35 protein-coding genes, 2 tRNA genes and 4 pseudogenes are annotated in these 40,585 nt (G+C 69.5%); 17 read left to right on the top strand and 24 right to left on the bottom strand.

Annotation, left to right across the window (positions count from 1 at the left end):
- The 3 genes and pseudogenes from ASG87_RS14155 to ASG87_RS14145 all read right to left on the bottom strand — a co-directional run.
- On the bottom strand, positions 1 to 744 hold a 744-nt coding region (locus ASG87_RS14155), incomplete at its 3' end, for a hypothetical protein (RefSeq protein WP_235499654.1).
- A gap of 119 nt (positions 745 to 863) precedes the next feature.
- The gene (locus ASG87_RS14150) at positions 864 to 3,113 is read right to left on the bottom strand and encodes a DUF6531 domain-containing protein (protein WP_162258371.1); all 2,250 of its coding nucleotides are present in this window, start codon (positions 3,111 to 3,113) and stop codon (positions 864 to 866) included.
- Positions 3,114 to 3,284: 171 nt separating this feature from the next.
- A pseudogene (locus tag ASG87_RS14145) lies at positions 3,285 to 3,985 on the bottom strand (thioredoxin domain-containing protein).
- Between the two features lie 82 nt (positions 3,986 to 4,067).
- On the opposite strand from ASG87_RS14145, the pseudogene ASG87_RS14140 reads away from it, so the two are divergent.
- A pseudogene (locus ASG87_RS14140) lies at positions 4,068 to 4,716 on the top strand (IS3 family transposase); the annotation flags it as partial.
- Positions 4,717 to 5,011: 295 nt separating this feature from the next.
- Here the strand turns inward: ASG87_RS14140 and ASG87_RS20245 are convergent.
- The 8 genes from ASG87_RS20245 to ASG87_RS14105 all read right to left on the bottom strand — a co-directional run bounded on the left by ASG87_RS20245 (position 5,012) and on the right by ASG87_RS14105 (position 14,273).
- Positions 5,012 to 5,107, bottom strand: a tRNA-Arg gene (locus ASG87_RS20245).
- Positions 5,108 to 5,110: 3 nt separating this feature from the next.
- Entirely contained in the window at positions 5,111 to 5,845 is a 735-nt protein-coding gene (locus tag ASG87_RS14135) for a UDP-2,3-diacylglucosamine diphosphatase (protein ID WP_056006336.1), read from the bottom strand.
- A gap of 2 nt (positions 5,846 to 5,847) precedes the next feature.
- Positions 5,848 to 6,573, bottom strand: coding sequence for a peptidylprolyl isomerase (locus ASG87_RS14130; RefSeq protein ID WP_056006334.1), 726 nt, complete (start codon positions 6,571 to 6,573; stop codon positions 5,848 to 5,850).
- A gap of 79 nt (positions 6,574 to 6,652) precedes the next feature.
- Positions 6,653 to 8,170 (bottom strand): Ppx/GppA phosphatase family protein, encoded by a 1,518-nt coding sequence (locus ASG87_RS14125; protein WP_056006331.1) that lies wholly within the window; start codon positions 8,168 to 8,170, stop codon positions 6,653 to 6,655.
- An 82-nt stretch (positions 8,171 to 8,252) separates the two neighbouring features.
- Entirely contained in the window at positions 8,253 to 10,364 is a 2,112-nt protein-coding gene (gene ppk1 / locus ASG87_RS14120; RefSeq protein ID WP_056006327.1) for a polyphosphate kinase 1, read from the bottom strand.
- Positions 10,365 to 10,417: 53 nt separating this feature from the next.
- Positions 10,418 to 11,512: a phosphate regulon sensor histidine kinase PhoR gene (gene phoR, locus ASG87_RS14115; RefSeq protein WP_235499661.1), complete on the bottom strand. Its 1,095-nt coding sequence runs from the start codon at positions 11,510 to 11,512 to the stop codon at positions 10,418 to 10,420.
- A gap of 255 nt (positions 11,513 to 11,767) precedes the next feature.
- Positions 11,768 to 12,457 carry a phosphate regulon transcriptional regulator PhoB gene (gene phoB, locus ASG87_RS14110; RefSeq protein ID WP_056006325.1) on the bottom strand — a complete coding sequence of 230 codons (690 nt, stop codon included), beginning with the start codon at positions 12,455 to 12,457 and terminating at the stop codon, positions 11,768 to 11,770.
- A gap of 115 nt (positions 12,458 to 12,572) precedes the next feature.
- Entirely contained in the window at positions 12,573 to 14,273 is a 1,701-nt protein-coding gene (locus ASG87_RS14105) for a M48 family metalloprotease (protein ID WP_082582979.1), read from the bottom strand.
- A gap of 121 nt (positions 14,274 to 14,394) precedes the next feature.
- On the opposite strand from ASG87_RS14105, the gene grxC reads away from it, so the two are divergent.
- The 4 genes from grxC to ASG87_RS14085 all read left to right on the top strand — a co-directional run bounded on the left by grxC (position 14,395) and on the right by ASG87_RS14085 (position 17,527).
- Positions 14,395 to 14,658, top strand: coding sequence for a glutaredoxin 3 (grxC, locus tag ASG87_RS14100; RefSeq protein WP_056006318.1), 264 nt, complete (start codon positions 14,395 to 14,397; stop codon positions 14,656 to 14,658).
- Entirely contained in the window at positions 14,655 to 15,065 is a 411-nt protein-coding gene (locus tag ASG87_RS14095) for a carboxymuconolactone decarboxylase family protein (RefSeq protein WP_056006314.1), read from the top strand. The genes grxC and ASG87_RS14095 overlap by 4 nt, the downstream gene beginning before the upstream one ends.
- Positions 15,066 to 15,258: 193 nt before the next feature.
- A complete protein-coding gene (locus ASG87_RS14090; RefSeq protein ID WP_056006311.1) occupies positions 15,259 to 16,272 on the top strand; it encodes an isocitrate dehydrogenase in 1,014 nt (337 codons plus the stop codon).
- 130 nt (positions 16,273 to 16,402) lie between these two features.
- Positions 16,403 to 17,527: an AraC family transcriptional regulator gene (locus ASG87_RS14085; RefSeq protein WP_056006308.1), complete on the top strand. Its 1,125-nt coding sequence runs from the start codon at positions 16,403 to 16,405 to the stop codon at positions 17,525 to 17,527.
- Between the two features lie 195 nt (positions 17,528 to 17,722).
- Here ASG87_RS14085 and ASG87_RS14080 read toward each other — a convergent pair whose 3' ends face one another.
- The 10 genes from ASG87_RS14080 to ASG87_RS14035 all read right to left on the bottom strand — a co-directional run bounded on the left by ASG87_RS14080 (position 17,723) and on the right by ASG87_RS14035 (position 26,867).
- A complete protein-coding gene (locus tag ASG87_RS14080; protein WP_056006305.1) occupies positions 17,723 to 19,126 on the bottom strand; it encodes a serine hydrolase in 1,404 nt (467 codons plus the stop codon).
- Between the two features lie 429 nt (positions 19,127 to 19,555).
- The gene (locus ASG87_RS14075) at positions 19,556 to 19,876 is read right to left on the bottom strand and encodes a hypothetical protein (protein WP_056006302.1); all 321 of its coding nucleotides are present in this window, start codon (positions 19,874 to 19,876) and stop codon (positions 19,556 to 19,558) included.
- 10 nt (positions 19,877 to 19,886) lie between these two features.
- Complete coding sequence (locus ASG87_RS14070; RefSeq protein ID WP_056006299.1) at positions 19,887 to 20,348, bottom strand: carboxymuconolactone decarboxylase family protein; 462 nt, start codon at positions 20,346 to 20,348, stop codon at positions 19,887 to 19,889.
- 39 nt (positions 20,349 to 20,387) lie between these two features.
- Positions 20,388 to 21,302, bottom strand: coding sequence for an RNA polymerase sigma factor SigJ (gene sigJ / locus ASG87_RS14065; protein ID WP_056006296.1), 915 nt, complete (start codon positions 21,300 to 21,302; stop codon positions 20,388 to 20,390).
- Positions 21,303 to 21,365: 63 nt separating this feature from the next.
- Positions 21,366 to 22,277, bottom strand: a complete 912-nt coding sequence (locus ASG87_RS14060; RefSeq protein ID WP_235499660.1) for an aspartyl/asparaginyl beta-hydroxylase domain-containing protein — start codon at positions 22,275 to 22,277, stop codon at positions 21,366 to 21,368.
- Between the two features lie 163 nt (positions 22,278 to 22,440).
- On the bottom strand, positions 22,441 to 23,250 hold the full coding sequence (gene thiD / locus ASG87_RS14055) for a bifunctional hydroxymethylpyrimidine kinase/phosphomethylpyrimidine kinase (RefSeq protein ID WP_056006290.1): 810 nt from the start codon (positions 23,248 to 23,250) through the stop codon (positions 22,441 to 22,443).
- A gap of 333 nt (positions 23,251 to 23,583) precedes the next feature.
- Positions 23,584 to 23,877, bottom strand: a complete 294-nt coding sequence (locus ASG87_RS14050; RefSeq protein WP_056006287.1) for a GIY-YIG nuclease family protein — start codon at positions 23,875 to 23,877, stop codon at positions 23,584 to 23,586.
- Positions 23,878 to 24,155: 278 nt separating this feature from the next.
- Positions 24,156 to 25,535, bottom strand: a complete 1,380-nt coding sequence (locus tag ASG87_RS14045; RefSeq protein WP_056006284.1) for a PhoH family protein — start codon at positions 25,533 to 25,535, stop codon at positions 24,156 to 24,158.
- A gap of 145 nt (positions 25,536 to 25,680) precedes the next feature.
- Entirely contained in the window at positions 25,681 to 26,142 is a 462-nt protein-coding gene (locus ASG87_RS14040; RefSeq protein WP_056006280.1) for a peroxiredoxin, read from the bottom strand.
- Between the two features lie 206 nt (positions 26,143 to 26,348).
- Entirely contained in the window at positions 26,349 to 26,867 is a 519-nt protein-coding gene (locus ASG87_RS14035; RefSeq protein WP_056006277.1) for an ACT domain-containing protein, read from the bottom strand.
- A gap of 162 nt (positions 26,868 to 27,029) precedes the next feature.
- Between ASG87_RS14035 and dapA the strand changes: the two genes are divergently transcribed.
- Positions 27,030 to 27,923: a 4-hydroxy-tetrahydrodipicolinate synthase gene (gene dapA / locus ASG87_RS14030; RefSeq protein WP_056006274.1), complete on the top strand. Its 894-nt coding sequence runs from the start codon at positions 27,030 to 27,032 to the stop codon at positions 27,921 to 27,923.
- Positions 27,924 to 27,962: 39 nt separating this feature from the next.
- Positions 27,963 to 28,553 carry a hypothetical protein gene (locus ASG87_RS14025; RefSeq protein WP_056006271.1) on the top strand — a complete coding sequence of 197 codons (591 nt, stop codon included), beginning with the start codon at positions 27,963 to 27,965 and terminating at the stop codon, positions 28,551 to 28,553.
- Positions 28,554 to 28,638: 85 nt separating this feature from the next.
- Here ASG87_RS14025 and fdxA read toward each other — a convergent pair whose 3' ends face one another.
- Both fdxA and ASG87_RS14015 read right to left on the bottom strand, forming a co-directional pair.
- The gene (gene fdxA, locus ASG87_RS14020) at positions 28,639 to 28,962 is read right to left on the bottom strand and encodes a ferredoxin FdxA (protein WP_056006268.1); all 324 of its coding nucleotides are present in this window, start codon (positions 28,960 to 28,962) and stop codon (positions 28,639 to 28,641) included.
- 171 nt (positions 28,963 to 29,133) lie between these two features.
- Positions 29,134 to 29,209 (bottom strand) — tRNA-Glu (locus ASG87_RS14015).
- A 191-nt stretch (positions 29,210 to 29,400) separates the two neighbouring features.
- On the opposite strand from ASG87_RS14015, the gene pcnB reads away from it, so the two are divergent.
- The 6 genes and pseudogenes from pcnB (at position 29,401) to pgi (ending at position 35,241) form a co-directional block, all read left to right on the top strand.
- Positions 29,401 to 30,756 (top strand): polynucleotide adenylyltransferase PcnB, encoded by a 1,356-nt coding sequence (pcnB, locus tag ASG87_RS14010; protein ID WP_056006265.1) that lies wholly within the window; start codon positions 29,401 to 29,403, stop codon positions 30,754 to 30,756.
- Entirely contained in the window at positions 30,753 to 31,232 is a 480-nt protein-coding gene (gene folK, locus ASG87_RS14005) for a 2-amino-4-hydroxy-6-hydroxymethyldihydropteridine diphosphokinase (RefSeq protein WP_056006263.1), read from the top strand. The genes pcnB and folK overlap by 4 nt, the downstream gene beginning before the upstream one ends.
- 57 nt (positions 31,233 to 31,289) lie before the next feature.
- Positions 31,290 to 32,120, top strand: coding sequence for a 3-methyl-2-oxobutanoate hydroxymethyltransferase (gene panB / locus ASG87_RS14000; RefSeq protein WP_056006260.1), 831 nt, complete (start codon positions 31,290 to 31,292; stop codon positions 32,118 to 32,120).
- Positions 32,121 to 32,138: 18 nt separating this feature from the next.
- Positions 32,139 to 32,984, top strand: coding sequence for a pantoate--beta-alanine ligase (gene panC, locus ASG87_RS13995; RefSeq protein WP_056006257.1), 846 nt, complete (start codon positions 32,139 to 32,141; stop codon positions 32,982 to 32,984).
- Between the two features lie 98 nt (positions 32,985 to 33,082).
- Positions 33,083 to 33,462: pseudogene (panD, locus tag ASG87_RS13990) on the top strand (aspartate 1-decarboxylase); the annotation flags it as partial.
- 141 nt (positions 33,463 to 33,603) lie between these two features.
- On the top strand, positions 33,604 to 35,241 hold the full coding sequence (gene pgi / locus ASG87_RS13985; RefSeq protein WP_056006255.1) for a glucose-6-phosphate isomerase: 1,638 nt from the start codon (positions 33,604 to 33,606) through the stop codon (positions 35,239 to 35,241).
- Between the two features lie 3 nt (positions 35,242 to 35,244).
- Here pgi and queG read toward each other — a convergent pair whose 3' ends face one another.
- Positions 35,245 to 36,312, bottom strand: a complete 1,068-nt coding sequence (gene queG / locus ASG87_RS13980) for a tRNA epoxyqueuosine(34) reductase QueG (RefSeq protein WP_082582997.1) — start codon at positions 36,310 to 36,312, stop codon at positions 35,245 to 35,247.
- 73 nt (positions 36,313 to 36,385) lie between these two features.
- On the opposite strand from queG, the gene ASG87_RS13975 reads away from it, so the two are divergent.
- The 4 genes and pseudogenes from ASG87_RS13975 to mutL all read left to right on the top strand — a co-directional run.
- Positions 36,386 to 37,867, top strand: a complete 1,482-nt coding sequence (locus ASG87_RS13975) for a bifunctional ADP-dependent NAD(P)H-hydrate dehydratase/NAD(P)H-hydrate epimerase (RefSeq protein WP_056006249.1) — start codon at positions 36,386 to 36,388, stop codon at positions 37,865 to 37,867.
- The gene (gene tsaE / locus ASG87_RS13970) at positions 37,864 to 38,361 is read left to right on the top strand and encodes a tRNA (adenosine(37)-N6)-threonylcarbamoyltransferase complex ATPase subunit type 1 TsaE (RefSeq protein WP_056006246.1); all 498 of its coding nucleotides are present in this window, start codon (positions 37,864 to 37,866) and stop codon (positions 38,359 to 38,361) included. The genes ASG87_RS13975 and tsaE overlap by 4 nt, the downstream gene beginning before the upstream one ends.
- Before the next feature lie 172 nt (positions 38,362 to 38,533).
- Complete coding sequence (locus ASG87_RS13965; RefSeq protein ID WP_056006243.1) at positions 38,534 to 40,048, top strand: N-acetylmuramoyl-L-alanine amidase; 1,515 nt, start codon at positions 38,534 to 38,536, stop codon at positions 40,046 to 40,048.
- 47 nt (positions 40,049 to 40,095) lie between these two features.
- Positions 40,096 to 40,585, top strand: a pseudogene (gene mutL / locus ASG87_RS21020) (DNA mismatch repair endonuclease MutL); the annotation flags it as partial.

Here is a 40,585-nt window from a genome sequence, read left to right as displayed (position 1 = left end):
GCCGCCGGCCCAGATCCAGTTGATCGTGTCGTTACCGGTCAGCTTTCCCCCTGAACTGGAGACGAGCGACAGGTTGCTACCGTCCAGTTCGGTGAGCCAGATCTCGGTATTCGGGCGGTTGGACGTCCACGAGACGATAGACGTGCAGGTGGTGCTTCCCGCCGGGATATTGCACGGGTTCAACGAAGAGGACAGGGTGCCCTTCGCGGGCGCGAGCACTTCAATGTGCACCCCAACCCCGGGCTGGCCCAGGAACCCGACGCCATCGTGCTCCATCATCCACTGGAACGCGTAGTTCCCCGGTGTGGAGGGGGTGCGGATCGAAAACGTAAAGGTCGCGATCTGCAGGTGATTGACCGTGGTCGATAGGTCGACATGATCCATACCCCAGGTGCTGTCCAGCAACGTGCCGAGGCGAAACCCGGTAGCGGCAGTCCACGGCGTGGAGCCTTTGTTCTTGAACTGGACGGTGACGGTCTGCGTCGTCCCCGCGATCATTGTGGTCGCGACGGTCTGGCCGATGAACTCGGAATCGACGTGAGGGGTCGTTGTCGGCGGCCCGGGCGGATTGTCCGGATCGCACGTCGTGCATTGCCCGTTGGGGCTGGCGGGGCTCTTAGGCTTCACCTTGACCGGCCCGGTTCCCGCCCAGGCGACCGTGGACCACGCAACCATCACGCACCATAGGCACAGCAACGATCCTGCCCAGCGCGCAAATCCGCCCATCCTCATCCCTGCTTGCATGCCTTTCCCCTTCGGCGCGCCTCGTGAAAAATCGAGGCACACCCCTTCTATGGATTTTGATCCGATGCCAGCACTCGGCTGGAAACCGTCGAGCTTTCAAGCCACGCGGGTGCGTCCCTTCATGGCGCCGTTCCGCGCAGAGGTTCGCGGAACACTCGCTGGGTGGTGATCGATGTTGGCAACGACATGGCGTTGTAGGTGTAGACCGTCTGCGCGAAGGTGCCACCGGCTTCGGGCTCGTACTCGGAGACGAGCCGACCTGCGGCGTCGTACTGATAGCCGTGGTACTGCCCGTCCGGCTGCGTCACCTTGGCGAGCCGGCCGAAGCCGTCGTATTCGTAGTACGTGTACTGCGTGACGCCGTTGCGGTAGGTCTGCATTTCAATCAGGCGACCTCGGACATCGTAGATATAACCCGCCTTGTCGCCATTGGGTCCGGTGATAAAGCGGGGGCGGCCGAGATTGTCGTAGCCGTCGTAGGTGGTCGCCTGCCCGAGACTGTTCTTGACCGTCAGCAGGTCGCCGGTGGGCGAGTAGGTGGAGGTGATCGCATCACCGCTGCCGGTCAATGGACCATCCACCACCATCGACGTTACCATGCCGTTGGGCGAGGTGGCGTAGGTGTAGGTTGTCGTGCGCGTCTGCCCCTGGCTTGCCGCCACCTTGCCGGAGAGGTTCTTGACCGTCACCGAGGACAGGCGATCGCCGGCGCCGCTGTAGAAGTAGCTGATCTCGTGGTCGCCGACCACGGTTTCCTTGGTCATGCGGTTGTCGGCGTCCCACGTGTAGCTGGTGACGCGCCGCTGGCTTGCATCCGTGGCGTTGGCGTTCTCCACTTGTTCCTGCAGTTGTCCCTTGGCGTCGAAGTCGAATGTCGTGACGCGCCCCAGGAAGTCAGTGGATGCGTCCAGATAACCATTGCTGTCGTAATGCGCGGCCTTGACCGCCAACGGGCAGCTCGTCGACTTTGATTCTTCCACCCCAGTATCGTTGCCGTTGGCATCGAAGCTGTAGGTGGTCGATTTGTTCAACGGGTTAATGACGGTCGTCTTCTGGACGTTGCCGTTCGGGTCGAGCACGTAGCTGAACTGGTAGCGCTCCACGTTGCCGGCCAACTTGGTCTCGGCGGCACGGCCATTGGCGTCGTAGGCGATCCAAGACTGGCGTACGTCGTTGATCGTCCGGCCAGTCAGCGCGGTCGGGAAGCGCGTATCCTCGTAGTGGTAGGTGATCCGCGTGGGGATCGCGCCGGGCTGGACCGTTCCCGTCAGCAGGGCCACCATCGAGTTGATCGGCGGTGTTGGCGGCAGCGGCGGCGGATCGTCGTGGCGCGGATCGTGCGGGGGCAGCAGCATCGGGTGCACCCCGACATCTCCCGCGCTGACCATGGCGGCGGTGGACGGCTGCGACACCGGGTCCGCAATGTTCGAGGTCGAGACCGGCAACGTCTTGTAACTATATGTGTAAGCATGACCGGCCGGATCGGTGACCTGGGTGAGGCGTCCATCGGTCCAGGTGAAGTCCACGTGGCGACCGGAAGTATGCGTCACCCTTGTAAGGTAGTGGCCGCTGTTGTACCGGAACGTCCAGCCGAAGCCCTGCCGGTTCTGGAGGCTTGACGGGAGGCCGGCTGCGTCATACACCTCGACGGTATGGTCTTCGCTGTAGAGCACATAGGTGCTGCCCGACTTGAGGATCTTGGCGATGGGGGACGGCTTGTCCTCGTACCAGCCGGGCGCGGGCGAGCTGGCGTAGTTGAACTTGATCAGGCGGCCATCCGGGCGCTGTGCCCAGATCGGCTTGAAGGCGGGATCACAAACGCTGTTGCCGGGACGCGGGTAGCAGGGAGAGGCTGGATCGTTCGTGGTGAACAGCAGCTTGTAGTCGTAGTCGCTGAGCCAGCGCCGGCCGAAGAGACCGATGCCGTTCCAGAAATAGTTGTAGGTGCGGGTCAGCGACAACCCCATCTCGCCGACACTGGTGAAGTCGGTCTCCGAGGTCACCTCGTTGCCGGTGGAGAAAATCACCGGATCGGCGCCACTCAAGGGCGTTTTCGTCCTCTTGTTGCAGCCGCTCGGAGCGGCTGCATTTAGGTAGACGGTCGAGTCACCTTTGTTCTCGACAGTTTCCGGGGGGTGATAACCCGCGCTGCCATGGGTTCGTTCAGGCCTTTCCGGCGGCTCGCGATTGTCGAAGGTGCCTCCGTCCCCGCAAACGACATACTGGACGCCGGCATGCCTGATACTGCCCCGGATGCAGCTTCCGGTAACGTTGAACCCTTCCAAACTTGGAATTTCGGCTGGTGACCGCGACGTCCATCCGGCACACAGCACCAAGGCGACTGTCGTCGCCAGCGAACGCTTCAACATCCCCACTTCCCCTGTTCCATCCACTGGATTCCCAGTAGGTCTACTAATGTAGAGCGTGCCCATCGAGCACAGGCATAGGACACTGCCAACGATTCTTATGGGGATTCCCCTACGCGCACGGTGTGCGCGGATACCGTCGCTCGGCAGTCGAAGAGAGGTGAGAGGCGTCGACTACGGAGGTGACGGCTTGATCGGTAACGTGGCGGGTCGATCACCAACCAGCCAATCGATGGCCGACAGCAGTACATCGCCTTCGATGGGCCCTGGGAGCATGAGTATCTGGCCTGACTGATGGTCCAGCACAAGAACGGTCGGTGTTGCGGTTACGTTGTGAGCCGCTGCCTCGCGAGGTGCACGCGGATCAAAGCATTGGGGCGATTACTGGCAAGGCAGCGCTGCATGGCGGGCGTGAGATCGGGATAGGGCATGTCGCGCGGCAAACCCTGACCGCCGCCGCGAGTGTTCGCATAGATCCATGCGATGGTCTTCCAGAACGCCTCGGTTCCACCCGCCTCGCCCGCGCATTCGGCAAGCCTTGCGTCCGCCGTGGCGGCAGGTTCGTGCATGGCCAGCGGCAGATGCCGCCATTGCCAGTTCACATCGGGGTGCACATCGACCCAGCGCTTGAGCACCGGAAAGTAGGCGCGGCAGTACGGACACTCCAGGTCGGCGTACTCGATCACGCTGAAGCGAGCCTCGATGCGGCCATAGAGCCAGGGCGGTCCCTCTCGCGATGGAGGTGATGTGTCGTTGGAGCTGAGGGGCGATACGGCGGTTGAGGCCGACCGATTCGTGCTCGCCGCGATACCCAGCAGCGCGCCAACGATCATGCCGCCCACCAGGAGCGCGCGAAACGGCAGGGTCGAGGGCATTCGTATCGCGCGCATCGTCAGGCCAGCGCATCCAGTGCGAGTGGTGTGATACCGCGCGCACGATCAATCCGTTGTGCGACCTTGGCGGGATAACCACAAGCGGGTACATCGCATCCACAAGGAAGAAGGCCTGTCATTGCGGCATTGCCGGCCGCGGCGGAGTCGCAGCGCGCGTCGTCGGCAGCCGATCAAGGTGGCCACTGCCCCCAACACGCTGTGGGGCATGGACTTCGTCAGTGACGCGCTGTTCGATGGCCGTCGCTTTCGGCTGCTGACGGTGCTGGATCACTTCACTCACGAATGCCTGGATATCGTCGTCGACCAGTCGCTACGCGGCGAGCATGTGGCCGAAGCGATGGCACGTCTGGTGGCTCAACGCGGCAGGCCGGCAGCGATCAAGGTCGATAACGGCAGCGAGTTTGCCGGCAAGGTGATGGACCGTTGGGCTTATGAGAACGGTGTGGAACTGGACTTTTCCCGACGCGGCACGCCGACCGATAACGCGCTGGTGGAAAGCTTCAACGGCCGACTGCGGCAGGAGTGCCTGAACGAGCACTGGTTCTTGTCGCTCAGGGATGCGCGGAGCAAAATCGAGGTGTGGCGGCGCTTTTTATAACGAGGAGCGCCCCCACACTGCACTGGCGTGGAAAACCCCTGCGGAATTCGCCCGAGAACACGGGGCCCAAGCGAATTCCCAGGTGCCAAAAAAGGTCGGAATCTCTACCGGCTGATGGCCCTGTTGTCGGGGGTGGGTCAGTTGCTGCCTAAGCGGCTGTCTGGTCCATCATTGGACTGCCGTAATGGCCTTCGCGTACCTGGTCAACATCGGAGGTCAAACTTTCCGGCAGGTCAAGCGGCACAAGGGCTTGGCGGGTTGAAGGGGACTCTTTCCCCCTCTCCGCCAGATACGCAAAACGCCCCTTCGTGGGGCGTTTTGCGTATCTGGCGAGGGGAATGGCGGTGATGGGTTTTTGCCGGGTTCCAGGATTTCCCCATCGCGCGAGGGTGGGAGAAGTCGTTTGAAAATGGCGCCCGAAGCTGGACTCGAACCAGCGTGCTTCCATCGTCGAAAGTCTGGCGCTTCTGTCGTGATCCTCGATGCGAGCGAAGCGGGACTCGGGCTTCTTACTCCACCGCCAGGCCGCGCAGCTCGATTTCCGCGGGCGTCACGCGCAGCACGGAGCCGTGTTCGTACCAGTCGCCCAGCACGATGCGCTGCGCGGGTGCGCCGTCGAGCTGGAAGTCGTGCACGGCGGGGCGGTGGGTATGGCCGTGGATCAGGCGGGTGACGCCGGCGCTGCGCATGGCTTGCGCGACGGCGTCGGCGTTGACGTCCATGATGGTTTCCATGGTGCTGCCGGTGTGCGCGCGGCTGTCTTCGCGGGCCTTGGCGGCGAAGGAGCGGCGGGCTTCCAGCGGCATGGCGAGGATCTGCGCCTGCCATTCGGGCGTGCGCACCTGCCGGCGCACGGCCTGGTAGGCGAGGTCGTCGGTGCACAGCACGTCGCCGTGCATCAACAGGGTGGGCCGGCCCTGCACGGCGTGCACGGTGCCGTCGTCGAGCAGGGTCAGGCCGGCGCGCCTAGCGAAGGATTCGCCCAGCAGGAAGTCGCGGTTGCCCACCATGAAGTACACCGGCACGCCGGCGTCGCTCACCGCGCGGGTGGCGCGGGCGATGCGCGCGGGCAGTTCGGCGTCGTCGTCGTCGCCGATCCAGGCCTCGACCAGGTCGCCGAGGATGTAGAGGGCATCGGCTGCGCGCACTTCGTCGCCGGCCAGGAAGCGCTCGAACAGGTCGGTGATCTGCGGGCGGCTGTCGTCCAGGTGCAGGTCGGAGATGAACAGCGTGGACGCCGGCATGCTCACCCCTTGGCCTTGCCGGGCTTCTTGCCGGATTTCCTGCCCGGCTTGGCGGGAGCGGCGGCCTTGTCCGCGGTGTCGGCCGCCGCGGGCGACTTGCTGCTGGAGGCGGCGGCTGGGGCTTCCTCGCCGATGACGCTGGCGCTGTCGATCACCACCAGCGGGTTGGGCACGTCGCCGGCGAACGGGCCGAGCGCGCGGGTAGGCAGGGCGGCGATCTTGTCGACCACGTCCATGCCCTTGGTGACCTTGCCGAACACGGCGTAGCCCCAGGTCAGCCCGCTCTGGCTGCCGACGTAGTCGAGCCGGCGGTTGTCGACCAGGTTGAAGAAAAACTGCGCGGTGCCGGAGTTGGGGTCCGCGCCGCGCGCCACGGCTACCGTGCCGCGCAGGTTGGACAGGCCGTTGTCGGCCTCGCTGGCGATCGCCGAGTGGGTGCGCTTGGGCTGCAGGTCGCGGGTGTACAGGCCGCCCTGCACCAGGTAGCCGGGGATGGAGCGGTGCAGCACGGTGCCGCTGTAGAAGCCGTCGTGCACGTATTGCAGGAAGTTGGCGACGCTCTTGGGCGCCTTGTCCGGATACAGCTCCAGCGTGATGTCGCCCTGGCTGGTGTGCAGCAGCACCTGCGGTTTCGCGACGGCGGCCGTCGCCGTATCCGGCTTGGCCGTCTGCGCCGCCAGCGCGAGCGGCAGGGTCAGCAACAACGTGGCGAACGTGAGTCGGGACATGGCGGCGCTGCGGCAGTGAAGGCGGACGGACATGATACGCGGCTGGAATGAGGCTGTGCTTAAGCGGGCCGGCGGCGCGCTACATCGACGACAGTTCCAGCGTCAGCCCGAGTTCGGCCATCGGCGCCTGTTCCTGCTCCAGGTCGGCCTCGCTGAGCGGATGCTGCTCCAGCCACGCCGCCGGCAGGGCCAGCTTCAGCCGCTGGCTGGTGGCGGTCAGCTTCATCGGCGGCAGCGACTCGGCGCGCCGCGCGCGGCGGAACAGCACCGCCAGCCGCAGCAGCGCGGTGATGTGCCGGGCCACCGAGCGGTAGCGCTGCGGCAATGCCGATATCAGCCCCTTGTCCGGCTTGCGCCGGTGCATCTCGACCACCGCGGCCAGCAGTTGCTGCTCCTGCCGCGAGAAGCCGGCCAGGTCGGCGTGGCGCAGGATGTAGGAGCCGTGGTGGTGGTGCTGGCTGTGCGCGATGGCGAGGCCGATCTCGTGCACGCGCGAGGCCCACGACAGCCATTCGCGGTCTTCCTGGTCGAGCTTCCAGGCCCGCGCGGCCTGGTCGAACAGTTGCAGCGCGGTGGATTCCACCCGCCGCGCCTGGGCGCGGTCCACGCCGTAGCGGGCGGCGAGCGAGTCGATGCTGGCGGTGCGCGGGTCGCTGCCGCCGGCGCGGCCGAGCAGGTCCCACAGCAGGCCTTCGCGCATCGAGCTTTCGCACACGCGCAGCCGGTCGATGCCCAGGGCCTCGAAGGCCGCCTCGAAGATCGCCACCGCGCCGGCGAACACCGGCGCGCGGTCCTCGGCCAGCCCGGGCAGCTTGAGGTTGCCGATCTGGCCCTGGTCGATCAGGGTGTCACGCAGCGCGGCCAGGGCGGCCGGGGTGATGCCGTCGTCGGACAGCTTCATCGCCTGCACCACCGCGTCGATCGCCTTGGCCGAGCCGGACGAGCCGAACGCCTCGTGCCAGCCGGCCTCGCGATATTCCTCGGTGAACTGCTGCAGCAACACGCCCAACTCGCTGCGGGCGCGCTGCCAGCGCTTGCGGTTGAGCTTGCCGCCGGGGAAGAAGCGCAGGGTGGAGGCGATGCAGCCGGCCTGCACGCTTTCGGTGTGCAGCGGCGCGAGGCCGCGGCCGATGATGAATTCCGTGCTGCCGCCGCCGACGTCGATCACCAGCCGCGGCTCGCGCGAGGCGGGCAGGTCGTGCGCGGCGCCGAGGAAGATCAGGCGGCCTTCCTCGCGCCCGGAGACGATCTCCACCGGATGGCCCAGCGCGGCCTCGGCGGCGGTGAGGAAGGCCTGCGGCGAGGCCAGCCGGCGCACCGTGTTGGTGGCGACCGCGCGCACCCGCAGCGAGGGAATGCCGGCGATGCGCTGGCCAAAGCGGGCGAGGCAGTTGAGCGCGCGGGCACGGCGCTCGGCGTCGAGCGTGCCGTCCGAGCGCAGGCCGGCGGCCATGCGCACGGTATCGCGCAGCCGGTCGATCACCCGCGGTTCGCCGTGTTCCACCCGCGCCACCACCATGTGGAAGCTGTTCGATCCCATGTCCACGGCGGCGATCAGTTCGCCGTCGCGGATCTGCATCTGGTCGCCCAGGCTCATGCATGGTTCCTTGGTGGTCGAGGCGCGGATTTTCGCATGCGGCATCGGCCCGTGCGACGCACGGCGGCGGTCGCCGGTGCGTTCAACCGCAGATCCGGTTCAGCAGCGTCTGCTGCGCGCTGTGCGGCGGGTGGCCGCCGGGCGTGGCGCGCGTGTAGCGGCCGTCGCTGCCGAGCAGCCAGGCCTGGGTGTTGTCGGCGAGCCCGTTGGCGAGGGTCTCCTCGAACACCCGCGCGGCCAGCGGCGGGTCGAGGATGGGAAAGGCCACCTCGATGCGCCGCATCAGGTTGCGTTCCATCCAGTCGGCGCTGGCGCAGTACAGCTCCGGCTGGCCGTCGTTGGCGAACCAGTAGACGCGGGCGTGCTCGAGGAAGCGGCCGACGATCGAGCGCACCCGGATGCGCTCGGAGACGCCGGGCAGGCCCGGCCGCAGCGTGCAGGCGCCGCGCACGATCAGGTCCACTTCCACGCCGGCCTGCGAGGCCCGGTACAGCGCCTCGATCACGTGCGCCTCGTTCAGCGCGTTGAGCTTGGCGACGATCCGCGCCGGGCGGCCGGCCCGCGCGTGCGCGGTCTCGCGCTCGATCTTCTCGACCACGCTCTTGTACAGCGTGAACGGCGAATGCAGCAGGCGCTTCAGGCTGATCATCGGGCCCAGGCCGGACAACTGCTGGAACACCTTGTGCAGGTCCTCGCCGATCTCCGCGTTCGCCGTCATCAATCCGATGTCGGTATACATGCGGCTGTTGGCCTGGTGGTAGTTGCCGGTGGACAGGTGCACATAGCGGCGCAGCGCGTCGCCCTCGCGGCGCACGATCAGCATCATCTTGGCGTGGGTCTTGTAGCCGACCACGCCGTACACCACCTGCACGCCGGCCTCCTGCAGGCGCGTGGCGAGGCGGATGTTGGCCTCCTCGTCGAAGCGCGCGCGCAGCTCGATCACCACGGTGACGTCCTTGCCGTTGCGCGCGGCTTCCACCAGCAGGTCGACCAGCGGGGTGTCCTCGCCGGCGCGGTACAGGGTCTGCTTGATCGCCAGCACGTTCGGGTCGGCGGTGGCCTGGCGCAGCAGGTCCACCACCGCGGCGAAGCTCTCGTACGGGTGGTGCAGCAGCACGTCGCGCTGGCCGATCACGTCGAACATGCACTTGCCCGGCTCGACCTCGGCCGGGATGCGCGGGTTGAAGCGCGGGAACTTCAGGTCGGGACGGTCCAGCCAGTCGTAGACCAGCCCGGCGCGGATGATGTTGACCGGGCCGTCGCAGCGGTAGACGTCGGCCGCGTCCAGCTCGAAGTTGCCGACCAGCATCTGGGTGATCGCGCGCGGGCAGTCGTTGGCGATCTCCAGCCGCACCGGGCGCGCGTAGCCGCGGCCGACCAGTTCCTCGCTGAGCGCGCGGGCAAGGTTTTCCACCTCGGCTTCCTCGACGATCAGCTCGCTGTTGCGGGTGACCCGGAACTGGTACGAGCCGACCACCTTGAAGCCCGGGAACATCAGGTCGACGAATGCCTGCAGCAGCTCGGCGAGGAACACGAAGTCGTTGCCGCCGCCGGCCACCTCGGCGGGCAGCCGGATGATCCGCGGCAGCGAGCGCGGCGCGCGCACCAGCGCCATGTGGCCCTCGTGGCCGAACGCGTCGCGGCCCTTCAGCACCACCGCGATGTTCAGCGTCTTGTTGAGGATGCGCGGGAACGGATGGGCCGGGTCCAGCCCCAGCGGCGACAGCACCGGCAGCACTTCCTGCTCGAAGTAGCCCTGCAGCCAGCGCCGCTGGCGCGGTTCCCAGCGGTCGCGGGTGAGGAAGCGGATGCCCTCGGCCTCCAGTTGCGGGCCCAGTTCGTCCTGCCAGGTGGCGTACTGCTCGGTGACCAGGTCGAGCACGCGCTGGCGGATGCGGCTGAGCAGCTCGCCGGAGGCGAGCCCGTCGGGCCCCGGGGCGGCCGAGCCGTAGGCGTGGTGGTGCTTGAGCATCGCCACGCGCACCTCGAAGAACTCGTCCAGGTTGTTGGCGACGATGCTCAGGTAGCGCAGGCGTTCCAACAGGGGCACGGCAGCGTCGCGGGCCATCGCCAGCACGCGGAAATTGAACTCCAGCGCGGCCAGCTCGCGGCTGAAGAACAGCTCGGGCGCGGCCAGGTCGGCGACGGCGGGTGGAGCGGGCACGGCGGGGCTTGAGAGGGGTTTGCGGGCCATGTCCCATTCTGGCCGATGTGGCGGCGCCGCACATGCGGCAACGCCGCGAGCGTTCAGGCGTCGTCGTTGCCGCCGGGCGCGAGCAGGCGCTCGGCGCCGAAGTGGCAGGTGAAGGTGGAGCCCTGGCCGGGCACGCTCTCGATGGTCAGCCGCGCCTGGTGCAGGTTCAGCACGTGCTTGACGATCGACAGGCCCAGCCCGGTGCCGCCGCTGTCGCGCGAACGGCTGGACGACACCCGGTAGAAGCGCTCGGTCAGCCGCGCCAGGTGGCTGGCCGGGATGCCGAAGCCGGTGTCGCTGACCGAGTACGCCGCGCCGTCGGCCTCGCGCTTCCAGCGGATCGCGATGCTGCCGCCGCTCGGCGTGTAGCGCACGGCGTTGCTGACCAGGTTGGACAGCGCGCTGTGCAGGTCCTTGGGCGAGCCGAGCAGGTCGGCCTCGGCGGTGGATTCGACGGCGATGCGGTGGCGGCCCTGGCTCAGCGCCTCGGCCTCCTTGCGGATGGTCGCCAGCAGCGGGGCCATCTGCACGCGTTCCTCGGCCAGGCGGTCCTGCGTTTCCAGCCGCGACAGGGTGAGCAGGTCCTCGACGATCTGGCCCATGCGCTTGGACTGCGCGCGCATCTCGCCGAGCACCGGGGCCAGGTCCGGCACGTCCTCCGGGTCGAGCAGTTCGAGGTAGCCGTGGATCACCGTCAGCGGCGTGCGCAGCTCGTGCGACACGTTCGCCACGAAGTCGCGGCGGATCTGCTCCAGCCGGGTCAGGTGGCTGATGTCGCGCGCCAGCAGCAGGCGCTGGCGGCGGCCGAACGGCAGCAGGGTGACGCTGAGGTGGCTGTTCGGACGGCCCGGCGCGGCGACGTCGACCAGCGGCTCGTGCGCGCCTTCCTGCAGCCAGTCGGACAGCTCCGAGGCGCCCAGGCGCTCGTGCAGGTGCGCGCCGCGGTCCTGCGGGCGGCGCAGGCCGAGCAGTTCCTCGGCGGCATGGTTGAACCAGCGCACGTGCTGGTCCTGGTCGAGCAGGACGACGGCGTCCGGCAGGTTGCCGGCGGCGCTGCGCAGGTCGCGCAGACTGGAGGCGAGGCGGCGGGAGCGCGTCATGAAACGGTCATGCTGCAAAGGGCTGATTTCAGGCGGAGAGCGCATCATGGGCCGCGCTCCATGACCGATTCGGGTCAGCAGCAAGACGATTTCCGCGACGGCGGCGATGGCGAGGCCGGCCGTCGCATGGCCGCCGGCCAGCCAGCCGAGCAGGGCGCCGCCGGCGAGTCCGGCGGCCAGGGCGGCCGGCAGTTTCCAGGTGGACGCGGGAGGCGTGGTCAGCACGGGTCGCCGTCGGCGGGTTTGCGGCCTTCAAGCATCGGCAAAAGCCCCGCGAGCCGCAAGCGGACCGCGTCCATCGCCTCAGACGCTGGCGGAGAAGCGGTAGCCGGAGCCGCGCACGGTCTGCACCATCTCGTCGAGCTTCCAGGGTTCGAGCGTCTTGCGCAGGCGGCGGATGTGCACGTCCACGGTGCGCTCCTCCACGTAGACGCTGCCGCCCCAGACGTGGTCGAGCAGTTGCGCGCGCGAGTAGACGCGCTCGGGATGGGTCATGAAGAAGTAGAGCAGGCGGTATTCGGTGGGGCCGATCGCCACCGCGTCGTCGCCGGCGAACACGCGGTGCGCCGGGCCGTCGATGCGCAGGCCGCCGAGCTCGACCATGCCCGAGCCGTCGTCGCCCTGGCTGCGCCGCAGCACCGCCTTGATGCGGGCGATCAGCTCGCGGGTGGAGAACGGCTTGATGACGTAGTCGTCCACGCCCGCCTCCAGGCCGTTGACCCGGTCCATCTCCTCGCCGCGCGCGGTGAGCATGATGATCGGGATCTCCCGGCTCAGTTCCTCCTTGCGCAGGCGCCGGGCCAGTTCCAGCCCGCTCATGCCCGGCAGCATCCAGTCGAGCAGGATCAGGTCGGGCACCTGCTCGGCGATGGCCAGTTGCGCGGCGCGCGCGTCGGCGGCCTGGGCTGCGTCCATGCCGGCCTTGCGCAGGGCGAAGGCGACCATGTCGCGGATCGAAGCTTCGTCTTCGACGATCAAGATGCGTTTGTGCACGCGTAGGTCCCGCTCAGGTGGCCTGTGACGCTTATATTGCAGCGGTCTTATGTTACGCGGCGATGACATGGCGCGCGGTCGCCGTCACATGCCGGCGGGCGCGTGCTCCGTAGCGTCAGCCCGGACCGCCGTCCACGCCGAAGCACAGCCGCTGGACGCATGCGTCCTTGCCGTTGCGCAATTGGCCGTTGCGCAACGGCTGGCTGCGGCCGTCGGGGTTGTCCTCGGTCTGCACCTTGCGCTTGCGCAGTTCCATCACCAGCGGGGTGAGGTCGGCGATGCGCGCCTGGATGCGCGCCCGTGCGTAGTAGTCCAGGTCGTCGCGCTTGAGCAGGCGCTTGAGCTGTTCCATCGCGTCGAACGGGCGGCCGGACAGGTAGCTGGCGTCGGCGAACGCCTCGCCCGCGCGCACCGGGTCGCCGGCCTTGTCGCTGGCGCGCGCATAGGTGCGGTAGATGTCCGGCTCGTCGGCGTTGTCCAGCATCGGGCGCAGCAGGCCGGCGGCGGTGCTGGCCTGGCTCTTGCCGTCGTCGGCGATCAGCGCCTTGGCATAGGCGAGCGCGATGGCCCGGTTGCGCGGCGAGCGGGCGTTGAGATCGCCGTACAGCGCCAGCGCCTCGGCGCGCCGTCCGGCCTGCAGCTTCGCGTCGGCCATCGCCAGTTGCAGCACCTGGTTGCCGGGATGGGCCTGCAGCAGCGGCTGCAGTTGGTTCACGGCGTCGCTGCCGCGGCCGCTGCGCATGAGCGCCAGCGCGTAGCCGTAGCGGTTGGCGACGGTGTCGAAGTCCTGCCGCTTGGCGAGGTTGGAGCCGTAGTAGAGCGCCAGTTGCGACGCGTCGCCGGCCAGCACCCGGGCGCGTTCGCGCATCAGCGCGTAGGTGTCGACCGAGCCGGGCCGGTGCGGCGGCGGCGCCAGTGCGGAAGGATCCTTCACGTAGGGGATCGGCGCGGTGGCCTTTTCCCACTGGCTGCGGGTGAGCGTGGAAGCGGTCGGGCGCAGCTTCTGCTGTTCCAGCAGGGCGTTGGCGCGCGACTTGGCGTCGCTGATGCGCGCCAGCGTCACCGGATGGGTCTGCAGCAGCTCGGGCACGTCGCTGCTGCCGCCGGAGCCGGCGCGCAGGGTGTCCTGCATGCGCTCGAAGAACGACGCCATGGCGCGCGGGTCGAAGCCGGCGTTGGCCAGGGTCTGGATGCCGACGCGGTCGGCCTCGACCTCGTCCTTGCGGGTGAAGTTGATCGACCGCTGCGCGATCAGCCCCTGGCCGCCGGCGAGCACCGCCATGCCGGCGTCGCCGCTGTTGCCGCCGGCGCCCGCGGCGATGGCGCCGAGCAGGATCAGCGCCATCAGCGGCGCGTCCTTCTTGGAGGCCTCGAACGCGCGCTGCAGGTGGTTCTGCGTGATGTGGCCGATCTCATGCGCCATCACGCCGGCCAGCTCGCTTTCGCTGCGGGTGATCGCGATCAGGCCGGAATTGACCGCGATGTAGCCGCCGGGCGCGGCGAACGCGTTGATTTCCGGGTCTTTCACCACGAAGAAGGAGAAATGCTCCTTCGGCTTGTCGCTGCCGGCCACCAGGCGGTAGCCGAGGTCGTTGAAGTAGTCGTCGAGCAGGGCGTCGTCGACCACCATGTCCATCGAGCGCATCTCGCGCAGCATCGCCGCGCCGTAGTTCTGCGCGTCCTGCGGCGACAGCAGGGCGTTGGCCGAGCTGCCCAGGTCGGGCAGCCGGATATCTTCCTGGGCGCCGGCGCCGAAGGCCAGGCCGGCGGCGGTCAGCAGGGTCAGCAGGCGGATAGCGGGTCGTGCCATGGGCATAGGTGAGCGACAATAGCATTCGGACCGCGGCCTGCGCGGTCGGTTCCGTGCCGGCCGCTTGAGCCGGCGTCCCGGCGGCCCCATTTGGGAGGCCTGGTTTCTGCAAGACTGGAGAGGCGCGATGCCCAAGATCGAGATCTATTCCACCGCGGTATGCCCGTACTGCGTGGCGGCCAAGAACCTGCTCAAGTCCAAGGGGCTGGAGTGGAGCGAGGTGCGCATCGATACCGATCCGGGCCAGCTCGGCACGATGCTGGAGCGCAGCGGCGGCCGCCGCACCGTGCCGCAGATCTTCATCAACGACCAGCACGTGGGCGGCTTCGACGACCTGGTCGCGGCCGAGCGCAGCGGCAAGCTGGCGCAGTTGCTGGGGGAAGCGGCATGAGCGGTGCCGACCGGGACGGCGCCGGCAAGGGCGGCGACCGCGTCGCCGAGTTCACCGCGTTCCGCCAGCGCATGAACGAGCGCATCCTGGCCGAGGACAACCAGGTGGTGCGGCGCTTCTTCGCGCTGGACACGCAGACCTACAAGCCCGGCGCGCTGGACGTGAAGACCAAGGAACTGCTCGGCCTGGTCGCCTCGATGGTGCTGCGCTGCGACGACTGCATCAGCTACCACGTGGCGCAGTGCAAGGAGGCGGGCGTGAACCGCGAGGAATTCTTCGAGACGTTCAGCGTGGGCCTGGTGGTGGGCGGCTCCATCGTGATCCCGCACCTGCGCCGGGCGGTGGATTTCCTCGACCGGCTGGAAGCGGGCGACGCCGGCGCCGAAGGCTGCGCCGACCACGCCTGAGCTGAACCGCGGGCGCCTTCCGCGGCGCCGGGCATGCGAGGTTTTGCAACGCTGCGTGCGAGTATTTTCAACGCCTTGGCGGAGGCCTTCACTGTTCGCCCGCAGCCGCCTCGGCGATAATCGACGGCCTGCGGCCAGCGCGCGATCCCCCGCGGCGCGGCCCGCCCGATTCCCTTCCCAAGGAGTTTTCCCCATGAGCAAGACCATCGCGGTGATCCCGGGCGACGGCATCGGCCCGGAGATCATGACCGCCACGCTGCGCGTGCTCGATGCGCTGGACTGCGGCCTGGCCTACGACTTCGTCGATGCCGGCATGGTCGCGCTGGACAGGCACGGCGACCTGCTGCCCAAGGCCACCCTGGACAAGATCGCCGAGCACAAGGTGGCGCTGAAGGGCCCGCTCACCACGCCGATCGGAGGCGGCTTCACCTCGATCAACGTGACCCTGCGCCGCCACTTCGACCTGTACGCCAACGTGCGCCCGGCGATCAGCTTCCCGGGCACCAAGGCACGCTTCGAGAACATCGACATCATCACCGTGCGCGAGAACACCGAGGGCGCCTACCTGGCCGAGGGCCAGGTCCTCTCCGAGGACGGCGAGACGGCGACCTCGATGATCCGCAATACCCGCAAGGGCAGCACCCGCATCGTGCGCTACGCCTTCGAGATGGCGGTGAAGAAGGGCCGCAAGAAGGTCACCGCGGTGCACAAGGCGAACATCATGAAGACCAGCTCCGGGCTGTTCCTCAACGTCGCCCGCGAGGTGGCCAAGGAATACCCGCAGATCGAGTTCAACGAGATGATCGTGGACAACACCTGCATGCAGCTGGTGATGCGTCCCGAGCAGTTCGACGTGATCGTCACCACCAACCTGTTCGGCGACATCCTCTCCGACCTGTGCGCCGGCCTGGTCGGCGGCCTCGGCCTGGCGCCGGGCGACAACATCGGCGAGCACGCGGCGATCTTCGAGGCCGTGCACGGCTCGGCGCCGGACATCGCCGGCAAGGGCATCGCCAACCCCTGCGCGCTGCTGCTGGCCGCGGCCGACATGCTCGACCACCTCGGCATGGTGGACAAGGGCAACCGGCTGCGCGCCGCGATCCGCGACACCATGGCGAACGACCGCGACAGCGTGACGCCGGACCTGGGCGGCAAGGGCAGCACGGAAAGCTTCGGCGAAGCGATCGCCCGGCGCGTCAAGGGCTGAGCTTCCTCTTCGGACGTCCACGAAGGCCGCGGCTTCGATCGCGGCCTTTTTGCTTTGGGGATCGCCGGCGGCCGGCTAGGATTGGGCGCATCGCCACCCAGCCGGCCACCCGTCGCCCATCTCCCACCCGATGCTTTTCACGCTCTGGACCTTCGTGTACTTCGCCGCCGCCGTGCAGGCCGGGTTGCTGGGCCTGGCGCTGTGGCGCCGGCCGGCCAACCGCGAGGCCAACCGCCTGCTTGCCGTGTGGGTGGCGCTGACCGGCGTGGACCTGGCGGTGAAGGCGCTGTACTGGCACCTGCTGTCGCCGGAATGGTTCCGCGCCTACCGCTTCGTCGCGCTGTTCCCGTTCCTCTACGGCAGCCTGTTCTTCCTGTACGTGCGCGCGCTCACCCAGGGGCGCGGCTTCCGTCCGCGCGATGCGGTGCACCTGGCCGGCTTCTGCGTGATGCTGGGGCTCAATGCCTACGTGCTGACCATGGACGAGACGGGGCTGCAGGCGCTGTCGGCGCGCTGGATCGCCGGCGAGCGCAGCGTCGGCGCCTGGTTCGACCTGCCGCTGTTCCTCTACAGCCTGTCCTACGTGGTGGCTGCGCTGGCGCTGGTGCACGGCTACCGCCGGCGGCTGCGCCAGCACCGCTCCGACGCCGACCGCCTGTCGCTGCGCTGGATCGATGCGATGGCCGGTTTCCAGATAGCGATCTGGTGCCTCGCCATCGTGCAGGCGCTGGTCTACCTGCCGGTGTTCAACTATGGGCTGCTGTTCGGCCTGGTGGCGGCGTGGGTGTGCATGGTGGGCTGGTTCAGCCTGGGCCAGCCGCCGGTGCAGGCGGAACCGCCGACGCCCATGGCGGCGCCCGGTCCGGAGGACGCGGGCGGCGCCGCGGCGCCGGTGGCGGACGAATCGCGCTACGCGGCGGTCGAGGCGCGGCTGGCGCAGTTGATGGAAGGCGGGTCGCCGCTGTACCTGGAGCCGGCGCTGACCATCGGCCAGGTCGCCCGGCGCAGCGGCTATCCGGAATACCTGGTCTCGGCGGTGATCAACCGACGCCTGGGCGGCAGCTTCTGGGACTACGTCAACCGCCTGCGGGTGGAGGCGGTGCGCGCGCGGCTGGCCGACCCTGCCGAGGCGCGCACCATCCTCGACCTGGCCTATGCCTGCGGCTTCACGTCCAAGTCCACCTTCAACGCCGCCTTCAAGCGGCAGGTGGGTGAGACGCCGAGCGGCTACCGGCGGCGCTACGCGGCTACCTGATCGCCTTAAGGGCTCGTCGCCCCAGCGAAAGCTGGGGCCCAGTGCCTTTGGTTGGAGGTATCAAGTCACTGGACGACCAGCCCTTCGACTGTTGAAAAGCGCCTCCTACTTTTGTGGGGATGACGAGGAAATAGGTGGGGCAACGAAAGACGCTGGATTCCTGCTTGCGCAGGAGTGACGGGCGAAAAAAGCGGGTCATTCCGCGGTTTCCTGCCGGTGCAGGGCGGCGATGACCGCGGCCGCCGCGTCGCCGATGCCGGTACCGCCGCCCTGCACGGTCAGGCCCAGCCGTACCACCACCAAGCGCTCGGACGGCACGATGACGATGTACTGGCCGAACGCGCCGCGGGCGTAGAACATGTCCTTCGGCAGCTGCGGCATGCCCCAGGGCGCGTCCCAGACCGGCACGCTGCCCTCGTTCACCAGGTTGGTCCAGAAGCCGGCACCGTAGCCGGTGTCCAGCGTCTGCGAACGGGCGTAGGCGGCCCAGCCCTCCGGCAGGATGCGCCGGCCGTCCACCACGCCGTCGTCCAGGTAGAGCTGTCCGAAACGGGCGAAGTCGCGGGCGGAGGCGTACATGAAGCCGGCGCCGAGCAGGGTGCCGGTGGCGTCGGTCTCGATCACCGAGTGATGCATGCCCAGCGGCGCAAACAGCTCGCGGCGGGCGAAGCCCTCGGCACCGGCTGCGGTGCCGCCGGTGGCGTTGCCGACCAGCTTCGAGAGCAGGGCGAAGCCGAGGTTGCTGTAGCCCCAGGCGGTGCCGGGCGGGTGCGCCAGCGGCACGCTCGCCGCGTAGGCGGCGGTGTCCGGCTCGCGGTACCACATGTGGGTAGCCAGGTTCACCGGCCCATCGGTCTCGTCGAAGGGCAGGCCGCTGTCCATGCGCAGCAGTTGGTCGACGGTGATGGCATGGCGCGGGTCGGCCGGCGAGGCCCAGGCGGCGATCGGCGCGGGCTGCTCCGGCCGCAGCCGGCCCTGGCGCACCAGGATGCCGATCAGCGCCTGGATCACCGACTTGGTGACCGAGTGGCCCCAGAGCGGGGTCTGCGGGCCGTAGCCCGGGGCGTAGCGCTCGGCCACCAGCTTGCCGTCGTGCAGCACCACCACCGCCTTGGTCAGCCGCGGGTGCGCCGGGTCCGGTTCGGCGAAGGCGAGGTCGAGCGCGTGGCGAAGTGCCGGATCGGCGGGCTCGGCGACGGCGGGGCCGAAGGCGTCGGGTACGTCGGCGTCCGCCAGCCCCGCGGCCTCGGGCGTCGGACCTTCGCCGTGCATGACCACGCAACCCAGGCCTCTGCGGTACACCGCCCGGGCGGGGAACAGGCCCAGCACGCTGCTGCGCACCTCGCCGCGGGGGCGGTCCACCGTGTAGCGGACGGCCCAGCCGATGCTGGCCATCAGCGGCCGCTGTTCCTCGGCGAAGACGCGCTCGGGATCGACCTTGGAGACGAAGGCCGCCGCGCACAGCGACAGGCTTACCGAGCCGGTGGCGATGTGCAGCGCCTTCCGGTTGAGCAGGACGACCGCGGATGCGGCGACGAGGACGGAGGCGAGCAGTACGGCGACAGGCGTGCGCCAGCGCAGGGATGACGAATGGGACATGGGTTCCTCCCCGGGTGTGTGGACGGGGAGGAAGAATGGCCGTGCGGCCCGGTTGCGGCGTCCGAACCGGCCGGATCGGACGTGCCAGGACGTACGATCCGGCCGGTTCGGGCATGGGGGCGCACGATCTGGCCGGATCGGGCATGCGGGGGAAGCTGGGTAACGGGCTTCATGCCCGTCAGCCCGCCATCGCCTCCATGTCCGTCACTCCCGATGCCGTCATCGTCCGTCACTCCCCATGCCGTCATCCCAGCGAAACCCGTGCCGTCATCCCAGCGAAGGCTGGGATCCAGCGCCTCAACGCATCGGACATCGAGGCACCGGACGGCGCGCTGCTCCCGCGGCACACCCACCGGCTACGCCGCAGCCCGCTTCGATCCGGTGCCGCGCAGGAAAATGACGGGCAAGCCCCCCTTCCCCGGCGCGGCGTCACCGGACGTCGCAACGATCGCCGGCGCAGCCGCTCCATTCGCGGTCGATGCCGCGCCGTACGGAGGGCAGGAGCAGGGCCGCCAGCAGCGGCCAGTACGCCGGGATCTGCCGGCACAGCAGGGCGAAGCCCCCGGCCCCGCGCAGCGTCCGGCCGCTGCGCAGGTCTTCCACCACCACCTCGCCCACCCGCAGCGGGCCCAGCGGCGAGACGGTCGTGGAATCCTCGAAGCGGCCGAGCCAGTCCAGCCGGTGGTGCCACCGCGCGAAGCGGGCGCACCGCGCGCAGTCCGGGTGGCGGTAGAGGCGGATCGTCGCCACGGCGGCGGCTTCAGCCGTGCTGGCCGGGCTTGTAGTTTCCGCCGACGGTGCGCAAGGCGATGTTGATGCGGTTCCAACTGTTGATCGTGACGACCAGCAGGGTGAGGTCGACCACAGCGGCCTCGTCGAAGTGCTGGCGCAACTGGTCATACAGCGCATCGGGCACCGATTCGCGCGAGGGCAGGTCGGTGAGTTCTTCGGCGTAGGCCAGGGCGGCCTGCTCGCTCTCGCTGTAGAGCGTGGTTTCGCGCCAGGCCGGCAGCAGGTACAGGCGCTGCTCGGTCTCGCCGGCCGCGCGGGCGTCCTTGCTGTGCATGTCCAGGCAGTAGGCGCAGCCGTTGATCTGCGAGCAGCGCATCAGCACCAGCTCGACCAGCCTGGGATCCAGCTTGCCGCGCTCGCGGATCTGCTGGCCGATGTGGACGAGCGGCATCATGGCGGCGTAGTGGCGCTGGAGGGCAATGCGGGTCATGGAAAAGCTCCTGTCGTGGTTGGCGGCCGCAGTGGCCGTTCAATGCAAGGACGCGGCAGGAGCCGGTTTCGTTACCGCACCCAGGCGGGCGAGCTTGTCCGGGTGGCGCAGGGCGTGGATCGCGGCGATGCGGCCGTCGTCCACCTCGATCCACATCGCGGTGGTGAGCGTGTCGCCGGTGAACAGCAGCAGGGCGGGCACGCCGTTGAGCATGGCGGGCACGTAGCGCAGCGGCGCCAGGCGGGTGTTGTGGGCGATCTGCCGGTACAGCCGCGCCAGCCGTTCGGCGCCGTGCAGCGGACGCAGGGTGGCCGGGACCACGCCGCCGCCGTCGGCGATGTGCACGGCGTCCTCGGCGAACAGCGCGCGCAGCGAGTCCAGCGTGGGTTGTTCCATCGCGGCCACGAAGCGCTGCAGCAGCCGCTGCTGGGCCTGGGCGTCCACGCTGAAGCGCGGGCGGCCCTCGCGCAGCCGCGCCTTGGCGCGATGCACGCGCTGGCGGCAGGCGTTCTCGGCGATGCCCAGGATGGCGGCCGCCTCGGCATGGCTGTAGTCGAACACTTCGTTGAGCAGGAAGGCGGCGCGCTCGTCCGGGCCCAGCCGTTCGAGCAGGGTGAGGAAGGAGAGCGTGAGGGTCTGGTCGCGCTCCAGCGCCGCGTCGGGCGCGTCGCCGGCGTCCGGCGCGGACTCTTCCACCAGCGGCTCGGGCAGCCAGGGGCCGGTGTAGTGCTCGCGCTCGGTCTTGGCCCGGCGCAGGCGGTCCAGCGCGATGCGGGTGGTGACGGTGACCAGCCACGCTTCGGGGTCGTCCAGCGCGGCGGTGTCCTGCGCGTGCCAGCGCAGCCAGGCGTCGTGCAGCGCATCCTCGGCGTCGGCGGGCGTGCCGAGCATGCGGTAGGCCAGGCCGAACAGGCGCTGGCGGTGCTGCTGGAACAGGGCGGTTTGCGGGTCCATGGGGCGCTCCGTGGGAAGGTCGTCACCAGGACGCGCAGGCGTCGCGGAACGTGACAGGCCGCTTCAGCGGAAGAACGGCCAGGGCGCCAGGAAGATCAGCCAGATCAGCAGCAGCATGCCCGCGTACTTGATGGCCCGGAACAGCTTCGGGTGCTTCTTCTTGAACGCCCGGTTGCGCTCGCGGCCGCGCTGGTTCAGCGCGAACAGGCGGTTCACGAAGCCCACCTGCTCGGCGCCCGAGTCGGTGTTGGGCGAGGCGGTGATCCTGCCCATGAAGGCGCCGACGCGATGGTTGATGGCGCTCATCCAGCGCGTGCGCAGCGGGCGCTCGACGTCGGCGAACAGGATCACCCGGGTCTGGTCGGTGCGGTTCTCGGCCCAGTGCACGTAGGTTTCGTCGAACACCACGTCCTTGCCATCGCCCCAGGCGTGCACCTCGCCGTCCACGAAGATGCGGCAGTCGTCCGAATTGGGCGTGATCAGCCCGAGGTGATAGCGCAGCGAGCCGGCGAACGGGTCGCGGTGCGGATTCAGCTTGCTGCCCGGCGGCAGCAGGGCGAACATCGCCGCCTTCACGCTGGGGATCGATTTCAGCAGCGCCACCGTCTGCGGGCACAGCGCCTCGGCCGAAGCCAGCGGCTCGCCGTACCACTTCAGGTAGAAGCGCTTCCAGCCCTGCTTGAAGAAGCTGTTGAAGCTGGCGTCGTTGTGCTTGGCCGCGGCGCGGATATGGCCCTCGTCGAACAACTGCAGCGCTTCGGCGCGGATCGTCTGCCAGTTCGCCTGCAGCAGGTCCAGTTGCGGAAAGCCGCGGCGGTCCAGGATCGGCCGCGCCGGCACCGCCGAGAACGCGTACATCAGCAGGTTGTACGGCGCGAACAGCGCCGAGTGGTCGACCAGTTGGCGGTCGAAGCGCAGCCGCGCGCGGCCGCGCAGGTGCACCAGCAACACGCACAGCGCGAACGCCAGCAGCATACAGAAGACGATGAAGCGGGGACCAAGGAGGTTCATGACGATCGGTGACTCGGGCGATGCCTGCAGCAGGAAGTAGTATGCGGTGGCGCGGAATCAAGCCCGGTGCGACAACCGGACGGCGCGCAGCATAGCGCCGTCCCCGCGTTTGCGCTGTCTCCGAGGGTCAATGCCGCAGGATGCGGACCGTACCGCCGCCGGCGCGGTAGCCCTGCGCCAGCGCGCGATGCACGTAGGCCACCGCGCGGCGCACCGCCGAGCGCGGCGCGCAGCCCTTGGCCAGCTCCGCCGCGATCGCCGAGGCCAGCGTGCAGCCGGTGCCGTGCCCCTCCACCGGAAGGCGGGCATGGCGCAGTTCCATGACGCCGCGGGCATCGTAGTAGCGGTCCACCACCTCGTCGCGCCCGGCCTTGCCGGTCACCTGCGCATGGCCGCCCTTGAGCAGCACGCCCGCGGCGCCCAGGCCGAGCAGGGCCTCGCCGGCGCGGTCGAAATCCCCGGGCTTGCGGATCCGCCGGCCGAGCAGGGCCTCCGCTTCGGGCAGGTTGGGAGTGAGGATGTCGGCCAGCGGGATCAGCCCCTCGACCATTGCCGCGACGGCGTCCTCGTCGAGCAGGCGCGCGCCGCTGGTGGCGATCATCACCGGGTCGACCACCAGCCAGGCCGGCTTGCGCGCCGCCATCTCGCGCGCCACCAGCCGCGCGGTCGCGGCGCGGCCGAGCATGCCGGTCTTTACTGCGGCGATCGGGAAATCGTCGAACACGGCCGCCAACTGGCTGCGCAGGTGTGCCTGCGGCACCGGGTGCACGGCGCTGACGCCGCGGGTGTTCTGCGAAGTGATCGCGGTGATCGCCGACAGCCCGTGCACGCCGCGCGCGTGGAACGTCTTCAGGTCGGCCTGGATGCCGGCGCCGCCGCCGGAGTCGGAGCCGGCGATGGTGAGGGCGATGGGGGACGTGGCGGGGGGCGTGTGCATCGATGGTGGTTGCAGCTTCGTGGCGGTTGCTGGATTCCGGCCTGCGCCGGAATGACGAGCATAAAGCCTGCGGCAGCCTTTACTCCCGGGTTCTTGATGGTCTTCATGGCGACTGCTGGATTCCGGCCTGCGCCGGAATGACGAGCATGAAGCCTGCGGTTGCCTTTACTCCCGGGTTCTTGATGGTCTTCGTGGCGACTGCTGGATTCCGGTTTGCACCGGAATGACGATCAAGGACTGGACGATCAAGAGCAGGGACGATCAAGAGCTAGCTAGGCAGTGAAGGTTGCCGCAAGCCCCATGCTCGTCATTCCGGCGCAGGCCGGAATCCAGTCACAGCAACGTCGGATAGAGGTCGCGCCATTCGGGATTCGCGCCCTCGATCAGGCGCAGTTTCCAGGCCCGCTTCCATTCCTTGAGCCGCTTCTCCCGAAGGATCGCGGATTCCATGGTCTCGTGAAGCTCGTACCAGACCAGGTCGTGGACGCGGTAGCGGGACGTGAAGCCTCCGACAACTTCGTTGCGGTGCTGCCAGATCCGCTGGATCAAATGGCTGGTGACGCCGACGTAGAGCGTGCCGTTGCGCCCGCTGGCGAGCATGTAGACACAAGGTTGTCGCCAGTCCATGGCGTGGCCTCCACTGGATTCCGGCCTGCGCCGGAATGACGAGCATAAAGCTTGCGGGAGCCTTCACTCCCCGGCTCTTGATCGTCTTCATGAGGGTTGCTGGATTCCGGCCTTCGCCGGAATGACGAGCATGGAGCTTGCGGCAGCTTTCATGCTCTGGCTCTTGATCGTCATTCCGGCGCAGGCCGGAATCCAGTCGCGGCAAGGCCCGTAAAGGCCCTGCTGCCCAAGATTCCCGCCTTCGTTCCGCCGCGGCAGCCCCGCCCCGACGAACGCCGCTACAGCGCCTCCGAGGCGAAGTCCGCCAGCCGCGAGCGCTCGCCGCGCCGCAGGGTGATGTGCGCCGAATGCTCCCATTGCTTGAAGCGGTCCACCGCGTAGGTGAGGCCCGAGGTGGTCTCGGTGAGGTAGGGCGTGTCGATCTGTTCCACGTTGCCCAGGCAGACGATCTTGGTGCCGGGGCCGGCGCGGGTGATCAGGGTCTTCATCTGCTTGGGCGTGAGGTTCTGCGCCTCATCGATGATCAGGTAGCGCGACAGGAAGGTGCGCCCGCGCATGAAGTTGAGCGAACGGATCTTGATGCGCGAGGCGAGCAGGTCGTTGGTGGCCTGGCGTCCCCACGAGCCGCCCTCCTCGGGGTTGGCGAGCACTTCGAGATTGTCGGTGAGCGCGCCCATCCACGGCGTCATCTTCTCCTCCTCGGTGCCGGGCAGGAAGCCGATGTCCTCGCCGACCGAGACCGTGGCGCGGGTCATGATGATCTCGCGGTAGCGCTGCTGGTCCATCACCTGTGCCAGGCCCGCGGCCAGCGCGAGCAGGGTCTTGCCGGTGCCGGCGGTGCCGAGCAGGGTGACGAAGTCCACGTCCGGGTCCATCAGCACGTTCAGCGCGAAGTTCTGCTCGCGGTTGCGCGCGGCGATGCCCCATACGCTGTGGTTGGCGTGGCTGTGGTCGTCCAGCAGCACCAGCGTGGCCTCGGTCTCGTCCACGTGCAGCACGCGCAGCTCGACGCTGTTGTCGCCGGGCAGGAACAGGCACTGGTTCGGGTACCAGTCCTCGTCCTCGTGGCGGTCGAGCCGGTAGAAGGTGCGGCCGCGCTCGTTCCACGACTGCACTTCCGGGTGCTGGTCCCAGAAGTTCTCCGCCAGCTCGGTGGAGCCGGTGTAGAGCAGGGCGAAATCGTCCAGCGCGCGATCGTTCTCGTAGTCCTCCGCGTCGATGCCGTAGATCTTGGCCTTGATGCGCAGGTTGATGTCCTTGGTGACCAGGATCACCGAGCGTTCGGGGTTCTGGTCGCGCAGCTCGATCACCGCGGACAGGATCAGGTTGTCCGCCTTGCCGTGGTTGTTGCTGGTGCGCTGCTGGAAGTACAGCCGGCCCACCGCGGCGCCGCGCTTGAGGTTGACCCCCTGCGGGCTGGACAGCTCCAGCCCGTTGCTGATGCCGTGGCCGTTGCCGCGCACGATCAGCTCGTTGAGGAAGCGGCTGACCTGGCGGCCGTTGCGCGAGACTTCCGAACCGCCTTTCTTCTTCTCGTCCAGTTCCTCCAGCACGGTCATCGGAATGAACACGTCGTGCTCCTCGAAGCGGAACAGCGACGTCGGGTCATGCAGCAGGACGTTGGTGTCGAGAGCGTAAATGCGCTTGCTTCCGGTCATACGGAAGGGGCCTCGCTGGTTGGGAGTGTGCGGATGCGCGGCCTGAGGCGGGCCGCGCGATGCCGGCCGCGATGGCCGGTGGCCGGCGTGCGCCGCGCCCGGCAGGGAACGGCCGAGGCGGCGAACGGGACAGGAGGGGCAGGCTTCACCGGGCGGGGATGGCGTCGAGCACGGCCTGGGCGTGGCCAGGGACTTTCACGTTGCGCCATTCCTGCACCAGCCTGCCCTCGGGATCGATCAGGAAGCTGCTTCGTACGATACCCATGTGACGTTTTCCGTACAGCACCTTCTCGTGGATCACGTCGAACGCCTTGCACCAGGTCTCGTCGGGGTCGGACACCAGCGGGAACGGCAGCGCCTGCTTGGCGGCGAAGTTCGCGTGGGATTTCACCGAGTCGCGCGACACGCCGACGATCTCGGCATGGCGCTTGCGGAACTGCGGATAGAGGTCGCGGAAACCCTGCGCCTCGGTGGTGCAGCCGGGCGTGCTGTCCTTGGGGTAGAAATACACCACTACCCACTGGCCCTTGAGGCTGCCGAGTTTCAGGGTGGCGTCGCCGCCGGTGGTGCCGCTGAGGGCAGGGATCTTCTTGCCGATTTCAGGCATGGGGGCTCCGGAAGCCGAGAGGGAGACGGGCGGTGCGGAGGCGGCGGTGCGTCGCGGCGCCCGGTCCCGCGGCGCCCGGCCAGGCGGCGATCGGCAGGATGGCGCGAGTCGCAGGCATGCAGTCCCTCCGCGGTTGCTACGGGGCAGAGACTAGCGCGGGCAGGGAGGCGGAAACAGCCTTGTCAGGAGGCGCCGGTCGCGCGATCCTAGAATTTCACCGGGTCCATGATGGCATCGAGATTCATGCCGTCGCACAGCTCGAGGAAGTCGTCGCGCAGCGTGGCCAGGTGGAGCGCCGCGGGAATGCCGATGGTGATCTGCGCCTGGAACATCTCCGCGCCGGTCTGCATCGCCTGGTAGCGCAGCAGGTTCAACTGCTCCACGCGGACGTCGTGGCGGGTGAAGAACTCCACCAGCTTCACCAGGATGCCCGGGCGGTCGGCCGCCACCACTTCCACCAGGTACGGCAGCAGGTGCGAATGCTGCTCGCGCGGGCCGGTGCGGTAGTGCTGCAGGCGCAGTTCCTCGTCGCGCCCCAGCTTGGTCAGCGCGGTCTCCAGCTTGGCGATGGCGTCCCAGGCGCCGGTGGCGAGCAGCACCAGCGAGGTGTCGTTGCCGATCGTCGATACGCGCGCGTCGGACAGGTTGCAGCCTGCGTCGGCGATGCGCCGGGCGAGGGTCAGAAGCGGCGTGCGCGATGCCGGGGTGAGCGTCTGGATCAGCAACTGATGATCGGTGCCCGTACGCGCGGAAGGACGGTTCAAGGAGTCCACCTGTGGTCTGTCCCGCCAGACGCGAAGCCGCGGCGGGTATCCGGCGAGCTTACTTGCCCGCCGAGCGAAGCCGCAAGTAACATCCAATGCTTGGATTTTCAGCGGGATCGGGTCTTGGACATTCGCGGAAGCATCTGTGCGCTGGTCACGCCGTTCGGTACCGACGGCGCGCTCGACCTGGAGGCTTTCGGCCGCCTGCTCGATTACCAGGTCGCCGGCGGCACGCAGGCCGTGGTGGTCGCCGGCTCCACCGGCGAGGCGCACATGCTCGAGCACGACGAGTTCGAGCGCCTGCTCGCCTTCGCGGTGGAACGCGTGGCCGGGCGCATCCCGGTCATCGCCGGCACCGGCGAGGCGGCCACCGGCAAGACCGTCGCGCTGACCCGCCGCGCCGCGCAACTGGGCGCCGACGCGGCCCTGGTCGTGGCGCCCTACTACGTGCGTCCGACCCAGGAGGGCCTGCGCCGGCACTTCCTCGAGGTGGCCGAGCACGGCGGCCTGCCGGTGCTGCTCTACAACGTGCCTTCGCGCACCGGCTGCGACGTGCTGCCCGAGACCGTGGCCGCGCTGCGCGGGCACCCGGCGATCGTCGGCATCAAGGAGGCGCGCGCGGACGCCGAGCGCATACGCGCGATGGCGGAACTTGTGCGGCCGGATTTCGTCTATCTGTCCGGCGACGACGGCAGCGCCGACCGGGCCATGCTGGCCGGCGCCGCAGGAACCATCTCGGTGGTGGCCAACCTCGTGCCGCGCGCATTCCGCGCGCTGTGCGACGCGGCGACCGGCGGCGACCCGGCGGCGACCCGGCGCTGCCATGCCGCGCTCGACCCGCTGGTGCAGGCGCTCAACTGTGCGCCGAACCCGATCGCGGTAAAGGCCGGCCTGCCCGCGCTGGGGCTGGGTTCGGCGGTGCCGCGCCTGCCGCTGGTCGAGCTGGAGGAGGGGGCCGACCGCGCGCGCATACACGAAGCGCTGGCCGGTCTGGCATCCTTGGCCGACGCCGCCTGAATCCCTAGTGCTGCCCGAACTCTCACGGAATCCGCTTACATGAAGAAATCCTCGCTCGTCGTCGCCCTGCCGGCCCTGGCCCTCACTGGCCTGCTGCTCTCGGGCTGCGGCATGTTCCGCTCGCAGAAAGCATGGGAGGCCGCCAAGCAGGAAACGCCGCTGGAGATCCCGCCGGGCATGGATACGCCCTCGGCCAGCGATGCGCTGGTGATCCCGCCGCCGGGCGCGAACCAGCCCACGGCCAACGGCGCCACCGCCCGGGTCGGCAATGCCGGCGGCACCATTGCCGACGGCTTCGTGCTGGCCGACAGCGTGGACAACGCCTACCGCCGGGTCGGACAGGTGCTGGAGAGCGGCAGCGTGGGCAGCCTGGTGGCGCACGACGATGCCGCGCACAGCTACACGCTCTCGGTCACGGCCTCGGCCATGCCGGAGCGCAAGCGCGGCTTCTTCGGGCGCATGTTCAGCCGCGACAAGAAGGCCGCCGCCGATGCGCCAGGCGCTTCGTCGCACCAGGTGCAGGTCAGCATCAACGGCAGCGGCGACAAGGCGAGCGAAGTGCGCGCCCAGGGCAACGCGGCCGCGGTGGCCAAGGTGGTCGATACGCTGAAGGCGCGCCTCGGCAACTGATCCCGCCAGGCTCAAGCCGGCCCATGCAGGAACGCCGCCCATCGGGCGGCGTTCGCGTATGCGTGCATGGAAGAAGGGGCGGAACTCAGCGCTGCAGCAGCGCCAGCTTGCCGGGCTTGCCTTCCCAGTCCTTCGCGTCGGGCAGGCCGTCCTTGCGCTCGGTGATCACCGGCCAGTCGCGCGACAGCTCGGCGTTCAGCGCCACGAACGGCTCCTGGCCGGCAGGCACGTCGTCTTCCGGGTAGATCGCGTTGATCGGGCACTCCGGCTCGCACAGGGTGCAATCGATGCACTCGTCCGGATTGATCACCAGGAAATTCGGGCCTTCGTGGAAGGCGTCGACGGGGCAGACCTCGACGCAATCGGTGTACTTGCACTTGATGCAGTTGTCGGTGACGACGAAGGTCATGGGCGGTTCGGTCAGCGTTGTGGGGGCGGATCGGCCCGTTGCGGGGCCGTGGCCGTCGGGCCGTCCCCCAGTCTAGCCAATGGCAGGGGCCAATGGGTACGTGGCCGTGGGTAGCCGGGAGGCTTCCTGGCGGGTGGCCCACCGGCGGCTGCGCAAGCCGTACGCGAACGATGGCGCTCCCTACGAGGTTCGAACTCGTGTTCCCGCCTTGAGAGGGCGGTGTCCTAGGCCACTAGACGAAGGGAGCGGAATGTTGCGAGGCGCGCTAGTATAACGGAATTGTTTCGCCCGGCAATGCCCGATGGATGAAGTTCATGTCCGCGCCGTCCGAAGCAACGCCGACCGGGCCGATGCCCGGGCGCGCGCCAACGGACCGCAGCGTTCCGCGCCGCGATTGACTGCATTCATGGGCATTGCGCCCGCAAGGATTTCGACCGCTTGAACCCCGAAGCCAGGACCAAGGTTACGCCCGCGTTGACGATCATCCCGCGCGAGCAGCACGTGGTTTCCCGAAAGAACATCAGCAAGGCCGCGTTGCGCGTGCTGTACCGGCTGAACGAGGCCGGCTACGCCGCCTACCTGGTCGGCGGCGCCGTGCGCGACCTGCTGCTGGGCGGGCACCCGAAGGACTTCGACGTAGCCACCAGCGCCACGCCGGACGAAGTGAAGAAGCTGTTCCGCAACTGCCGCCTGATCGGCCGCCGCTTCCGCCTCGCGCACGTGGTGTTCGGGCCGGAGATCATCGAGGTGGCCACCTTCCGCGGCACCGGCGAGGAGGACGGCAGCGAGGGCGACCGCCACATCGTCGACGGCCGCATCGTGCGCGACAACGTGTGGGGCACGATCGAGGAGGACGCGGTGCGCCGCGACTTCCGCGTCAACGCGCTGTACTACGACATCAGCGACTTCTCGGTGCGCGACTACGTCGGCGGGATGCAGGACGTGGAAAACAAGGTGCTGCACCTGATCGGCGACCCGGCCACGCGCTATCGCGAGGATCCGGTGCGCATGCTGCGCGCGGCGCGGCTCGCCGCGAAGCTGGAATTCCGCATCGACCCGAAGGCGGCGGCGCCGTTCGAGGAACTGGGCCCGCTGCTGGCCGAGGCGGCGCCGGCGCGGCTGTTCGACGAATCGCTGAAGCTGTTCATGGCCGGCCACGGCCTCAAGAGCTTCCGCATGCTGGAAAAGTGCGGCCTGCTGAAATTCATGTTCCCGGCCACGGCGCGCGCGCTCAAGCGCGGCGATGAGGGGCTGCGTTCGCTGATCGAGCAGGGGCTGGCCAATACCGACGCGCGCATCGCCGAGGGCAAGTCGGTGACGCCGGCGTTCCTCTTCGCCGTGCTGCTGTGGGGCGAGGTGCGCGACCTGGCGCACGCCTGGATGGCCAAGGGCGTGGACAACACCGAGGCGTGGAGCCGCGCGGCGATCAAGGTGGTGGGCGAGCAGTGCCAGCGGGTGGCGATCCCGCGCAGGTTCACCCAGACCATGGAAGAAATCTGGTCGCTGCAGCCGCGCTTCGAGCAGATCCAGCGCAAGCGCGTGTTCCGCCTGATGGCGCAGCCGCGTTTCCGCGCGGCCTTCGACTTCCTGCTGCTGCGGGCGGGCGAATCGCCGGCGATCCGCGAACTGGGCCAGTGGTGGGCGCATGCCCAGCAATTGCCGCAGGATGTGCTCGCCGCGGCCTTGCCGGCCAGCGGCGGGCCGGGCGGCGATATGCCGGCGTCGTCGAAGGCGGCCGCGCCGGCGCGCAAGCGTCGCCGCCGCAAGCCCGGCGGCAAGTCGGGCACGGCGTGACGCGCGCCTACGTCGCCCTGGGCAGCAACCTGGGCGACCCGCGCCGGCAGTTGCTCGACGCGATGGATGCGCTCGCCGGCCTGCCCGGCACCGAGCTGCGCGCCCGCTCGCGCCTGTACCTCACGCCGCCCTGGGGCGTGCTGGAACAGCCGCCGTTCGTCAACGCGGCGGTGCAACTGGATACCGAACTGCCGCCGCATGAATTGCTCGACGCGCTGCTCGCCATCGAGCGGCGCGCCGGCCGCGTGCGCGCCGAGCGCAACGGCCCGCGCACGCTGGATCTCGACCTGCTGCACGTGGAGGGCGTCGGCATGGACGACGAGCGCCTGATCCTGCCGCACCCGCGCATCGGCGAGCGCGCCTTCGTCCTGCTGCCGTTGCACGACCTGGCGCCGGACCTGCTGCTGCCGGGACAGGGGCGGGTGGCCGACCTGCTGGCCGCGGTGGACACCTCTGGCTGTACCCTGTTGCCTTGAGCCTTCGCCCGCCGGCACCGGATAATCGGCGACCGCTCCCGTTTTGAAGGAATTGCCGTGTACGTGGACCCCGCCAGCGCCCCCGCCCGCAAGCCGGTCACCGTGCCGGACCTGCGCACGATGAAGGCGGAAGGCCGCAAGATCGTGATGCTCACCGCCTACGACAGCAGCTTCGCCGCGCAACTGGAACGGGCCGGCATCGACGTCGCCCTGGTCGGCGATTCGCTGGGCATGGTGGTGCAGGGCCATCGCACCACGCTGCCGGTGACGCTGGACCACATGGTCTATCACACCGCCGCAGTGGCGCGCGGGCTGTCGGCCACCCTGCTGATCGCCGACCTGCCGTTCATGAGCGACCGCGATACCGCCCATGCGCTCGAAGCCGGGGCGCGGCTGGTCGGCGAGGCGGGCGCGGCGGCGGTGAAGATCGAGGGCGCCGCGCCGCACATCCTCGACGCGATCGGCGCGCTGGTGGACCGCTCAATCCCGGTATGCGCCCATCTCGGCCTGACCCCGCAGTCGGTGCACCGGTTCGGCGGCTTCAAGATCCAGGGGCGGGCGCAGGAGGCGGCGGACCGCATGCTGGCCGAGGCGCTGGCGGTGCAGGCCGCGGGCGCGGACCTGCTGGTGCTGGAGGGCGTGCCGACGGCGCTGGGCGAGCGGATCACCAAAGCTTTGCAGATCCCGGTGATCGGCATCGGCGCGGGCCCGCATTGCGACGGCCAGGTGCTGGTGATCCACGACATGCTCGGTGTCACGCCGGGCAAGCGACCGAAGTTCAGCAAGGATTTCCTCGCCGGCCGCGATTCTGTCGCCGCGGCGATCGCCGCGTATGCGGAGGACGTGCGCAGCGGCGCGTTTCCGGCCCCGGAGCACTGTTTCAACTAAGGCGAAACCAGGAAACCTATGCAGACCGTGCAAGATGTGGCCGCATTGCGCGCCGCGATCCGCGGCTGGCGCGCGCAAGGGCAGACCGTCGGCTTCGTGCCGACGATGGGCAACCTCCACGCCGGTCACCACTCCCTGATAAAGCTGGCGCGCGCGCGCGCCGACCGGGTGGTGGCGAGCGTGTTCGTCAACCCCACCCAGTTCGGCCCGAACGAGGATTTCGAGCGCTATCCGCGCACCCTGGCGCAGGACCAGGCGGGCCTCGCCGAGCACGATTGCGACCTGCTGTTCGCGCCGGAAGTGGCCACCATCTACCCGTTCGGCGCCGCGCACAGCGTCAGCCTGCGCGTGCCGCAGATCACCGAGGTGCTGGAGGGGGCGCATCGCCCGGGCCACTTCGACGGCGTCGCCACCGTGGTGTGCAAGCTGTTCAACCTGGTGCAGCCGGACATCGCGGTGTTCGGCCAGAAGGACTTCCAGCAACTGAAGGTGATCGAGCGGATGGTGCGCGACCTGTCGCTGCCGGTGAAGGTGGTGGCCGCGCCCACCCAGCGCGCCGAAGACGGCCTCGCGCTCAGCTCGCGCAACCAGTATCTGGGGCCGGAGGAGCGTGCGCGCGCGCCGCTGATCCACGAGACCTTGCTGCAGATGCGCGACCTGGTGGCGAAGGGGCATGCCTGGCGGGTGGTGGAGCAGGCCGCCGCCTCCAAATTGGAGCGTGCCGGCTTCGTGCTCGACTACGCGGTGGTGCGCCGCGCCGAGGACCTGGCCGAGCCTGCCGAGGGCGAGCGCGAGGGGCTGGTGGCGCTGATCGCCGCGCGGCTGGGCGCCACGCGCCTGATCGACAACTTGTCGTTCGACTGAGCCGTCCCCATCTCCGCTCCGGGCCGGCATTGTTGCAGCGCAGCGCCGCCGGCTCGATAATCGCCCCTTTGCAGGCCGGACCTGCCGGAAAGAACGCCATGCTCCTGAACATGTTCAAGGCCAAGATCCACCGCGCCACGGTCAGCCATGCCGAGCTGCACTACGAGGGCTCGATCGCGATCGACGGCAACCTGCTCGACGCCGCCGGCATCCGCGAGTACGAGCAGATCCATGCGTGGGACATTTCCAACGGCGAGCGCTTCGTCACCTACGCGCTGCGCGCCGAGGAAGGCTCGGGCATCATCTCGGTGAACGGCAGCGCCGCGCGCAGCGTGCAGGTGGGCGACCTCATCATCATCGCCGCCTTCGCCCAACTGAACGAGGCGGAGCTGGAAAAATTCCAGCCGACCTGCGTGTACGTCGACGCGGACAACCGCATCACGCATACCAATCGCTCGATCCCCAAGCAGATGGCCGCNCTGCCGGCACCGCCCGCCGCTGACGCGGCGGCCCGCGCCCGCGGGCCGGAAACGGCCGCCGCAGGCCATGCCGCGGACTACTCGGCGGGCGCGGACAGGCTCTAAGATCGGGGTTCCCTTCCCCCGTCAGCCGAGCGCCCATGTCCGCCGATCGTTCCACGCTGTTTGCCGACCATGCACAACGACTGGCGCGGACCTCGCTGCGCGATTTGCTGCGGGATCCGGAGCGCGGCGGGCGGCTGCGCCAGCGGCTGGGGCCGATCCTGCTCGACCTGAGCCGGCAGAAGATCGACGGCCCCGCGCTGGACGCGCTCGGCGCGCACGTGGAGCGCAGCCGGTGGCAGCAGGCGCGCGACGCGATGTTCGCCGGCGCGCGGATCAACACCTCCGAAGACCGCGCCGTGCTGCACACCGCGCTGCGCGCCGGCGGCTCGTCGCTGCCGTCGCCGGCGCCGGCCGAGGTGCGGCACGAGATCGAGCAGACCCTCGGGCGGATCGGCGACCTGGTGCGCGCGGTCGAGCGCGGCGAGTCGGCCGGCCTGGGCCTGCCGGCGCGGATCACCGACGTGGTCAACATCGGCATCGGCGGTTCCGACCTCGGGCCGCGGCTGGCGGTGGGCGCGCTGGCGCCGTTCCACCGGCCGCAACTGCGCAGCCATTTCCTCACCAACGTGGACGGCCAGTCCGCGCACGACCTCATGCAGCGCCTCGACCCGGCGACCACCCTGGTGATCATGGTCTCCAAGACCTTCACCACGCAGGAGACCCTGCTCAACGGCAACGTGCTGCGCGAATGGATCGGCGCCTTCCATGCGCGCGACGAGGCGGCCACGGCGCGGCACTTCCTCGCGGTCAGCGCGAACACGGCGGCGGCGCAGGCCTGGGGCGTGCCGCCCGGGCAGATCTATCCGATGTGGGATTTCGTCGGCGGCCGCTACTCGCTGTGGTCGGCGGTGGGCCTGGCGCTGGCGCTGGCGGTCGGCATCGACCATTTCCGCGCCATGCTCGCCGGCGCGGCCCAGGTGGACGACCACTTCCGCACGGCGCCGTGGCAGCACAACCTGCCGGTGCTGCTGAGCCTGGTCGAGTTCTGGAACCGCGACGTGCAGGGCCATGCCAGCCGCGCGGTGGTGCCCTACGCGGACCTGCTCGGCGACCTCACCGCGTACCTCCAGCAACTGGAGATGGAAAGCCTGGGCAAGCGCGTGACGCCGCAGGGCGCGCCGGTGGCGCAGGCGACCGTGCCGGTGGTGTGGGGCAGCGTGGGGACCAACGCGCAGCATGCGTATTTCCAGGCCCTGCACCAGGGCACCGACGTGGTGCCGCTGGAGTTCATTGGCGTGGTGAGCCCGGCGCATCCGTTGCAGGACAACCACGACGCGCTGCTGTCCAACCTGCTGGCGCAGGCCGCCGCGCTCGCGCTGGGCAAGACCTTCGACGAGGCGCTGGCCGAGTCCACCGAGGGCGACGAGGCCGCCCGCGCGGCGCTGGCCGCCCAGCGCACCTTCCCCGGCGACCGCCCGAGCACCGTGCTGCTGCTCGATGCGCTGACCCCGGCCAGCCTGGGCGCGCTGATCGCGCTGTACGAGCACAAGGTGTTCATGCTCGGCCACCTGTGGGGCATCAATGCGTTCGACCAGTGGGGCGTGGAACTGGGCAAGGCGATCGCGCGGCAGATCCTGCCGGCCCTGCGCGGCGAGGCGTCCGATGCCGGCCGGCTGGACGACGCCACGGTGGCGTTGATCGGGGCGATCCGCGAACGGCGCGGCGGCGACTGAGCCTCAGGCCGCCTGCTGCCGGGCCAGCGCCCAGGCGACGTGCTCGCGCACGATCGCCGACGGATCGTCGAGGCGCGCGCGCAGCGCGTCGCGCACCGCCGCCGACGCCGGCGCGTTGCCCAGCGCCACGGCGATGTTGCGCAGCCAGCCTTCGTAGCCGGTACGGCGGATCGCCATGCCCTCGGTGCGCTTGAGGAATTCGTCTTCGCTCCAGCCGAACAGCTCGACCAGTTTCGCGCCGTCCAGCCGGTGGCGCGGGGCGAAGTCGGGCTCGGCGGCGTCCTGCGCGAACTTGTTCCACGGGCAGATCAACTGGCAGTCGTCGCAGCCGAAGATGCGGTTGCCGATCGGCGCGCGCAGTTCTTCCGGGATGCTGCCGCGCAGCTCGATGGTGAGGTAGGAGATGCAGCGCCGCGCGTCGAGCCGGTACGGCCCGACGATCGCCTGGGTCGGGCAGATGTCGATGCAGCGCCGGCAACTTCCGCAATGCGCGGTCGCCGCCTCGTCGACCGGCAGCGGCAGGTCGGTGTACAGCTCGCCGAGGAAGAAATACGAGCCGGCGCGGCGGTTGATCAGCACGGTGTGCTTGCCGATCCAGCCCAGCCCCGCGTTGCGCGCCAGCGCCTTCTCCAGCACCGGCGCGGAATCCACGTAGGCGCGGTAGCCGAAGTCGCCGACCGCGGCGTGGATGCGCTCGGCCAGCTTCTGCAGGCGGTTGCGCATCAGCTTGTGGTAGTCGCGGCCCAACGCGTAGCGCGCCACGTAGCCGGCCTCGCCGTCGCGGATCACCTCCCACGCGTTGCGCGTGCCCGGCGGCACGTAGTCCATGCGCACCGAGATCACCCGCTGCGTGCCGGGTTCCAGCTCGGCGGGGCGGCTGCGCTTGTCGCCGTGGCGGGCCATGTACTCCATCTCGCCGTGGTGGCCGTCTTCGAGCCAGCGCCTGAGGTGCTGCTCGTCCTCGCCGAGCGCCACGCCGCTGATGCCGGCGTCGGCGAAACCCAGCTCGCGCGCCCAGCGCTTGATGTCGCGGGCGAGGGCGTCGTAGTCGGGCGGGGCGGCGGCGGGCATGCCCGCCATTGTAGGCGCTCGCGGCGGCGTCTCCGCGGGGCATGTCCATGAAGCGCATGTCTATAATCGGCCGATGACCGCCATTCCGCACAGCCGCGCCCTCTACACCGTCGAACAGGTACGCGCGCTCGACCGCTGGGCGATCGGCACCTTGCGGATCGAAGGCCTCGAACTGATGCGCCGCGCCGCCGCCGCCGCGTTCGCCAGCCTGCGCCGGCACTGGCCGCAGGCGGCCAGCATCGCGGTGTACTGCGGCGCCGGCAACAACGGCGGCGACGGTTTCCTGCTCGGCGCGCTGGCGCTTGGCGCCGGCTTCCACGTCGAGCTGCGCGCGCTGGTCGGCGCGCGCGCGGGCGATGCCGCGCGCGCGCGGGAGATCTTCGTCGAGGCCGGCGGCACGGTGCATCCGCTGGACGCACCCGGCTGGCCGGCGGTGGATGTGCGCGTGGACGCGCTGTACGGCACCGGCCTGCATCGCGCGCCGCCGCCGCCGGTGGCCGCGCTGATCGAGCGCATCAATGCGGACGGCGCGCCGGTGCTGGCGCTGGACGTTCCCTCCGGGCTGGACGCCGACAGCGGGAACTGCCCCGGGGCGGCGATCCGCGCCGACGTCACGGTCGGCTTCATCGCCGGCAAGCGCGGCCTGCATACCGGGCGTGCTCCCGGGCAGGTCGGCGTGCTGGAGCTCTACACGCTCGGCCTGCAGGAGGCGGACCTGCGGCGGCAGGCCCAGCCCGATGCGCACCTGCTGATGCCGGCCGCACTGCCGCGCCGCGCGCGCAACGCACACAAGGGCGACAACGGCCACGTGCTGGCCGTCGGCGGCGAGCACGGCATGGCCGGCGCGATCCGGCTTTGCGGCGAGGCGGCGCAGCGCGCCGGCGCGGGCCTGGTCAGCGTCGCCACGCGGGCGGAGCACCTGACCGCGCTGAATGCGGCCCGCCCGGAGCTGATGGCGCACGCCGTCGACGGCCCGCAGGCGCTCGAACCGCTGCTGGCGCGGGCCAGCGTGCTCGCGCTCGGCCCCGGGCTGGGCCAGGGCGCGTGGGGGCATGCGCTGTGGCTGACCGCGCTGGACGCGGGCAAGCCGCTGGTACTGGACGCCGACGGCCTCAACCTGCTGGCGCGGGAACCGCGCCGCTTCGGGCAGCCGGCGGTGCTGACGCCGCACCCCGGCGAGGCCGCGCGATTGCTCGGCAGCACCGTCGCCGCGATCGAGGCGGACCGCTTCGCCGCGGCGCGCGAGCTGGCCCGGCGCTACGACGCGGTGGTGGTGCTGAAAGGGGCGGGCAGCCTGATCGCCGATCCGGATGGACGTCTGGACGTCTGTCCGTGGGGCAACCCAGGCATGGCCTCCGGCGGCATGGGCGACCTGCTCACCGGGATCGTCGCCGCCCTGCTGGCGCAGGGCCGCAGCGCCTGGCAGGCGGCCACGCTGGGCGTCGGCCTGCATGCGCGCGCGGGCGACCTGGCCGCCCGCGAAGGCGAGATCGGGATGCTGGCGAGTGATCTGCTGGCGCCGCTGCGGGAACTGATCAACGGAGTCGCCGCATGAGCGAAGGGCACTGGATCCTGCCGGACGAGACCGCCACCGCCGCCCTGGCGACCCGACTGGCCGCGGCGATCGGCGGGGAAGGGAGAGGACTGGTGCTCTACCTGCATGGCGACCTCGGCGCCGGCAAGACCAGCTTCGCGCGTGCCCTGCTGGCGGCGCTCGGCGTGCGCGAGCGGATCAAGAGCCCGACCTACAGCCTGGTCGAGTCCTATCGGCTGCCGGCGCGCACCGCCTGGCACCTGGACCTCTACCGGATCGCCGATCCCGGCGAACTCGAATGGCTGGGGCTGGACGCGCTGTCCGACGACGGCGCCGTGGTCCTGGTCGAATGGCCGGAGCGGGGACGCGGCGCCTTGCCGCCTGCCGATCTCGACCTGCACCTGGCCTATGCCGGCATCGGCCGGGAGGCGAGGCTGCAGGCGGCCGACGCGCGCGGTCGCGGCGTGCTGGAGCGCCTGGCGAGCCTGCCCGAGGCTTCGTCGCGCCAGGCGTAAGTAAGCGTTCCGTATGGAAAAAGTGTCGCCCGGCTAAAGGGCGTGGCGCTTTTCCTTGCCGCGCGGCCTGCGTCCGACATCTTGATTCGATCTGATGAATGCGGCGCAGGTTATGGATATTGAAGGGAAAAATACTTGCAATCGGCGGGCGGCTGCGTTTCAATCCGGCCTCATGAGAGGTTCGCTGAAGCGTCTGGGTGCCCTGGGTCTCGTGGCGGTCGCCGCGACCCTGCCGCTGTGCCCGGCGCGGGCGGCCGACGTCAAGGCGGCGCGGGTCTGGGCCGGGTCGGAGTACACCCGCGTGGTGTTCGACCTGAGCGGCCCGCTCAGCTACAAGCTCAGCCAGCAGGACGGCCAGGTCCGGCTCGACCTGGCGGCCAGCGGCACCGTCCGCGGTTTCGAGGCACCGGCGGCGCAGGGGCTGTACAGGGGCCTGAGCGCCAGCCGCCAGGGCGGCAGCCTGCAACTGGTCACCCGGACCGGTGCGCACGCCCGGCCCAAGAGCTTCCTGCTCAAGCCCGGCGGCGGCGCGGGCTACCGCTTGGTGCTCGACCTGTATCCCGGTGATGCGGGCAAGGTGGACGATGCCGTGGCGTCGTCCGCGGTGCCGCCGTCCGTCGAGGCTGCGGTGACGAAGGCCACCGCGGCGGTCCGGCCGATGCCCAATGCCGGGGCCTCGATCCGGCAGGCGGCCGCGCTGCTGGGCGGCGACCGCAAGGTGGTGGTGGCGATCGACGCCGGCCATGGCGGCAAGGATCCGGGTTCGCACGGCCCCGCCGGCACGCTGGAGAAGGACATCACCCTGGCGGTGGCGCGCCGGCTGGCGGCGCAGATCAACAAGCAGCCCGGCATGAAGGCCGTGCTGACCCGCGACGGCGATTTCTTCATCCCGCTCAAGCAGCGCTACCAGATCGCCCGCGAGAACAACGCGGACATGTTCGTCTCGATCCACGCCGACGCCTTCAAGAGCGGCGACGCGCGGGGTTCCTCGGTGTGGGTGCTGTCGCCGCGCGGCAAGACCAGCACCGCCGCACGCTGGCTGGCCGACCGCGAAAACGGCGCCGACCTGATCGGCGGCGTCACCCTGGACGACAAGGACGACAACCTCGCCGCCGTGCTGGTGGACATGCAGCAGGGCTATGCGATGCAGGCCAGCGAGTCGATCGCCGGCAACGTGCTCAAGGCGCTGGGCCTGCTCGGGCCGACCCATCGCGGCTACGTGGAGCGCGCCAACTTCGTGGTGCTGCGCTCGCCGGACGTGCCGTCGATCCTGGTCGAGACCGCCTTCATCAGCAATCCGACGGAAGAGCGCAAGCTGCGCGACCCGGCCCACCAGGACCGGCTCGCCGCGGCGGTGATGGGCGGCGTCAAGAACTACTTCGAGGCCACGCCGCCGCCCGGCACCTGGTTCGCCGCGCAGGCCGCGCGGCGCAGCGGCCTGCTGGCGTCCGGCCCGGCCGCGACCGGCGGGAAGCCCGCTCCGGCCCGTACCGCGGTCGCCTCGGCCGACGGCAAGGTCGCGCGCGCCGACGCCGACGTGCGCGACCTGCACCGGGTGGGCCGGGGCGAGAGCCTGCGCAGCATCGCCCGCCAGTACGGCGTGAGCGTGGGCGCGCTCAAGAGCGCCAACCGCCTCAGCGACGACAGCGTGCGCGCCGGCGCGGTGCTGACCATCCCGGCCGGCTGAGGCCGTTGCGGCTTTCGCCGTCGGTGGCACTCGCTTAAGCTTGCCGGATGCCCGTCATCCGCCTGCTTCCCCCCGAACTCATCAACCAGATCGCCGCCGGCGAAGTCATCGAGCGGCCCTCCTCGGTGGTCAAGGAACTGGTCGAGAACAGCCTCGATGCCGGCGCGACCCGGATCGAGGTGGACATCGAGCAGGGCGGCTCGCGGCTGATCCGCGTGCGCGACGACGGCGGCGGCATCGCCCAGGACGAGCTGCCGCTCGCGGTCGCCTCGCACGCCACCAGCAAGATCGGCAGCTTCGACGACCTGGAGCATGTCGCCAGCATGGGCTTCCGCGGCGAGGCGCTGGCCTCGGTGTCGTCGGTGTCGCGCTTCGCGCTGACCTCGCGCGCGCAGGGGCAGGAGGCCGCGTTCCGCATCGAGGTGGACGGCGGCCGGCTGCAGGCCGCGCGGCCGGCGCAGCACCCGCCGGGCACCAGCGTGGAAGTGCGCGACCTGTTCTACAACGTGCCGGCGCGGCGGAAATTCCTGCGCGCGG

Source organism: Frateuria sp. Soil773 (assembly GCF_001428405.1).
Classification (GTDB): Bacteria; Pseudomonadota; Gammaproteobacteria; order Xanthomonadales; family Rhodanobacteraceae; genus LMSL01.
Note: the sequence above shows the minus strand (reverse complement) of the source record. Positions and strands in the feature narration are given on the sequence as shown.

Coding starts and splice junctions, on each gene's coding strand:
- ASG87_RS14150 (WP_162258371.1), bottom strand. CDS start 3,113: ATGTTGAAGCGTTCGCTGGCGACGACAGTCGCCTTGGTGCTGTGTGCC.
- ASG87_RS14135 (WP_056006336.1), bottom strand. CDS start 5,845: ATGCCGGCGTCCACGCTGTTCATCTCCGACCTGCACCTGGACGACAGC.
- ASG87_RS14130 (WP_056006334.1), bottom strand. CDS start 6,573: ATGTCCCGACTCACGTTCGCCACGTTGTTGCTGACCCTGCCGCTCGCG.
- ASG87_RS14125 (WP_056006331.1), bottom strand. CDS start 8,170: ATGAGCCTGGGCGACCAGATGCAGATCCGCGACGGCGAACTGATCGCC.
- ppk1 (WP_056006327.1), bottom strand. CDS start 10,364: ATGGCCCGCAAACCCCTCTCAAGCCCCGCCGTGCCCGCTCCACCCGCC.
- phoR (WP_235499661.1), bottom strand. CDS start 11,512: ATGATGCGCTCTCCGCCTGAAATCAGCCCTTTGCAGCATGACCGTTTC.
- ASG87_RS14105 (WP_082582979.1), bottom strand. CDS start 14,273: ATGCCCATGGCACGACCCGCTATCCGCCTGCTGACCCTGCTGACCGCC.
- grxC (WP_056006318.1), top strand. CDS start 14,395: ATGCCCAAGATCGAGATCTATTCCACCGCGGTATGCCCGTACTGCGTG.
- ASG87_RS14095 (WP_056006314.1), top strand. CDS start 14,655: ATGAGCGGTGCCGACCGGGACGGCGCCGGCAAGGGCGGCGACCGCGTC.
- ASG87_RS14090 (WP_056006311.1), top strand. CDS start 15,259: ATGAGCAAGACCATCGCGGTGATCCCGGGCGACGGCATCGGCCCGGAG.
- ASG87_RS14085 (WP_056006308.1), top strand. CDS start 16,403: ATGCTTTTCACGCTCTGGACCTTCGTGTACTTCGCCGCCGCCGTGCAG.
- ASG87_RS14080 (WP_056006305.1), bottom strand. CDS start 19,126: ATGTCCCATTCGTCATCCCTGCGCTGGCGCACGCCTGTCGCCGTACTG.
- ASG87_RS14070 (WP_056006299.1), bottom strand. CDS start 20,348: ATGACCCGCATTGCCCTCCAGCGCCACTACGCCGCCATGATGCCGCTC.
- sigJ (WP_056006296.1), bottom strand. CDS start 21,302: ATGGACCCGCAAACCGCCCTGTTCCAGCAGCACCGCCAGCGCCTGTTC.
- ASG87_RS14060 (WP_235499660.1), bottom strand. CDS start 22,277: ATGCTGCTGGCGTTCGCGCTGTGCGTGTTGCTGGTGCACCTGCGCGGC.
- thiD (WP_056006290.1), bottom strand. CDS start 23,250: ATGCACACGCCCCCCGCCACGTCCCCCATCGCCCTCACCATCGCCGGC.
- ASG87_RS14050 (WP_056006287.1), bottom strand. CDS start 23,877: ATGGACTGGCGACAACCTTGTGTCTACATGCTCGCCAGCGGGCGCAAC.
- ASG87_RS14045 (WP_056006284.1), bottom strand. CDS start 25,535: ATGACCGGAAGCAAGCGCATTTACGCTCTCGACACCAACGTCCTGCTG.
- ASG87_RS14040 (WP_056006280.1), bottom strand. CDS start 26,142: ATGCCTGAAATCGGCAAGAAGATCCCTGCCCTCAGCGGCACCACCGGC.
- ASG87_RS14025 (WP_056006271.1), top strand. CDS start 27,963: ATGAAGAAATCCTCGCTCGTCGTCGCCCTGCCGGCCCTGGCCCTCACT.
- fdxA (WP_056006268.1), bottom strand. CDS start 28,962: ATGACCTTCGTCGTCACCGACAACTGCATCAAGTGCAAGTACACCGAT.
- panC (WP_056006257.1), top strand. CDS start 32,139: ATGCAGACCGTGCAAGATGTGGCCGCATTGCGCGCCGCGATCCGCGGC.
- pgi (WP_056006255.1), top strand. CDS start 33,604: ATGTCCGCCGATCGTTCCACGCTGTTTGCCGACCATGCACAACGACTG.
- queG (WP_082582997.1), bottom strand. CDS start 36,312: ATGCCCGCCGCCGCCCCGCCCGACTACGACGCCCTCGCCCGCGACATC.
- ASG87_RS13975 (WP_056006249.1), top strand. CDS start 36,386: ATGACCGCCATTCCGCACAGCCGCGCCCTCTACACCGTCGAACAGGTA.
- tsaE (WP_056006246.1), top strand. CDS start 37,864: ATGAGCGAAGGGCACTGGATCCTGCCGGACGAGACCGCCACCGCCGCC.
- ASG87_RS13965 (WP_056006243.1), top strand. CDS start 38,534: ATGAGAGGTTCGCTGAAGCGTCTGGGTGCCCTGGGTCTCGTGGCGGTC.